Origin of the sequence: Nocardiopsis xinjiangensis YIM 90004, from assembly GCF_000341145.1 — a bacterium.
GTDB classification, from domain to species: Bacteria; Actinomycetota; Actinomycetes; order Streptosporangiales; family Streptosporangiaceae; genus Nocardiopsis; species Nocardiopsis xinjiangensis.
In genome coordinates this window covers 57,672-114,511 of sequence record NZ_ANBE01000007.1, presented here as the reverse complement: position 1 = coordinate 114,511, position 56,840 = coordinate 57,672, and the positions used below count along the sequence as shown (strand labels likewise).

The window sequence follows — 56,840 nt, the reverse complement described above, 5'->3', positions numbered from 1 at the left end:
GGACACCCTCGTGCGGGCCCTGTCGGCCGCCGGATGGTCGGTGCATCCGGGGCGCTGACGGACCCGTCCGAATCGCCGCCGATCCGGAGGTACGCTGTGGCGAATCCGTTTTACACCTCCGGCGAGCGGGAGTCGACAGCAGTGAACGTGCAGGGCAACACCGAGGGCATCGTCATCGCGATCGACGGCCCCTCCGGGTCGGGCAAGTCGAGCACCTCCCGCGGTGTGGCCAAGGCGCGTGGTCTGCGGTACTTGGACACCGGGGCCATGTACCGGGCCCTGACCTGGTGGATGCTGGACCAGGGTGTGGACGTCTCCGACGCCGCCGCCGTGGCCGCCGTCGTGGACGGTCCCGTGCTCACCATGGGCACCGATCCGGACGGTCCCTCCGTCGCCGTCGACGGCCGCGACGTGGCCGTGGAGATCCGAGGTGAGGACGTCACCGGCAACGTCAGCGCGGTATCGGCCGTGCCCGAGGCCCGTGAGCGCCTGGTGCGTACCCAGCGCGAGATCATCGCCGCCGCCCGTGCCGAGAGCGCCGGCATCGTCGTCGAGGGCCGGGACATCACCACCGTGGTGGCCCCCGAGGCGCCGGTGAAGCTGTTCCTGACCGCCTCCGCCGAGGCCCGTGCCGCGCGCCGCAGCAAGGAGGTGCGCACCACGGATGTGGCCGGTACCCAGGCCGACCTGGCTCGCCGCGACGCCCTCGACTCCAGCCGCAAGGCCTCGCCGCTGACCCAGACCGCCGATGCCACCGAGCTCGACACCACCGGGCTGGACCTGGGCCAGGTCATCACCCTCGTCGTCGGCCTCGCCGACGCGGCCCGCAGCACCGTCACCGCTGCCGAGTAGACCCACCGTCCGTTCCGGGGCTCGCGGACAGAACCTCCCCGAGGAGGAACACAAGAGCACCCGACGGGGTTGTTCCCCGTGGCCGCGGGGCGCTTCACCGGCGCCCCTCACGTACCGTGCCCGGACCCTTTCCGGGCACGGCGTGCATTTTCGTCCGTCCTCACGGCACGCATCCTGGGCGCGTGGGGACCGAGTACCGGGAGTAGTACATGAGTGAGTTCGACGTGACCGACATGGTCGAGACGGTGAGCGAGGAGGCGGAGACACCCGTCCCCGTCGTCGCCGTGGTCGGCCGCCCCAACGTGGGCAAGTCCAGCCTGGTCAACCGGATCATCGGCCGCCGCGAGGCCGTGGTCGAGGACGTGCCCGGGGTGACCCGCGACCGGGTCGCCTACGACACCGAGTGGCAGGACGTCCACTTCACCCTCGTCGACACCGGCGGTTGGGAGACCGGCGTCAGCGGGCTGGCCGCCACGGCCCCCCGCCAGGCCGAGTACGCGGCGCAGACCGCAGACGTGGTCCTGTTCGTGGTCGACGCGACCGTGGGCATCACCGACGCCGACGCCGCCGTCACCCGTGTGCTGCGCAGAGCCGAGAAGCCGGTCGTCCTGGCCGCGAACAAGGTCGACGGCCGGATGCAGGAGTCCGACGCCCTGGAGCTGTGGAACCTGGGTGTGGGCGAGCCCTACGCCATCAGTGCCCTGCACGGCCGCGGCACCGGTGACATGCTCGACGCCGTCGTGGAGGCCTTCCCCGAGAAGCCCGATCCGGTGTTCGACCCGGTCGAGGAGGAGGGCCCGCCCCGGATCGCCCTGCTGGGCCGCCCCAACGTGGGCAAGTCCAGCCTGCTCAACCGGGTCGCCGCCGAGGACCGTGTCGTCGTGGACCCGGTGGCCGGCACCACCCGCGACTCCGTGGACGAGCTCATCGAGCTGGGCGGGCAGACCTGGAAGTTCATCGACACCGCCGGGATCCGCCGCCGTTTCCGTGCCCTGCAGGGCGCCGACTATTACGCCACGATGCGCACCGGCCAGGCACTGGAGCGCGCCGAGGTCGCGGTCGTGCTCATGGACGTCAGCGAGCCGCTGGCCGAGCAGGACATCCGCGTCGTCGAGCAGGTCGTGGAGTCCGGGCGCGGACTGGTGCTGGCGTTCAACAAGTGGGACACCCTCGACGAGGAGCGCCGCTACTACCTGGAGAAGGAGATCGACCGCCAGCTCTCCCGTGTCTCCTGGGCCCCTCGCGTGAACGTGTCCGCGCGTACCGGGCGCCACATGGAGAAGCTCGTGCCGGCGCTTGAGACGAGCCTGACCGGGTGGAACCAGCGCATCCCCACCGGGCAGCTCAACAACTGGATCAAGGAACAGGTCGCCTCCACGCCCCCGCCCGCGCGCGGCGGAAAGCAGCCCAAGATCCTGTTCGCGACGCAGGCCGGCGCGCGGCCGCCGCACTTCATCCTGTTCACGACCGGGTTCCTGGAGGACAACTACCGGCGCTTCATCGAGCGCCGCCTGCGCGAGGACTTCGGGTTCCAGGGCTCCCCGCTGCACATCAGCATGCGGATCCGGGAGAAGAAGAACGCCACGGGTACGGAGAACCGTGCTTCCAAGGGCAGCGCTCGCAACGGCGGCAAGCCGCGCGGCGGGCGCCGCTGACCAGCACCCGTGCACACGCCGGGCCGCTCCGGGGCCGGTCCCGGAACGGCCGGGCGTGCCGGGAGGCCGCTGACGTGGAACGTGCTCCCGGTGTCGACGGAAGGAGCAGAGCATGCGCAAGGTTCTGGTCAGCGCCTGCCTGCTCGGCCGCAAGGTGCGCTTCGACGGGCGCGCCAAGAACCTCTCCGACGACACCGTCGCCCTCTGGCGGGCCGAGGGCAGGGTGGTCCAGCACTGTCCCGAGGTCGCCGGCGGTCTGCCCGTGCCCCGGCCGCCCGCCGAGATCGAACCCGGTGCCGGCGCCGCCGACGTCCTGGCCGGGCGCGCCCGCATCCTCACCCCCGACGGGCGCGACGTCACCGACCACTTCGTCTCCGGTGCCCGGTCCGCGCTGGCCACCGCCCGCTCCACGGGTGCGGCGGTGGCCGTACTCAAGGAGTCCAGCCCCTCCTGCGGGCTGAGGCAGATCTACGACGGCACGTTCAGCGGGACCAAGACCCCCGGCAGCGGCGTCACCGCGCAGCTGCTCACCGAGCACGGGATCGCCGTGTTCACCGAGGAGGAGCTCGCCGAGGCCGACGCCCGCCTGCGCGCGAGCGCAGACGGGGCCGGGCACGGGATCACCCCTTGACCACCTCGTAGCGCAGGCACGCGAAGTCGCCCGCGAGCGAGACCTTCACCGGACGCAGACCGACCCGCCCCGCCAGCAGGGGAGCGCCCGCGCCCAGGGTGACCGGTGCCAACGAGACGTCCACGACGTCCAGGAGCCCCAGGCGGGCCAGGTCCGCGGCGATCCCGCCGCCGCCGACCAGCCACACGTCGCGCCCGTCGGCGGACTCCACCATCTTCCGGTGCAGCGCGTGCAGTTCCTCGTCGGTGTCGGCCGCCGTGAACCGGATGTCGCCCTCGATCCGGGACAGCTCCCGGTGGGTGAGCACCCACGTCGGGGCGGTGTAGGGCCACTTCTCCACGTCCTCGTGGGTGGTGATCCACTCGTAGGTGCCCGCACCCATCAGGATCGCCCCGGCGGTGGCGATGTGGTCCTCCGCCTCGCTCTCGGCCTCACCCCCGTCAGCGGTGAAAAGCCAGTCCAGGGAGTTGTTCTCGTCGGCGATGAACCCGTCCACGCTCGTCGCCGTCATGTACACGGTGCTCACGGTGTTCCTCCTCGTCCTCCGTTGCGGTCCTGCAGCCATTCGAGGGGATCGCCGTGGTCGGCCCCGGCCCCGCAGGCGCGCAGCATGTGCCGCACCATCTGCCGGCGGTGCCCGGCGAAGGTGAGTACGTGCGCGAGGATCCCGCCCAACAGGAAGCTCTCCGGCGGGTCGCAGACCGCGTCGACGATCCGGTCGCCCCATGCGCCGCGGCGGTCGATGTCGGCCGTGGCCGCCACCCAGCGCCGAGCCACCCGGGTGTGCCGATCCCGTAGTTCCCCGGGGGCGTCACCGCCCCGGTCGGGGAGGTCGCCGCCCTCGATGGAGGCCAGCCAGGTCTCCTTCGTGTACACGAGGCGGTTCAGGCACGCGGCGATCGACCCCTCCGTCCCGTCCCAGGTCAGGACGCTCAGCCCGGGAAACCACTCGTGGCGGTACTGCTCGTCGGCCAGGCCTGCGGCCAGCTCGATCAGGTCAGCGGTGTCCTCCACGTCGTGGTGCACCTGCAGTGCCGTGACGTCCATGCCCGTGTGCCTCCTCGGGTTCTGTTCCACCCACAGGTGGACCGGCGGATGGAAGTGGATGCCGTTCGGCGCGGGCACCCACGTCGCACCGTCCGGCACGGTCGCGCTCGGCGGGTGGCCGAAGGTGCGGGTGAAGGCACGGGTGAAGCCCTCCACCGACCCGTAACCGGCTTCGAAGGCCGCGTCGGTGACGCTCGTGCCCTGGCCGATCCGCCACGCCGCACGCTCCAACAGCACCCGTCGGCGCAGGGCCACCGGTGGCTCGCCGGCCTGCCGGGACAGAGTCCGGGTGAAGTGGAACGGAGAACTGAACGCACGGTCGGCCATGTCGGCCAGGGTCGTGCTGTCCTCGTCCAGGACCGCGTCCAGGAGTTCGCGGAGCCGGTCGCGTCCGCTGTCCGCCTCGTTCATACGGCCAGTATGTGCGCGGGGCGGGGGCGGGCGCTTGACCGTTCTTGCCCGGTCGGCGCGGGGGAGGCGTGCCGACGCGAAGGGGTCGGCCGCGCGGCCAGGCCCCTCGGATGCCGGGTAGGACGGTGCGGTCAGTGCTGAGGCGGCCGGGCGGTGCTCTCCTTGCGGCTGCGCAGGAACGTGGCCAGGGCCAGACCGATGGCGAGCAGGACGGCCACGGTGGGTACGCCGAGCGCGGTCACGGCCCAGATCTGTTGCCGGGTCTCGGCCGCATCGATGCTCTCGGCTGCGAGGGCGAGGCCGCCGTCCACCTCCTCGGTGCACTCCACGGTATGGGTCCCCGGCTCCTCGAATTCGTAGACGAAATACGGTGTCCGGCCTTCGGAACCGAACTCCCACTGCCCGAGACCTCGGACGTTCATTTCGCCCAGGTCTCCCGAGGGCAGACCGTGTACACATCCCGGGCTCTCCAGGGACAACAACGCGAGTTCACCCAGGGGATCGCCCTCCTCGACCTCGACCTCGACGAGGGAGTCGTCGGAGAGCTCGACGATGTACTCCGGTTCGGGATGGCTGATCCGGGTGCCGACAGCGGCGACGACCCCCACCATCACCAGGGCCACGGCCAAGGAGACCAAGGAGGCGAGGTAACCCGGACGCAAGCCGCGCCGGTGCCGGGGCTGTGGGGGAGGCTGCGAGCCAGAGGCAGGGGGACTCTGCGGGGGAATCGGGTTGGACATGAACGCCAGTGTGGCACCCCTGGGCCTGTGGTGTGGGCGGGGAACCGGTGTCCTTCGGCGTGCACGAGACGGAGCGATCGTCCTGAGGTGGGCGGAACGGTGGCAGAACGGCAGACTGTGCCGGTGCTCACGTCGGGGACGTTCCGGGAAAAAGCCCGCCACTCGTGTTGTTGACACCATCGACACCAGTGAGGGAGGGCACATGAGCGTCACCGCGACCACAGCCGCCGAAGCCCCCGGGGCACCCCTGCCGGAGGCCGTCGACGTCGTCGTGGTCGGGGCGGGCCAGGCCGGGCTCTCCGTGGCCTGGCACCTGCGCCGTCTCGGGATGACCCCCGGCTCCGATCTGCTCGTACTCGACCGCGGGCCCGACACCGGCGGCGCGTGGCAGTTCCGGTGGCAGGCGCTGCGCCTGGACCTCGTGCACAAGGTCGACGACCTGCCCGGCATGCGCGAACTCGGCCTCAGCTTCGACACCGCCGACCCCACCCGGCCCGCCCGCGACATCGTGCGCGAGTACTACGACCGCTACGAGCGCCACTTCGACCTGCGGGTACGCCGCCCCGTGCACGTCCACCGGGTCCACACCGGCAAGGACGGCGAGTTCGTGCTGGAGACCGACCACGGGACCGTGCGCACCACCGTCCTGATCAACGCCACCGGAACCTGGGCGCGCCCCTTCCGCCCTCACGTGCCCGGGGCCGCCGACTTCGCCGGGGTGCAGATCTCCACGCCCGAGTACCGGGCCGCCGAGGACTTCGCCGGCCGGCGGGTCCTGGTCGTGGGCGGGGGCACGTCCGCGATCGGGTTCCTGCACGAACTCGAACACGTGGCCTCCGACACCCTCTGGGTCACCCGCAGGCCGGTCACCTTCACCGACGCCGTCGACGGGCGCGGGGCCGTGCGCGAGGCCGACGAAGCCGCCCGCGCCGGACGGCAGCTGCCCAGCATCGTCTCGGGCACCGGCCTGCCCGCCACCCCCGCGAACCTGGCCGCCCGCGACCGGGGGCTGCTGGTGGCACGGCCCATGTTCACCTCGATCGAACCCGACGGTGTGCGCTGGGACGACGGCACCTTCGAACCCGTGGACACCATCATCTGGGCCACCGGCTTCCGCGCCGAACTCACCCACCTGGCACCCCTGCGGCTGCGGGAACCCGGCGGCGGCATCCAGGTCGAGAACGGGCGTTCGGTGCGCGAACCCCGCCTGTTCCTGGCCGGCTACGGGCCCCAGGCCAGCACCATCGGCGCCAACCGGGCCGGGCGCACCCTCGCCCGGCAAGCCTTCGCGGAGCTGGACCGCCCGGCCGCCGATGCCCGGTCCACAGCGGGGATGCGGTAAGATCTCTTGCGTCGGCGCCCGCACGGACGACCGGCACACGGGACGTAGCGCAGTTTGGTAGCGCACTTGACTGGGGGTCAAGGGGTCGTGGGTTCAAATCCCGCCGTCCCGACACAGAATTGGCAGGTCATCGAAGGGTCCACCATCCGGTGGGCCCTTTTCTGCTGCCCGGGTGGGGTAGAAGTGGGGTAGAACCGGGGTCGGTGGGCCTTCAGCCCAGGCCGTGCAGGATCTCGTTCATCGCTGTGGCTGCGGAGCGGCGCACCGGCCGGAGCCGGCGGACTACGTGCGGGGGCAGTGGGCGATTGAGAACTCCAGCCATCACATCCGCGATGTCACCTTCGCCGAGGATGCCTGCACCGTTCACTCCGGGAGCGCACCACGCGCGATGGCCACCTTGAGGAACCTGGCCAACGGCGCCTTGAAGGTGGCAGGAGCAGACAACATCGCCAAGACCAACCGCGCAATTCGGGACCTACCCGAACGAGTACTGCCGTTCTTCGGGATCAGCTACGAACCCGACACTTCAGGAAATTGAACGAGCCCTGCGAAAGACTGCGGTGACCGATCCCGAGAACGGCGGCACCGTCCAATTCCAGTCGGCGAGGTGAGACGTCCCGCCTTCCGTTCGCGCTCCACGTGAAACAGGAATCGGTGGGGCTCGGTGCAGTGGTCGCCCATGGTGCCCCGGCCGCGCGGAAGGGGCACGACCAGCACGGCCACGTTCAAGCTCGACCAAGGCGCGGTCACACCAGAGCCCCATCACACCCAGCGCGAACATCTGAAAAGCACTGCGGACGAGATCACCATGCCTCGCCACCGACTCGTAAACCCGGGATGAGAATCTGCGGAAACCCCCGGCTGATCTACAGATAGTCCTCCAGGCGGGCTATGGTGAAGCCCTCCTCCTCGGCCTTCTCCTGGATGGCGCGCAGATCCTCGGGCAAGGTCTCGGTGAAGTGGGTCAGGATGATGTCGCCCGGGCGGAAGCTGTCCCCGTGGGCTAGGGTGACGGTCCCGCCCTCGGCCGTTCCGCTCCAATGTGGAATAGCCTCGATGCCGCAGGTCGCCGCAGCCTCGTACGTGGCCTCTTCAGAAGCGCCGTAGGGGGCGCGAAGCAGGGTTCCGACTGCGCCGTCGTCGCCGAAGGCATCCTCCAGGACCTCGACCATGCCGCAGATTTCATGCCGCTGTTCCTCGAAGCCGTACTGGGGAAGCTCCACATGGCTCAGGGTGTGAGAGTGAACGTGGTTGCCGAGCTTGATGTACTCCTCGAAGTGGAGGGCGTCATACCTCACCGGTTCCTCGTTGAGGAACAGTGAGACGGGCATCCGGTGCTCCAGGACGACCTCGAGGGCCTCCGGACTGGGGTGGTGGCCGTCGTCGATGGTCACGAAGATGACCGGCTTATCGGTGTCGATCTGGTGGAGGACCTTCTGTGTCTCCTGCGGGGCGGGGGTGAGCGGGCTCGGCAGGAACTCCGAGACCGTGCGCAAGGGCTGCTCGAGGGTACGGGGGATCTCGCTGTTTCCGTCGTCGGCACGGTCGACGGCGGTGTATGCCGCCACAGCCGCCAGCGCTGTACCAGCGAGGGCTGCTCCGAGCTTTCCTCTGCTCCATCGGCGCGGCCTCGGCTGCCTCGAAGGGCCTGTGTCTGTAGAGGCGGTCCGTTCATCCATGCCGTCCACACTTGCGGGGAGAGTCTGTGGCCTCATCACGGGCTTGTCGCGGTTGTGTCGCAGCGTGGCTGCGGCCCCACTGCGACACAACCGCGACGTCGTGGTGATCATGTGCTGAACCGAGGCGGAGAGGCTCGTCCGCATGACTCACCAAACCACGGCGTCCCTGTCCTCGGAGCCAGCAGAGAAGAGCCCCTCCTACATCCCCTCCTTGGACGGCCTACGTGGGTTGGCGATCGCTGGGGTGCTGCTCTTCCATACCGGGCATCTGAGCGGTGGGTTCCTTGGCGTCGACCTGTTCTTCGTGCTTTCCGGGTTCCTGATCACCGGACTGCTGCTCCGCGAGATCACCGCGGACGGCTCTGTCTCCCTCACCCGGTTCTGGGCACGGCGGCTGCGCAGACTCTTCCCCGCCCTGGCCGCTCTGCTGGTCATGGCGACCCTGGCAACCTGGTGGCTGCAGCGCTCGGCAGCGGTGACGACGGCGAACGCGGAGCTGGTGCGCACCACCCTGTCGGACGGGCTGTGGGTCCAGCTGCACCTGATCAACTGGCATCTACTGATCCAGGACGCCAGCTATTGGGAGGCCTTCGGTCAGTCCCGACTCTTCGCCCACCTGTGGAGCATCGCCGTCGAGGAGCAGTTCTATATCCTCTGGCCACTCATTCTGATGCTGCTGGCAGCCTTGCTCACCGCGGTGCTGGGGCCCCGGCGCAGAGGGGACGCGATGCCGCTGGGATGGGCGGTGATCATCCTGTGCGCGGCGCTGGCTGTGGCGTCCCAGGTGCTGATGGTGCTGATGCTGGATCCCTCGGACCCCACCCGGGTTTATACCGGGACCGATACCAGGGCCTTCTCCCTGCTGCTCGGTGCCGCGGCTGCCACGGAGCCTGCCCGTCGGTTGTTCGCCGGGCTGATCCGTCGGCTGGGCCGAACCCTAGGAGCGGTGATGCTGCTGCTGACCACCGGGCTGTTGAGCTCCTGGCTGCTGGCCACCGGAACTGATTCCTTCGGCCTGTTCACCGGTGGCCTGTTCGCCCACGCTGTGGCCTCTGCGCTGCTGATCGGGTTGTGCGCGGAGCACCACCGGAGCGGAGGGCCCCGTGGGACGCTCCGCGGCGTTCTGGAGCTTCCCGCGCTGACGTGGCTGGGCCGGATCTCCTACAGCCTGTACCTCTGGCATTGGCCGGTGATCGTGCTGATGGATCCGGAGGGGATCTCGCCCTTCGGTGGGTGGTCCCATACCCCGCTGGTCATCGCGGTCTCGCTGGTGCTGGCCGCGGGGTCCAAACACCTGATCGAGGATCCGGTGCGCTTTCGGGCCCGCTGGGCACGCGGCGGGGCCGGAGCCGCAGCGTTCGTCCTCGTCAGCGCCGGGTTGCTGTGCCTGTGGCTGCTGCTGCCCGCGCCGGAGGGGCAGCAGATCGACGTGGGTCTCCTCTGAGGCAGTCCCGGCTAGAGCACAGGGCACGAGGAGGGCTCCTCGATGACGTCGGTGAAACGCAACTGTATCTGGACATCCGGGGAGCCGCCGGCCTGGATGTGGGTGGCGGCTGCAGTGCAGACGATCTGATCGGCCCCGGTGCTCTCCACCTGGTCGCGGGGGAGCGGCAGGTGCAGTTCGACCACCTCGGACCGCACCGAGGTTCCTACCCTGGTCACCGTCGTCTCGTCGATGCCGGTGCTCAGCCCGGAGCCGCCCGGGCCGGCCAGCAGCAACCCGACGGCGTCGGAGATGGAGCCCAGATGGCCGCTCTCCCTCTGCCGGGGGATCAGATGCTCGGCGTCATCCAGGAAGTACAGCGTCACTCCTGGGGCCAGGCCTGTGGGTGCTTCGGGGCCCTCTTCGACGTCGGAGGCCCGAACACCGCAGCCGCTGAGCATGATCACACCGATCAGGGCGCAGGAGAGCACAGCTGGGCACGCTGTTCTAGTCCTCATCGGCTGTACCTCCCGTGCGGGTCGGGGTCGTGGAGCTGGTCCGGGAGCCGGAGGGTGAAGCGGGCTCCGCCCTCCGGGGCGTTCTCCACCGTGATGTCACCACCGTGGAGCTTGGCGTTCTCCAGGGCGATCGCCAGGCCAAGCCCGCTACCTGCCGAACGGGCGCGTGAGGCGTCGGCCTTGTAGAACCGGTCGAAGAGCTTCCCCAGCTGGCCCTGCGGTAGCCCGGGGCCGGAGTCGGTGATCTCCACAGCTGCGCCTCTGGCCTGGGGAAAGACCTTCACCTGTACCGGTGCTGCGCCGTGCTTGAGCCCGTTGCCGATCAGATTGGCCACCACGATGTCGAGCCGGCGCCGGTCCGCCTCCACGGTGACCGGCTCCGAAGAGCTCTGGGGCAGCACCTCCACGTCCTCGTTCCAGCCGCGAGCTCGGACACAGCTGCTGACCAGAGAGACGAGATCGGTGCTCTCCCGGCGCATGGGGGCGGTATGGGAGTCGAAGCGTGCGATCTCCATGATGTCCTCCACCATCTGGACCAGCCTGTGGGTCTCGGTGATCGCAAGACGGGCCGATTCGCGGGCGTCTGCCTCATCCTCGGACCCCGGTCCGGAGGTATCGCGGCGCTGCAGGGTGTCCCCCAGGATCTCTACCGCGGCGCTGAGCGTGCTCAGCGGAGTGCGCAGCTCGTGGGAGACATCGGCGGCGAACCGTTTGGCGTCCTCCCGCATCCTGGCCATGGAGACCATCGAATCCTGCAGCGACTCTGCCATCTCATTGACGTTGCGAGTCAGATGGGCGAGCTCGTCGACGCCTCGGGGCTCGGTGCGGGCGTCCAGATCGCCGTCGGCCAGCCGCCGGGCGATGGCGCTCAGCTGCCGGACGGGTGCCAGCACCGTACGGGCCGCCAGAAGAGCCATAGCCATAGCCACCGGAAGCACCAGGACAGAGGTGGTGATCGCCGAGCGAGCCAGGGCGGCCAGTTCACCCTCCACGCCGGAGAGGTTCTGGGCGGTGTAGACCTCTACCCCAGAGTTGCTCCGGGTGCCGTCGGGTGCGGTGATCATTACCGGGGCGCCCACGGTCAGCCAGGGGGTCTCATCCACGATGATCCGTTCGGTGAATGCCTGGCCGCCTGCATCGGCCCGGCTGACGGCTTCCCTCATCTCAGCAGAGGGGACAACGGGTACCGGTGACTCTGCGAAGAGACCGGAGGATGAGCTGGTGTCCTCGTAGACGGCGAGGGAGTTCTCTCCGGCGAAGGCGCGTAGCTGGTCCAAGGCCTCCTGGCTCGGTGGGTATTCGATGTCCGGCGCGGAGGAGGTGACCTGTTCGACCAGGTTCTGCGCATACTGCTGCTGGCTGGACTCAGTCAGCGAGCGGGCAGCCTGCTGGGTGCTCGCCCACGCCGCCGCGCCGGCTCCCAGGATGGCGACGAGCACGAAGATGACGATGAACCGTGCGCGCAGGCCGCGCAGGCGGAGGGCGGCGGAGGCGCTGCCGAGCGGCCGATGAGCGGGCCTTCGGCTCATACGGGTCCGAAGCGGTAACCGAAGCCGCGGACGGTCTGGATGTACTCAGGTCTGCTGGGGCTCTCTTCGAGCTTCGCGCGCAGACGCATGACGGCGTTGTCCACCAGCCGGGAGTCCCCGAGGTATCCGTACTCCCAGACGTCCTCCAGCAGCTGTTCGCGCGTGAAGACGCGGCGCGGCGCGCGTGAGAGGGTGAGCAGCAGTCGCAGCTCGGTCGGGGTCAGGGAGACCGGCTCGCCGTTGAGGGTGATCGTCAGGGCTTCCGTGTCGATGAGCAGCCCCTTATGGCTCCGGATTCCCTCCGGGTCCCTCACCGCCCGGCGGAGCACCGCGCGGATGCGGGCATCCAGCACCGTGGGCTGAACCGGTTTCACCACGTAGTCGTCCGCGCCGGCCTCCAGGCCTCCGATCACATCGAGGTCCTCGCCCCGGGCGGTCAGCATAATGATCGGCACCTGTGCCCTCTCCCGCAGCCGCCGACAGGCCTCGAGGCCGTCGATGCCCGGGAGCATCAGATCCAGCACCACCAGTTCGGGCGCCTTCTGCTCGAAGAGGGCCAGCCCTTCCTCGCCGTCCTGGGCAGGGGCCACCGCCCAGCCGTGACGGCTCAGCGCCAGCTCGAGGCTGCGCCGCACCAGCGGGTCGTCTTCGATCAGCAGAACCGAGGTCATGTGGCCAGTCTACGAACGCCCCAGGAACGGTGAGGAGGGGTTCAGGGACGGAACGCCTTCTGCGACAGGCCTGCGACATTCCGGCGGCTCCCCGGAGACATCCGGTCAGCAGCGTGGTGCCCATGACATCACGAACCACATCTGCGAAAACCGTACTCACTGCCGCCGGGCTCGCCGCGTCTGCGCTTGTCCTCGCCGCCTGCGGAACCCTCACCGGGGACAGCGGGGAAGGCGGACAGCAGGGCTGGACAGAGTCCCAGTCCGCTTCAGAGCCCGAGGGCTCACCGATGCTGTTCCTGGGGGACTCCGTGGGTGCGCAGCAGGCGGTTGCGCTGCGGCAGGCCATGGCGGAGTCCGGTGCGGACTTCGTCGACGGGACCTCTACCGGAGGGGGCAACCTGGTGGGACCCAATGCCGACGCCGCCTGGGAAGACCTCCCGCAGCGGATGCAGGAGGCCGGGGGCGGGGTGGTCGTCTACCAGCTGACCAGTTATGACTGGGGCACCCCCGAGGAGCAGGAGGAGGCCTACAGCGACCTGGCCGAGGCTGTCTCGGACGTCGACGCCGAGCTGCTACTGGTCTCGATGCCTCCTATCGAGCCGGACGATTTCTACGAAGACCATATGGACGAGCTCGCCAGCGCCCACGAGATCGCACGCAGCGTGGCCGAGGGGCACGAGGTGGTCGAGTACCTCGACGCCTCGGCGGTCTGGGGAGAGAAGTATTCCAGGGAGCGCGAAGGGGAGGTCGACCGCAGTGAGGACGGTATCCACGTCTGCCCGCAGGGTGCGGCACGCTTCACCTCATGGCTGATGGAGGAGCTCACGGGCCTCTACCCCGATTTCAAGCTGGCCGACGTCGAGGACTGGGCCAACAACGGCTGGGCCGAAGACGATGTCTTCTTCGGCTGCAAATAGCCACGCGCTGCACGATCGGGGTGTCTTACGAACCTGGCGGCTCCGAAAAAGCCTTCTGTACTGGAATCCGATTCCGGATTTATAAGAGGCCATCTCACTTGGCGAGGCTGTGGTAGCAGATCAGGGTGCAAGCGATACCGACGAAAGCCAGGAAGTGCGCGCCTGTGCGTTCGTAGCGGCGGTGGAGTCGGCGGCTTCCGGCCGGCCAAGCCATGGTGCGCTCGACCTGCCACCGATGCCGGCCCAACCGCTTGGCCGAGTCCACTTCTTTGCGGGCCGGGTGATGGGCGATCCCGCGTTCGCGGAGCCATCGGCGCAGGTGGTCGTAGTCGTATCCCTTGTCGCCGTGGAGCTCGGCCGGTTTGCGCCGCCTGGGCCCGCGAGGCGAACGCACCGGTGCTACCCCCTGCACCAGAGGCTGCAACGCCTGACTGTCGTGCAGGTTCGCTCCGGAGAGGGCCATCGAAAGCGGCAACCCGCCATGATCGGTGATCAAGTGGATCTTCGCCCCCTTCTTTCCCCGGTCGACAGGGTTCGGGCCGGTCAAGTCCCCCTTTGAGGGGCGCGCATGTTCACCGAGTCGACCGCACGCCGCGACCAGTCCAGCTCGCCGCGGGAGCCGAGTTCGTCCAGCACCAGACGGTGCAGCTCGGCCCAGACGCGGGCCCGGCTCCACTCGGTGGAACGACGGTGCGCGGTGGGTCCGGAGGGGCCGAACACCGGTGGGAGCTGGGCCCAGGCGCAGCCGGTGGTGGTCACGAAGACGATCGCGGCCAGCACCTCTCGGTCGCCGTATCTGCGCCGGCCGCCGCCCTGGGGTCTGGTGGGTGCCTGGGGCACCACCTTTTGAAACAGCTCCCACGGTCCGTCCGGTACCAACCGCTCGACCATCGACACGGAGCCAGGTTATCGAGAATCCAAATGAGAGGAGCTCTTGGCCGGAGAGGTCCTGCTCCAGGCGCGGGACCTGTTGTGCCGGCCAGTTCAGATCGATGGTGCGCTTGCCATCCGGTGCTGATATCTCCAACGTGGTCGGGCCGCGATGCGCTGTCAGAGTCTCGAAGGCCCTTCGGGCAACGGTGATCGGGGTGTTCATCTTGGCTCAATCCCTTTCTCGGAAAGGTGCAGAGCCATGGAGTCATCTTCGATCGGCAGAACATGAGCATCGTGCAAAGGTGCGTCTGCGCGTGTGTTTGTTGCTTACGCAACGCACCGCATATGCGTACGCAGATTGCATGTGCGATGGTTCTTGCCAAGAGGTGTTTCGTGGCTGTTTCCCGGCCGCGACGGGCGGAGCGCAGGAAGCGCCGGGAGCTCGGCCGGGGCTACGGGGCGTCCGGTGCCGCGCGGGGGCGGTCCGGTTCCGCGGCGGCCCGGTGGCGCAGCCGGATACCGACCGCACTGGCGACGAGCAGCACGGCGCCGGCGACGAGCAGGACACCGGCGGCCGACACCTGGCCGTCGGTGAGCTCCCAGACGAGCCGGGGAACGGCGATGGTCACGGTGACCACGCCGAACACGAGCGCCGAGCCGGAACCGCGAGCCCCCGAGTTCCAGAGAGCGAACAGGGCGAACAGGCCCGCCGCGGCAGCGAGCTCTGCGACATGGTTCAGCGGTGTCTGCAGCATCAGAGCACCCGTGTAGGCGGTGACCGCGCCGAGCCCGACCGCGGTGCCCTGCTCGCGCAGCACGCCCGCCACCGCGAGGGCGATCCCCAGTGCTCCGAGGAGGAACAGACCCGCACCGGCCGCGGTCGCCGCGGTCTCCCACGCTCCGACGGACTCCTGCACCGCCTCGTGCACCCCGAAGCCGACGAGGAACGCGCTCATGACCCACACGGCCACCAGGCCGGGTGCGGAACGCAGCAGCGCGTAGGCGGCTACGGCGACGACGAGCCCGGCGGCCGCTGCCCAGGTGGGAGAGCTCGGAACGAACCCGGAGGGCAGGACCTTCTCCACGGCCTCTGCGGTGGCGAAAGCCGTGGAGAGTGCTGCCAACGCGAACAGGGCACCGCCGATCCGGCGCCTGGCCGGGGCCGTCTCCGCCGACCGGCGGAGCAGGGCCGCTCCGCCGGCCATCCCGGCCCCCGCGGCGGCGAGCACGGCGGCGACCACCGCGAGCAGCGTGACCCGGACCCCGATATCCAAGACGTCCCATGCGGTGGCCATGAACGTGCCCACGGCAGCCAGCACGAGTCCGCCGCCGACATAGCCCAGTACCTCCGCCCAGCGGCCCCCCGTCCCGGAGCGCCCCTCGGCCGCCTCCAGGGCGGCGGCCACCGCGTCGGCCTGCCCGCGGTCGATCACCCCTTGTCCGACCAGCCTGGCCAACGCCTCAGCGCGGGTCCCATCGCGCGCCTCCATCGGGCACCGCCTTCCCCTCGTCTGCGAACTGCTCTCTGCCGCCCGCCCGGATCGCGGCGCGGTTGCCGCGGCGTCCCAGGGGGCCGGTATCCCCCATCCCAACGCAAAAAAGTCACGCTGCCCTGAGCAGGGATACTCAGAGCACCGTGTGAGGCCGACACGTGGCCGGCCCCGAGGAACGCCGGGGGCGGTCGATCATCGCCTGGACGAGCTCGAGGGCCGTGTGGCCGAGGGCAGAAAGGCACCCGGTCAGGACTTTCGGCCGACCCCGCCGTAGCCGTCCACTTCGGGCGGGGTGCCGAACTCGGTCTCCTCGCACCGCCAGCGGGTGACCGTGGTCAGGCCCGGATCGACCACTTCCAGCCCCTCGAAGAACCCTGCGATCTCCTCCTTGCTGCGCAGGTTGTAGGCCACCGCCCCGCTCTCGTTGTAGTCCTCCTGCGCCTCGACGTTGGCCTGGTGGCTGTGCGTTCCGTCGCTGATGATCAGGTGGCTGCCCGCGGGGAGCGCGTCCCGCAGGGTCCGTACGATGTCTTTGGCCCGTCCGTAGCCGGAGACGTGGGCGAGGACGCCGATGATGATCAGCCCGATCGGCTCGTCGAAATCCAGGCGCTCCCGGGCGGCGGCCAGGATCTCCTTCGGCTCCTCCAAACTCGCGTGGAGATAGTCTGCGTAGCCCTCTTCGGTACTGGTGAGCAGGGCACGGGCGTGGGTGAGTACCAAGGGGTCGTTGTCCACGTAGAGGATCCGCGCGTCCGGGCGCAGGGTCTGCGCCACCTCGTGGGTGTTGTCGGCCGTCGGCAGGCCGGTGCCGATGTCGAGGAACTGGCGGATTCCGGCCTCCTCTGCCAGGTAGCGCACCGCGCGGGTCAGGAAGGCCCGTGCGGCCCTGGCCTCTTGGGCGATCCCGGGGAAGGTCTCCAAGAACTTCTCCCCTGCTTCGCGGTCCACGGGGTAGTTGTCCTTGCCGCCCAGCCAGTAGTTCCACACACGGGCGGAGTGGGGTACGGAGGCGTCGATCGGGTGCTGTGAGGGGTTGGTCATACCGGCGAGGGTAGCCCCGCGAAGACGGGATCGCGCCCCGCGGAAGGTCCCTTTGCGGGCCAGACCTGTGGCAAGCGCCCGATTTCCGCAGATACCGGAGATGATCCCCGGCATCGCGTCGGGCGCCGTCCCCACCGTCTGGTCGCGCATCATCCAGGCCTGTCCCCCGTTCGCACTGATCGGCTCCCCCGGCGAGGAGGTGCGTGGCTTTCGAGCGGTGGCGCGGGGAGAGCAGCATTCGGGTGTGACATGTCTGAGCTCCTGGACCGGCCGAAGGGCCGACCAACGAATGTGGCCGACCCTTCGAGAACGAACACAGTGGGCGGGGTTCGTTCAGGTCAGTCCACCGGGGAGACCCGGATGAGGTTGCCATCGGGGTCCGTGATCACGAACGTGCGACCGAAGACCTCGTCGTGCGGTTCCTCCACGACGTGGACGCCCTTCGAGACCCAACTCGTGAAGGTCTCGTCAACTGCGGACGCCGGTCCGGGCACCATCAGTCCGACCTCGCACGTGCGCGGGGTGCTCGGGACCGCGTGCTCGCTGCGTCCTGTCCACAGCGCGAACAGGACGCCGGGGGCAACCTCGTAAGCCACGTAGCGGGGGCTGGTGAAGACCGGCTCGATTTCGAACAGGTTGCTGTAAAAGGCGGTGGCGGCCCCGGCATCGCGGACGTAGATCAGGAACAGGTCGGGTGCGGGCACAGAGCGCTCCTCCGATCGACGGGTTCTCGGTATCGCACCAGTGGACCGCATAAACATGCCAGGACCTGTCACCTTTTCTGCGAGGGTTGGTCGGCATGAAGGCTTCGAGGCTGCTGCACCTCCTGCTGCTCCTGCAGACACGCCAACGCATGAGCACCACCGAACTCGCCGAGCGTCTGGAGGTGTCCCGGCGGACCGTGCTGCGGGATGTCGGGGCGCTCTCGACGGCAGGTGTGCCTGTCTATGCCGAACGGGGCCGGAACGGCGGGATCGTCCTGCTCCCCGGAGCACGGCTCGACGCCTCCCAACTGGAACCCCGGGAGCTGGAGGCCCTCTCCGTTGCTGGCTTGGACAGCGCGCAGCGTGAGCGCTTGGGACTGTCTGCTGTACATGAGGCGGCCGCGCGCAAGATCGCCGCCCGCCAGAGCGCAGTGCCCGGGGCCCCGAACCTGCCGCGACTGGCGGACCTGGTCGTGGTGGACAGCACTGCGTGGATGGCGGGTCCGAGGGTGGAGGTGGACGTCGCCGATCTGGCCTCGGCGCTGCGCCACCGACGCCGGATGCGCATCCATTACCGGCGCAGCGCCGAGGGGCAGGCCTCGATGCGGGTGGTCGATCCGTACGGGCTCGTGGCGAAATCGGGCCGCTGGTACCTCGTTGCCGAAGACCAGGGCACCGGCCGGTTGTTCGCCCTGGAACGGCTCTCGGCCTACGAGACACTCGACGCGCCGGCCGCCCTCCGCCCGGGGCAGACCCTTCGCACCATGTGGGATGCGCTGAAGGAACGCACCGAGACACCAGGCCGGGTGCGCATGACCGTCCGTCTCCGGGAAAGCCGCCTCGACCTCGCTCGGCGCATCCTCGGTACCCGTATCCACGAGGTCTCCGACGCGGAAAACGGCTGGTGCACGGTCGTCGTCCTCTACCCCGACATCGAGTCGGTGCGTCAGCTCCTGCAGTTCGGCGACCACATCGAGATACTCACCCCGGAGACAGCCCGCGAACGCATCCGTCAGCTCGCCAGGGATCTGGCTGAAAGGCACTCGCCCCCGGACTCATGACCGGTAGGCGGCACACCCCACGGTCGGTCGCTGCCCCCGGTCAGTACCGGACGGACCGGGGCCGAGGGGTTCGTGCCGACCATGGCACCGCAGCGAGAGGACCTGTTCGCCGCCCGAGTTCCACACGGTGAGTGAGCCGAGCACCCCGAAATGCATGACTCCAGCATATGGGTGGACCCGTGGGTCCCGTTCCCGTGCGAACCCCGTGCGAACGGCATGAGCGGTGCTCTCGAGAGTGGGGGTGTTCCGATGAGGAAGGGGGCGTGCCATGAGCACCCCGCGTAGTGGTAAGGCGGGACCGGCGCAGTGGGCAGGGCTGGCTGTATTGGCCTTGCCGACTGTCCTCCTGGGCCTGGACCTCACCGTTCTGCACCTGGCCTTGCCGTCCTTGGCCGCGGACCTGAACCCCACCGGTACCCAGGAACTATGGATCGTGGACGCCTACAGCTTCCTGATCGCCGGTTTCCTCATCACCATGGGGACGATCGGAGACAGGATCGGTCGCCGTCGACTCTTGATGACCGGTGGTGTCGGTTTCGTCGCCGCCTCGCTCGCGGCCGCGTACGCTCCGACACCGGAGGTACTCATCGCTGCGCGCGCGGCCTTGGGCGTGGCTGGTGCCACGCTCATGCCGTCGACGCTCGCGCTGATCAGCAACATGTTCCATGACCCTCGGCAGCGGGCTTTCGCCATCGGGATGTGGGCGACCTTCTTCGCCGGCGGTATGGCGGCCGGGCCACTCGTCGGAGGTGTTCTCCTCGACTTCTTCTGGTGGGGCGCCGCCTTCTTGCCGGCGGTCCCCGTGCTCGTCCTGATGATGGTGCTGGCGCCGTTCCTGCTACCCGAGTACCGCGCGCCCCAGAGCGGTCGGTTCGACCTGTGGAGCGCGGCCCTGTCGCTTCTGGCCATGTTGCCGATCGTCTACGCGGTCAAGGAGTTCGCCAAGGTCGGTCTGAGCCTTCCGGTGGTCGTCGCCCTGTTGGCCGGCGTCCTCTTCTCCGCCGTCTTCGTGCGTCGCCAGCTACACCTCGAAAGTCCGCTGCTCGATATGGCCCTCTTCAAGAACCGGGCCTTCAGCGTCGCCCTGGGGATGATGCTCGCCGGCCTGGTCGGCGTGGGCGGCGTCCTGTTCCTCGTGGTCGGCGGTTTCTCCCTGGTGTATCTGGGACTGGGCGCGATCGCGGCGCTCGGCACGGACCTCGTGGTGGGGGCCGCTCCCTCGGAGAAAGCCGGGTCCGCCGCTGCGATGTCGGAGACCGTCCAGGAACTCGGCCTGGCGGCCGGTGTCACCTTGATCGGCAGCCTGTCGGCCGCCGTCTACGCCACCCGAATACAGGCCGGGAGTCTCGCCGGGCTGTCGACGGATACCGCCGAATCTGTGGAGACCAGCCTCTCAGGGGCCACCTCGGTCGCGGATGAAATTCCCGGGTCGGTACTGCAGCAGGCCCAGGAAGCATTCATCACGGGCCTGAACACGACGGGGTGGCTGGGCACGGTCGCCGTTCTCCTGCTCGCCGTGATCACCGGGTCGATGCTCAGGCACATCGGTGTTCTCACCGAGGAAGACACCGCAGAGGACCAGTCGGCACACAATCACACCACCGGTGCGGGGGGTGATGCCTCCATGGGTTCTACGCGATGAGCGCGGGCGCTTTCCACCGGCCCCCCGACCCGGATCGGGGAGGTCGAAGTGGCCCGAGGGGCGGCGATGACGGGAAGATCTGCGGACCGGAGGGCGGGAGGTCCTCCCGTGGGATCGAACGCAGAGCGGCCCTTCTCTCTATCCGCCCTCCGTTGAGCCGAGACCTCGGGGCCGCCGAGTTCGGGGCCGGGGCCGGGGAGGTGGCGCAGGGAGCGCGGGTCCCTTTTCCGGCCACGGCAACGGGGTACGTTCCCGGGTGCATCTGGTGTCTGGAGGGCGCGCCCAGGGCGTGGGTCCGTCCGGAATCGTGAGGGGCCCGTTGGGATCACCCGAAGCCGCCTACCAAGCCGGTGAGGGCAGCGCCCTCGGCGTCGAGACCGCCTTCTACGACCGGCTCGCCAAGCACACCGAGGACCGCGAGCTCGTGGAGCGTTTCGTGCTGCCGATCCGCTCCGGCCGGGCGTGGGAGGTCCCCGCCGGGTATCTGTGCCGGATCTCCACCCCGGAGGGGCCTCAGGTCGGGGACCTCAACATCTGGAACCGGTACAACCCGCGCGAGCGTCTGTGGGCCTCGCGGACCCGTCAGTTGCAGAGCGCGCACGTGAGCCGCCACGACCGGTTGTGGTCGACCCTGCCGTACTTGCGTCCTCTGGTGACGGTCACCGGAGACACCCTGGACCGGTACGGGACGGACGAGGAGGGCGGGCGGGTGCACGACCTGCTCGGGACCCGGTGCGACCCGTACGTGAACCGGATGCTGACCGGTGAGGACTTCGATCGGCACTGCCACTCGAACCTGACCCGCGCGATCCTGCCGTACGGGTTGACCGAGTTCGATGTGCACGACGTCCTCAACGTCTTCCAGTGCACCGGCCTCAACGACCAGGACCAGTACTTCATGAAGGCTTCGCCCGCCAGGCCGGGTGACTTCTTCGAGTTCTTCGCCGAGCAGGATCTGCTGTGTGCCCTGTCGACCTGTCCCGGCGGGGATCTCTCGGTCCCGCTGTGGGGCCCGGACGCCCGTGATCCGATCGAGGTGTGCCGTCCGCTCGGGGTGGAGGTCCACCGTCCCTCCCCGGCGCTCACGAAGGGGTGGAGCGTGCCGCCGACCGCCGCCTACCAGGGGCGGCACGGCCTCACCGGCCCCAGCTGAGGGCGTCGGCGGTCTCTCGCGGTTGACGAGTGTCGCGCAGTTTCCTCCCTCGTGGCCGGTGCCCTCATCCGAAATGAGAACTGCGCGGGAGCGCCGGTTGGAGCCGTTCCCCTGGGGCATGGTTTTTGTAGCGGAGGACGGATTGGACAGATGCGTACATACCCTCACGCATTTCACTCGGCCAGGAGCGGCGTCACCCGTTGCTGACTTTATAAAACCCCTGGCGGTCCCCATGTCCTGATGTGGCCAAAGCGAGGATTTTCCTTGCGGCTCCGACTCGGCCGTGGTTAATCTTTTGATGCGGTGATCGGAAAAGGGATTGTCCCCGACTGGGCCATGAATTTATGATTCAGTTTCCTGCCTCCGCTGCCATGGCTGAAATTGCATGTCATTGCCACAGGAAGGAGTCTCGTCATGAGTGAAGAGTCCACCGACTTCAACCTCGACGACATCCCGGCGGATGTCTTCGAGCTCAGCGACAAGGGGCTGACCGTGGAGTCGCTGACCAGCGGCCACGGCCTGGTCGAGAACGGCGCGTCCTCGCCCAGCTGCGGTTGCTCCTGCTCGTCGCTGCCGTAGTCAGCACGCTGCGGGGGCGGGGCGCCACGGTGCCCCGCCCCCGTGGTCTCCCGAAGCCCCATGGGCTCCCGAACCCGGCCCGGAGCCGACCGGCCGGCCCGCGAGCGGACGAAGGTGATCTGTGGTTTCCGATGCGTCGGAGGCGTCCTTTTTCGTGCGATTCTGCGGTCTTCCCGCCTCTGTTCTAGCTGAAATTTCAACCGGTTCGCACTGGCTCGTCGTGGAGGAGATCACCGCTCTTGATTCCGCCCTGGAGAGGGACGCGGAAGAGATCAGCGACCTCCTCTACGAAGTGATCGGGGAGAGCTCGGGTTCCGAGGTGAAACCGCAAATGGTCGCATTGCGTAGATGTGTCCATCGGAAGCGTTTCCCGGCGCGAGAAGAATGGTCACCGCAGATATCTGCCGCACTTCCCGAGCATGTGGCCTCACGGATCGAACGGTGGATGTGGCGCATGCGGCGGCGCAAGCAGGCCCACGCCGAACTCACGGCCGCCGTCGACCGCGGAACCGGCGAAGAGACGGCGCAGCTGATCCGGATCGCCTCCGCGCCGCTCTTCCAGCACGCCCTGGCCCAGGCCGGGCCCGCTCTGCTGGACGAGGTCCGCAAGGCCGCCGTGCGCGATCGGGGTGAACTCCGGCGGCGCACCCTCATCGGCCTGACGAAGTTCGTCTCGCGCGCGGCGACCAAGACGAGCCCGTACAGCACGTTCACGGCCATCGCGCGGGGGACGTGGACACCGACGCCCGACGGTGCCAGGAGCACCGCCTCCGCAGGGATCCGGTGCGTCACCGAACTCGACCGCATGGTCCTGGACCAGATCACGGCCGCGCTCCTGGCCGACGACGCCCTCGTCGCCGACCTCCGCGTGCGCCCCAACCCCAGCCTGACCACCACCGGTACGGGCCATCTCTTCCTCGGCCGCCGCCCCGACGAGTCTCTGGTCTCCCTACCTTTCTCCGCTGCGGTCGAGACCGCCCTCGAGCTCGGACACCAGGGCTGCACCGTGGCCGAGCTCCGGGCCCGCCTGGCGACGCTCTCCGGTGGGCAGGAGACGTCGGCGGCCGCGTACTGCCGCCGACTCCTGGATCTCGGGGTGCTCGAACACGTCTCGCCCGTGCCGGACCAGTCCGAACAGCCCTTGGCCGACCTGATCGGGTTCCTGGAGGCGGCCTCCGACCACGACCACGCCCCGCTCCTGGAGCAACTCCGGCGCTTGGACCGGACCGTGCGCCGTCCGGTGGCCCCGACCGACGTCGACGGCGTCCGGGGCCGACAACGAACCGCCGTGGCCGGGCTCTCCGAGATCGGCCGCACACTGGACCTGGACTGGCCCGCACCGGACGTTCTCGGAAAATTCGCCTTCCACGAGAACGCGGTCGTCCCCGACAGCGGACTCACCGCCGCCACATCCGAGTGGCGTCCCCTGCTCACCGACCTCGACGCCCTGCGGCGCTGGCTGGGCCTGCACGACCGGATGCTTCCTGTGCGGATCGCCCTGTCCGAGTACGTGCGGCGCCGCTTCGGTCCGCAGGCCCCGGTGGGACTGGTCGCTCTGCACGCCCGCCTCCAACAGGACCTNTCCAACAGGCCCTGGCCGCCCCCGCCGACGGCGATTCCGAGTGGCTCGCCCCGCTGCGCCCCTTCCTGCAACTCAGCAACCCGGTCCCGCAGGAGGTCCTGAGGGAGAGCCCGCTGCCGGCACTGCGCGACCTGTCCGCCCTCCGCAGGACCTCGCTGGCGACCGTCCTGTCCGGCCCGCGGCACGGCCAGGTCCTGCGGACCGATCCCGCGACCCTCACCGAACTGGTCGGCAGATGGCCCTCGTGGGTGAGCACACCGCGCTCGGTCGCCTGTTACGTGCAGCCCTACACCGCTCCGGACGGCCTACGGGCCGCCGTGAACACGGTCAGCGCCGGACACGGCAAGGGCCGGGGCCGGTGGGAGCGCCTGATCGGCCAGGCGGGAGGTTCCGACACAGGCGGTCCCGCGCACCTTGCCGACGCAGACGGCACCGTCCTGGCCGAAGTGGCCGGTGCCTTCGGCGTCTCCGTCAACCTGCGCACCCCGGTCGCCCCGTACGAGATCGACTACCCCTTCACCACCGGCACGCGGCCTCCGGAGCAGCGCGTGGCCCTGTCCGACCTCCAGGTCCGGCACCCGGGCGGTGCCGGACCGGCACAGCTGTGGTCGGCCGCACTCGACAGGCAGGTCGTACCGGTACACACGGGCATGATGGCCGATCCGCTCATGCCGCCCGCTGCCCGGCTCCTGTTGGCCGCGTTCGGCCAGTCCTACCTGCTCCATCCCAGCCTCTCGCTGCTCGGGGAAAGCGGTGCTCCGGGTCCGAACGGGGTCCGCTTCCTGCCCCGGGTCGAGGTCGGCAGGGCCACGATCCGAAGGGCCGAGTGGCACGCCCCCGCCGAGCAGGTCCCGCGTCGCAGCCCCGGGCAGAGGAGCGCCGACCATCTGATCGAGCTGGTCGGTTGGCTCAAACGCAACGGAGTACCGGACCGCTGCTTCGTCCGGTTGGACCCCACCGGCGCCGACTGGGCCGCCCGCGTGTTCGGCAAGTCCCGCAAACCCCTCTACCTCGACTTCTCCAGCCTGTCGATGGTCGCGGTGTTCGAGAACATGCTGCGCGACTTCTCCGGGAGCGTGCGCTTCGAGGAGGCGCTCCCGGACCCGGTCTCCCCGGAGCGCTATCCGGACGGCGACCCGCGCACACACGAGTTCGTCGTCGAAGTACCGGAGGGAGGGCGATGACCTCCACCGACCCGTGGGTGAGCGTTCACCTCTTCCACCAGGGTGAGCAGGACCGGCTCGTCCTCGACCTCGTCGCCCCCGTGGTCACCGAACTGCGTGAGCACGGCCTGACCGACCGCTGGTTCTACCTGCGGTACTGGAACGGCGGCCCCCACCTGCGACTGAGGGTGCTGGCCCGGACGGAGGAGGCCCGCGAGGAGATCCGTTCCGTCCTGGCCGCCCGCTGCACCGGCCACTTGGCCCGCAGCCCCTCGCCCGACCTCGTGGACCAGCAGACCTACCTGGAGCAGGCGCGCCGGTTCGGGGCCCTGGAAGGGGTGGAACCGGTGGAACGGATGTATGCGAACAACTCGGTGCATCTGCTGCCCTACACCCGTGAGCACGACCGCTACGGCCGGGGCGACTCACTCGAAGCGGTCGAACGGCACTTCTGCGAATCGAGCGACCTGGCCCTGCGGATCCTGGGAAGCCGCCCCGAACCCACGCAGCGCGAGACCACCGTGCTGACCTTCCTCCTGCTGTCGTGGTTCACCGCGGCCGAGGACGTGGGCGCCCTGGCCCGGCGCCAACTCGACCACGCCGCCGAACGTATCCGGTTCCACGGGCCGGAGAGCGCCGAGAGATCCGCCGACGCACTCTATGAGAGCAGCCGCGAGCGGCTCGAGCGGATCGCGGCCACCGCCGGACGGGTCGTCCGGGCCCGGGACCGGCTCCGCCCCGGCAGCCTCACCGACTGGGCACGGTCCGTGGGACGGATGACCGATGCCCTGCGCGTGTCCGGGCCCGGGGACGCCCCGGCGAGCACCACGGGCGTGGCGGACCTGTGCACCCACCTGTTCGCCAACCGGATCGGTGTCCGAATCGACGCCGAAGGATCACTGCGTTACCTGGCCGCCCGCGCGGTGACCGAGACGACCATGCCGGAGGAGGCCTGATGTGGCGCAGCTTCAACGTCCACCACTACGGGGACCGGACCGACCTGATCCTGGACGCCGTCCGGCCGCTGGCCGCACACTTGGCACCCAGCGTCCACGGCCACCACTACCTGCTGCACTGGCTGCGCGGGCCGCACGTGCGGATCAATATCGACGCCGACCCCGAGGTCTTCCAGACCCAGGTCCTCCCCGCGCTGAACGAGGCCGTGACCGCCTACATGGCCGACCGGCCCCGGCGGGGGCCGCAGGACCCCGACACGCTGCTGGCCCAGCACGCCAGACTCGCCGAGCTCGAACACGAACCCGGACCGATCTCACCCCTGCACCCCGACGGCCGCGTCGAGGAGGTCCCCTACGACCGGCGGCTCCACGTGCTCGGCAGCGCGGAGGCAGCCGACCTGCTCGCGGACTTCTACACGGTCTCCACACCGAACGCCTTCGACATGCTCGAACACGTGCGTGCCACCGGAAACCGGATCGCGCTCGCCTTCGACGTGATGGTCGCGACCGCGCACCACCTGTCCGGCATCGGGCTGGGCCGGTCCTTCGTCTCCTTCCGTTCGCACGCCGAGGCGTTCCTGTCCTGGTGGCCGGAGGCCGACGGGCTCCGTGAGGCCTGGGACCGGCACTACGCCGCGCACGCGCCCGCGCTCGCCGCACGGGTACGCGCCCTGACCGCGCCCCGGAGCGCGAACGAGGATCTGCCGCCCCTGGTGCACCGTTGGCTCGACACCGTCGGGCCGGTCGTGGAGCGCGGGACGAGGCTGATCGAGCAGGGCCGGATGTCGGTGGACCCGCCGTGGACGGGCCGGACCGCCGACAACGACGAGGAGGCGGCGCGGATGATGAGCCGGAGCCGGTTCCACGGCCGCCCCCGGCCCGAGGGGCCACCCGTGGACCGTGTCTGGTTCGACGGGTTCCGCCTCCTGCTCAACTACACCTACCTGCAGCTCACCCGGTTGGGCACGGCCCCGGCCGAACGGTTCCTGCTGTGTCACCTGGCCGCCAACACCGCCGAGGACCTCTTCGGGGTGCGGGCCGAGCAGGTCCGCCTGCCCGTATCCGCAGAGCGGGTCCGGGTCCCGGCGGCTTCGGAGGTGGCTCCGTGAGGACACGGACCGGATCCCGGCTGCGGCGCGCCTTCCGGCTGAGGGACGGCGTGCAGGCGGTGCGCACCCGCGTAGGGGAGACCGTTCTGGTCGTGTGGCCCCACTCCGAACGGTTGGGCACGCTCACCGAAGGACAGAGCGCCGTGCTGCGCGGCCTGGGCAGCGACCGCACGGTCGACGACCTGGCCGCCCTGTGCCCGGCAGGAGAGGCCCACGAGCTCCTCGCCCGGCTGGCCGCCGGGGGCTGGGTGATCACCACACTGACCTGCGAGGGCCGTGCCCTCTTCAGCTCCTGGCCGACATGGCCGGGGCGCCCCCGTGCCGTGGCCGCGGGCCCGACGGGGCGCCGGCTCTCGCGCCTGGCCTGGGTCCGCCGTGAGGGAGAGGACCACGTGGTGGAGTCCGCCGTCGCCTCCCGGCTGGTCAGACTGCACGATGAACGCCTCTTCGGGGCGCTCGTGCGTACCGGAGCCCCCGATGCGGTGCCGAGCGGTGTGCCGGCGGAGGCGGCCGCAGCCCTGTGGGACGAACTGGCCGGGAGCGGGCTCTTGGAGTCCGACGCGGAGTCCGAGGAGCTCCGGCTCGCCCAGTGGAGCCACCATGAACTGGCCTTTCACCACGGCAGCCGGCTGCGGTCCGAGCACACGACGGGTGTGGACTTCGGCGGTACCTACTGGGCCCGCGGACGGTTTCCGCCACCGCCGGGACGGCACCCGGTGTGGACCGGAACCCCGATCCCCCTACCGAGTCCGGATCTGGAGCGGCTCCGCGTCCAGGACCCGCCGCTGAGCGCGGTGGTCGAGGACCGCAGGTCCGTGCGCGCCCACGACGACGACCGTCCGATCGGCCTGCCGGAGCTCGGTGAGTTCCTGTACAGAACGGCCCGCGTCCGGCGTACGGCCGAGGACGGGGGACTCCAGGTCTCCAGCCGCCCGACCCCCGCAGGCGGCGGCTGCCACGAGATCGAACTGTACGCGGTGGTGCGCGTCGTGGACGGTGTGCCGGCGGGCATGTACCACTACGACCCGTACGACCACGTGCTGCGTGCGGTTCCTTCGTCCCCCGCCGCGGTGCGCGCCTTGATGGCGGCGTCGGCGGCCGGCATGGGCCCCGGCGGTGCCCCGCAGGTCCTGCTCGTCCTGGCGACGCGCTTCGGCAGGCTGGCCTGGAAGTACCGCTCGATGGCCTACGCCCTGACGCTCAAGCACGTGGGGGTGCTCTACCAGGCGATGTACCTCGCGGCGACCGCGATGGGGCTCGCGCCGTGCGCGCTCGGCGTCGGCGACCCCGACGTGTTCGCCGCGGCGACGGGCCTGGACGGCTGCGAGGAGACCAGCGTCGGCGAGTTCGCTCTGGGCAGCCTTGCGGTGCCCGAGCGGGGGAAGGGGGCCGCTGATGAGGCCGAGACTGCGTGAGGACGCCTACTTCGCCCCGGTGGAGGAAGGGGTGATGTGGCTGGGGAACAGGGGCTCCTTCCTGATGCGGGGCGCTTCGGTCGCCGCGGTCGTCCAACGCCTCGTCCCGCACCTGGACGGCCGGAGGTCGGTGGCGCAACTGACGGCCCCCTTGGCGGAGGAACACAGGAAGCTCGTCGTCGAACTGGTCGACACGCTGGTCCGGCTCGACCTCGTCCACGGCGCAGAGGACGGGCACGACGCACCGCACGATGCTGCGCGGACCCCGCCCGAGAACCCCGACCGCGCGTTCGTCGAGCACGCCACGGGCAGGGGCGCGGCCGGCCATGCCGCGTTCCTGACGGCCAGGGCGGTGGTCGCCGGCCCCGAGCGGCTGGTCTCCGAGTGCGCCGAGGTCCTGCGCAGAGCCGGTCTCGCGGACACGACCCCCGTGGCCCTGGACCTGGCCGTGGACCTGGGCGAGGACGGGGCACGGGAGCGGGTGGAGGACCTGGTGCCCGGGGCCGACGCCTGCCTCGTCCACGTGTTCGGGACCCATGAGAGGGCCCGGGCCGATCAACTCGCCCGGTGGTGCGGCGACCACGGCGTCGCGTCGGTCCAGGCGATGTGCGCCGCCGACGGAATCTACGTCCGGACCGGCGCCCCCGGGGACGGGCCGCGCTGGGCCTCGGTCCTGCGGCGGCTGCGCGGCGCAGAACCGACGGAGCATGCGGAGCGGGCAGAGGAATGGCATCTGCCCGAGCCGGGGCCGCGGATCATCGCGAACCAACTGGCCCTCGCCCTCTTCCTGCGTGTCACGGGCGCCACCAGCACCACCGGTCATCCGGGCCGGGGCGTGGTGGACCTCGTCCGTATCGATCCCCACTCGCTCGAACGCCACCCCCACAGGGTCCTGGAACACCCGTGGGACCGACCGGCGCGGCCGCGTTCCCGTGCGGAGTTCGCCGACGCGGTCCAACGGCTGCGTGAAGGAGGGCCCCTGCACGCCGAGGGGTTCTCCACCCGCGTCATGGACGCCGTCGACGAGCGGTTCGGACCGATCCGGCGCGTGAGCGAAGCCGATCTGGCCCAGGTCCCGCTGCGCCGCGCTCGCGCCGAGCCGGCCCCGGCCACAGGGGCCGGGGCGGTGACGGCGTCCGGCCCGGACTTCGCCTCCGCACGCCGCGCTGCGGCTCTGCGCGCCCTCGGCCGGTACAGCTCCCGGATGATCGACCCGCGCCGGGCCCACCTCACCGGACCCGGGCACGCCCGGCAGGATCAGGATCCGGAGCGCCTGCTCGACCTGCTGCACGCGGGCGAGGCGGAAGCGACCGTGTGGGGGATGCGCCTGACCGACGGCCGGCCCTGCCCGGTGGACGTGCGCTCCGTCTTCCCCGCGCTCGGCTCTCCTACCGGCCGCGACGGTGACCCCGTCGGTCTCGGGGCCGGCCTGGACTGGGCGGAGATGGTTGCTGACGGTCTCCTCTCCCAGGTGAGGGACCTGGCCGTCACCGAAGCCGTGAGCCACCGCCCCGGACCGTTGCCCGACCTGGTGTGGCCGGACGGCGACGGGCGGATCCGGCGCGGACGCCGTTTGCTCACGGCACTGGGACACGCCACAGCGGCGCTGGATCTGACGGGTACGACGGGCGTGCCGACCGTGGCGGTGGCGGTCGACGGCACGATCGCCGACGTCACCAGCCGCCCGCGCCTGTCCGACGCGCTCGGGGACGCGGTCCAGGGGGCGCTCTGCGCCGTACAAGCAGGGGACGTGGACCGCCACCCGGACTTGACCCGGCTCCTACGGCTGCGGGGGACCACCCGCCCCGGACCCGTCCCGCACGACCTCGCCGGTACGGACGCCGTGGTCGCGGCACTGGCCCGTACCGGACGCGCCCCCGTCCTGGTCCCGCTGGACCACGATCCGGAGGTGGCGCGGATCTGCCCCTACGTCGCAAATGTGGTGCTGACCCATGTCTGAGCCGCCCCCGCTCCTCACCGTCCTCGGCCAGGGCCTGCTGGCGAACGCCGTGCGCACGCGCCTCCTCGGTCCCGAGCCGCCGGAGCCCGCCCCCACGGAACGGCAGGCGCGGCCCGTGCCCGCGCGCAGCGGCCCCGTCGTCGTGGTCTCCGACAGCTGGTTGGAGGACCCGCTCGGTCGGGCCCGGTACGGGGGCTCCGGGGACGACGCCCCCGTCCTCCCGGTCTCGGCCGAGCTGGGGCACGTCGTGATCGGCCCGCTCACCTTCCCCGAGGAACCCGGCTGCTGGACCTGCGCCGAGTCGCGGCGCGAACGCAACCGCGAGGACCGCGAAGAGTTCAACGCCGTGTTCACCCGCCACCGGAAGGCCCTCACGACCCGGCCCTCCTCCTGGCTGACCACCTTCGCCTGCGACACCGTCGCCACGCTGGTGGAGGCCGACCTCCGGGCCGCCGCGGCGGGGGAGGGGCCGCGCACCCGGTCGGCTCTGGTGTTCGTCTCACTCGCGGACCTGTCCGTGCGCACGCATCGATTCCTGCCCGACCCGCTCTGCCCGGAGTGCGGCGTGCTCCCGGACGACACCGCCGAGTGCGCGGAGGTCACACTCACGCCCCGGCCCAAACCACACGCGGGCGCGTTCCGGCTACGGGCGGCCGAACGGGAGCACGAGGCGGTGACGGCGGCGTTCGTCGACAGCGAGACCGGGCTGGTTCCGCGCGTACGGACCGCGGACGAGGGCGGACTGCCCGTAGCCGTGGCGCCGCTGGCCATCCGGGGGACCACGGCCACCGAGTCCGGGTGGGGACGCAGCCACGACTACCGCTCGAGCGAGGCCACCGCCGTGCTGGAGGCCGTCGAACGGTGGGGCGGCCTCCAACCCGGGGGCAAACGGACCACGGTCCGCGCCGCCTATCGGGACCTTCGGGGCAGCGCGATCGACCCGAGGTCGCTCGGCCTCCACACCGGGCACCAGAACGGGTTCCCCTTCACCCCGTTCCACGACGGGCTGGAGCTGCGCTGGGTGTGGGCCCACTCCTTCGGCCGCGGGAGGCCCGTGCTCGTCCCCGAGACCTACGCCTACTACGGGGCGCACCTGATGCACACCGACGAGCCCATGCCGGTCTACGAGGTCTCCAACGGGTGCGCGCTGGGGGCGAACTGGGAGGAGGCGGTGCTGCACGGCCTGCTGGAGGTCGCCGAACGGGACGCCTTCCTCCTCGCCTGGTACGCGCGCAGGCCGCTGCCCCGCATCGCATCGGACTCGGCCCGCGACCGGCGCGTCCCCCTGCTCCGCGCCCACCTGGAGGAGGAGACCGACCGCGAGATCACTCTCCTCGAGACCACGGTGGAGCAGCGGATCCCGTGTGTGTGGGCGCTCGCCCGGAACCGGCACGGGGACCCCGGCCGGGCCGCGGTGGTCTGCGCCGGCGGCGCGCACCTGGACCCCGAACGGGCCGTGCTCAACGCGCTGCGCGAACTCGGACCGATCCTGAGCAGCCTCGACCGCGCGCTCGGCTCACGGCGTGAGCACGTGTCCCGGCTGGCGGCCGACCCCGACGAGGTCCGCACGATGGGGGACCACTCGCTGCTGTACGCCGACCCCTCGGTCTCGGGCCGGCTCGACTTCCTGCGCACGTCCACGCGCGAGCGGTCCCTGCCCGAGATGAGGGAGGCGAGCGTGAAGGTGTCCCCGGCCGATCTGACCGACGACCTGCGCGCCGCCGTCCAGCGTTACCTCGACACCGGGCTGGACGTCCTGGTCGTCGACCAGACCACCTCGGAGCACCGGGCGGCCGACCTGTCCTGCGTGAAGGTGATCGTCCCGGGCACGCTGCCGATGACCTTCGGCCACCGGAGGCGCCGGGTGCACGGGCTGCCCCGGCTGTACAGCATCCCCCGCCTGCTCGGCGACCCCGATCCGCCCTCGACCGAGGCGGACCTCAACCCTTACCCCCATCCCTTTCCCTGACCTGCGGCCCGAGCGGTTCTCATCACCCTGTCCCGTCCGGGTTCCCCTTCCGGCCGCGGTGCGCGGCGGTGCGCTCCGGGACCCGCGCGGCGCGTGGTACGGACCCGGGACACCGTACGGGAACGGAGCCCGCAGACCAGGGCCCGGCGGCTGGGCAGCGTGCGGCACGCGTGGGTAGGGCGGTGGAGGAGGGGCACAGAACCCTCCGTCCCGGCACCGCGTGGCCGGAACAGCCGCCGGCGACACCGCCGACCCCACGGGGGACACACATGGACGAGTACGAGGTCATCCTGCCGCTTCCCGGAGCCCGGCTCCCCGGACGGCTCGCTGTACCCGCAGGGTCGACGGGGGTCGTCGCGTTCGCACACGGCAGCGGAAGCTCCCGACACAGCGCACGCAACCGTGCTGTGGCCGCCGAACTCGAGGAAGCCGGCATCGCGACGCTCCTGTTCGACCTGCTCACGCCGGAGGAGGACGAGCACCGGGACCGACGCTTCGACATCGACCTGCTCACCGAACGCCTGACGGGGGCCGTGCACTGGCTGGGGGAGCGGGAACACCCCTCGGTGTCGCGCGTGGGCCTCTTCGGCGCCAGCACCGGAGCCGCAGCTGCGCTGCGCACCGCCGCCGACCACCCCGAGCTGGTCGCGGGTGTGGTCTCGCGGGGCGGCCGCCCCGACCTGGCCGGAGCCTCGGCGCTGTCCCGGGTCCAGGCCCCCACGCTGCTGGTGGTGGGCGGCGGGGACACCACCGTGCTCGGCCTCAACGAGGAGGCGGCCGCCCAGCTGGCCGGGCCGCACCGGACGCACGTGGTGTCCGGCGCCACGCACCTGTTCGAGGAACCCGGGGCTCTGGAGGAGGTCGCGGGCGCGGCCGTCGACTGGTTCACGGAACATCCTCTGGAACACGGGTAGGGAGACTTCCCGACCGGTTGTCGGGTCGGCGACCGAACACGTCCGCGTGTGGCCACAGGGAAACCGCAGGTGAACCAAGGTGCAGGTGGTGGGAGCCGCACCGGGCGCAAGCGAACGGCCGACCACGCTTCGGGGGAAGCACACATGCGTTCGTTCGCTACCACCGCCAGGCTCGCCGGCCTCGCAGCGGCCACCGCAGCACTCATGGGCGCCGGCACCGCCGTCGCCGATGACCGGCCCATCGAGCCGGCCGAGGCCCCGGAGAACATGGAGCGCCCCTGGCCCGAGTACGCGGCCGGAGGAGTTCACCGAAGGGCTGTCGGAGGCGCTCCTGACCTACCGGGCCAACCGCGGGCTCGGCGAGCACGGTGAGATCGGGGAGGGGCTGTGGGGCCGCTTCTCCGACGCCCAGTTCGCGGCCGGGCCGCGGGCGGGCCCACCTCTGCCTGCATTCTTGCCGGGTCGGCAAGAATGTTTTCCCTGTGGCTCCGTGGTCGGCCAGGATGAGCGGGAACGACGCACCGACGACGGGAGAGACCGTGGACGAGCAATTCTGGGACCGGATGTACAGCGACCGCGAGCAGCTCTGGAGCGGCCGCCCCAACGGGGCCCTGGTCACCGAGGCCGCAGGCCTGGAACCCGGACACGCCCTCGACGTCGGATGCGGCGAGGGCGGCGACGCGCACTGGCTCGCCGAACACGGCTGGACCGTCACCGGCGTGGACCTGTCCCGTGTCGCGCTCGAGCGCGCACGCGAGGTGTGCCGGGGACGGTCCGTGGAGCTGCGCCGACAGGACCTCGCCCAGGAACCGCCGGAACCGGCCTTCTACGACCTGGTCTCCCTGCACTACTTCCCGCTCCTGCGCGAGAAGGACCACACCGCCCTCCTCGGACTGGTGGAGGCCGTCGCGCCCGGTGGCACACTGCTGGTGGTCGGCCACGACATGAGCGACCTCCAAGGACACGAGGGCGGGGACCACGACCCGGCCGACTACTACCAGCCCTCGGAGTTCGCCGGGTTCCTCGGCGAGGGGTGGACCATCGAGGCCGACGAGGTCCGACCCCGCGTCGACGCCGCACCCGAAGGCACCGGCCACGTGAACGACGTCGTCCTCCGCGCCCGGCGCGCCGCCTGACCCCGCCCCACCTGCGGAGGTGCCCCCACCCGCTCTCCGGGCCGGGGCGCCTCAGGCGGGGCCGCGGTCGTGGCGCCGCTGCCGCGAGGCCTCGTACAGCACCACCGTGGTCGCCGAGGCCGCGTTGAGCGAACTGGCCGTCCCGCCCATGGGGATGTGCACCAGGCCGTCGGCCTCCTCGCGCCAGCGGTTGCTCAGCCCGGCCGTCTCATTGCCCGTCAACACCAGGGTGGGCCCTCGCAGGTCCTGCTCGGCCAGCTCCACCGCGCCGTCCTCGTCGGTGGCCACCAGACGCAGCGGCACACCCCCGGCGCGTACCTGCTCCACCCAGGACAGCACCTCCCGGGCCGAGGACACCCGCACCACCGGGAGAGAGAACAGCGACCCCGTGCTCGCGCGTACGGACTTGGGGTCGTAGGCGTCGGCGGCGTGCCCGCCCACGATCACGGCCGACCCGCCCAGGGCGTCCACCGAACGGACCACCGAACCGATGTTGCCCGGGCTCGTGGGACGGTCCAGCACCACACCGAGGAAGTCCGGGCCCACCCGGACCCGCGACAGGTCCTCGGCCGGGGTCTCCACCTCGGCCAGCAGCTCGGGTGCCTCCTCCTTGTCGCCGAGTTCGCGCATGAGCTCCTCGGAGACCGCGTAGCGCGTCGCACGCACCGACCGCAGCATCTCCTCCGCCCAGTCCGACAGGCGCCCCTCGGCCCGGTACAGCCAGGAACGCACTCTCCACCCGGCCTCGACCGCCAGGGAGATCGGCCGCACCCCCTGCACCAGGATCGCCCCTGCCCGGTGCCGCTTCGTCCGGTTGTGCAGCAGCGTCTCCCACTGCTGGAACGTGGCGTTGCGCGTGGTGACCCGTCTGTCGCCGGCGGGCCCCGGGGGACGGCGGTCGCGGGAGGGGCGTGATCTGGTCATAGGGATCGGAGATTACCAGTGGGCGGCCACCAGCAGTTCCACGTTCCGGTCGGTCTCCGAACCCAGGTTCGCGGCGTCTGCGTGGATGTCGTTGAGGGAGAGCTCCCGGTACAGCGACGCCAACCCCGCGGGCGAGAAGTCCCCGTGGTCGACCTGGTAGGGGCTGTCGGCCTCCAGCAGGGTCGTGAACAGCGACATCGTCCCGTCCTGGTTGTCGACCAGCTCGATGCAGCGCGCCAACTGCGGGTGGTCGATGTGCGAGGCGGTGTTGATCTCCCAGAACCCGCGTTCGGGACGGTCGGAGGTGTGCGCCCGCACGGTGTTGGCGTGCGTGTGCCCGTTCACCCACGCCAGCACGTTCGGGTACCGCTTGAGCATGCCCACCAGGATCCCGCCGATGTAGCGCACCTCCCCGGGCCGGCGGCTGTCCGGCAGCGGGTTGTCCATGGTGTCGCTCGTGTGGTGGCTGAACAGGATGAACAGCTCGTCGGTCACGTCCTGGGTCTGCCGCCGACCGAGCAGGTCGTAGTAGGTCGAGCTCGCTGCCCGCAACGTCTGCTCCAACCAGTCGAACTGGTGCTTGCCGATCGAGCCGTTGGCGAGCCCGGCCAGGGTCGTGGTGTCCAAGCTGACACCCGTGACGCCCTCGGCGACCGTGAAGGTGTAGAAGCAGTCCGTGCCGTCGGCGTTGGCCTCGGTGAACCCGTGCCCGACCGGCCCGGGGCCGGTGTTGGCCCCGTCCAGGTGCGCTGCCACGAACCCCTCGGTGTCGAAGGGCGCACGCCGCTCGTCCGGGGTCACCGTGGAGACCAGCGTCGTGGAACCGGAGGTGTCGATCTCCTCCTGCTGCTCCACCTCGCCCGGCAACTCGCCCACCTGGTCGGGGTCGGCCTGCGCGGCCGCCGCCTGCTCGGCCGCTTCCCCTTCCGCGAACATGATCTTGCGGTCGCCGGTGAAGACCTCCGTCAGCAACCCCGCAGGCAGGGTGCCGGACGGGGTGTTGTCGTGGTTGCCGATCGTGCAGTACCAGGGCACGTCCAGACCGGGCGCGGTGAACTCAGCGATCGCCGCCTCCAGGAACCCCGGCAGATGCGGGAACCCGGCCCCGCTCTTGTACCGGTCGGCCCTCTCGCTCTCGGGCTGCCAGTACAGCTCCGACCCGCAGTTCTGCACCCCCTCGAACCCGGACGGGTCCCCGGTGTTGGGCGTGACCGAACCGCCGTTGAGGATCCCCATGAGCCAGTCCAGCTCGATCTGCTCGTGGTTGTCGGTGTTGTCGCCCGTGGTCATCACGAAGTCCAGGGCCCGGCCGGTCACCGGCCCGGCCCGCAACGCGTTGACCCGCTGCACCAGGGCCGAGGCGCCGATCTGAGCCAACGCCTCCTGGGGCCGGTGCGCGCCGGTGCCCAGGATCGGGTGGGTGTACTCGAAACGCACCGGGCTCTGCACGTCGATCACGTGGGTGTCGGTGAACTGCACGAACGCGGTCAGCGCGGTGCGCCGCTCGTCGCGGCCGGGATCGGCCGCCACCAGGTCCTCACGCACGTGGATCGGCCACCCGGGGCCGGAACCGAGCAACCGGTATCCGTCGCCGACCGGGGTGGCGACCTCGGCGAGGGTCGTGCCCTCGGGGTCGGTCACGCGGTCCAGCGTCCGTCGCATCAGACGGTCGTGGGCCGTGGCGGACACGGGCAGGGACGGCAGGCTCAGGGCCAGGCCCAGGCCTGTCCCGGCGGCCAGGAAGCCGCGACGGTGCAGGAATGCCATGCGGGGATCCTCACGGCCCCGAGCGGGGCCGGCAGGGGACGGGGGCAATGGACATTCAAGGCGAACCGGGCCCGCCCGGCAACGGGTGGCAGCGCCCTCCGTGCGGCCCCGACGCGGGGCCGCGGAGGGTCTCTGGGTACGATCCCGGGTTCGGCGTTTTCCGGGCCGGGTGTGTACAGGGCCGGCAACCGGCAGTGATGGCACCGGGTCCACCGGGGGTTCGACCGCGTGTTCCTGGGCGTTCGCCCGGTCCTGGGGGAGCGGTCACCAACGTGAGAGATTTTCACGTCTGGCCGGATGCGGCCACGACAGAATTGGAACGGATGGGACACGGGCGTCACGAGGTCAACGTGACTGGTCCGAGCGCCCCCGCGAGTGCGATAGAGTCGGGTCTTGTCGGTCACCGCACACGGTGCGGTGACGGCCGGGACGTAGCGCAGTTTGGTAGCGCACTTGACTGGGGGTCAAGGGGTCGTGGGTTCAAATCCCGCCGTCCCGACACAGAGGCAGCAGGCCATCGAAGGGTCCACCATCCGGTGGGCCCTTTTCTGTTGCTCAGGTGGGGTAGAAGTGGGGTAGCACCGGGCCAGTGGGTTCTCAGCCCAGGTCGTGCAGGATCTCGTTCATGGCCGTTGCTCCCGCAGGACGTCGTGCCGCTCCAGCGGGGTCCCGTTGCGTGTGCAGAAGGCCAGGTCGTCGTCCTGCCACAGCTCGCCCGCGACCAGGCGCTCGCGCGCCTGTATCGAGAGCCACATGTACGAGTTGGCGTTGCGCCCCGGAGAACCCGAGTGGCGCGCGGCCCTGTTCCCGCTGCCTGTGGACGGGATGATCGTGGGTGCGTCCATGACGCTGCTCAGCGACGTCCGGAACGGCCGCATGGGAGGGATGCTGCCGTGGTCTTTGTCGTTCATCGGTTCGGGCTCCTCCCGTTCGGCACTTCGCGTTCTACGGCCGCACATCCACGATCGGTTTCCAGGAGAAGCAGTCCTCACTCGGATGGCAATGCGACCTGGACGAGGATGGGAAGTCGGCTCGTTCGAGCGCGCCGCCGTGGCGCATCGGCGTCCAATGCGGAGTGTCGATGTCGTTGATAAAACTCATGATCTCAGAGTAAAGAATTGCCAACCTTTTCATGGTGCCTTGACCGGTGGTGGCCGTGGACTTACGGTCCAACCCATGGAGTCCATGACAACGGTCGGTCTCGACGATGCCATGCGTATAATAAACGCGGGAATAGTTAAATCCAAGGAAATTCATTCCCCGAGCAATATCGCCGTGGCCGATGCCGGAGGGAACCTTACGGCACACGTACGGATGGACGGCGCGCAACTCGGTAGCATCGAACATTCGATCAATAAGGCGCACACGAGCGTGCTCTTCAGGAAACCGACCGGGGATCTGGCCTCGGACTCCCAACCGGGAGGGCAGTTCTGGGGCATGGCGTTGTCGGGCAGCGGGCGCGTGCTGGTGTTCGCCGGCGGTCTGCCCTTGTTCGCCGACGGCGCGCTCGTAGGAGCGGTAGGGGTGAGCGGGGGTTCGCGAGAACAGGACAGCGCTGTGGCCGAAGCGGCTTCAGCCGCCCTCTGACCCCATTCCGGCACGGCCTTCAAAGAATCCACCGACTCATCGAAGGGAACACCATGACCGGAACGATCCTCATCACCGGGGCGGGTACGGGTTTTGGCAAGGAGATCGCTCTGAGGCTCGCGTCCCAGGGGCACGACGTCATCGCCGGCGTCGAGATCATCGCGCAGGTCAACTCGCTCCGATCCGAGGCGGAGGCGCGCGGGGCGGGCCTGCGCGTGGAGAAGCTGGACGTGACCGATCCCGACGACCGGAAGCACGCCTGGACGTGGGACGTCGATGTTCTGCTCAACAACGCGGGTGTCTCCGAGGGCGGATCGACCGTGGACATCCCCGAGGACCGGCTGTTCCGGCAGTTCGACGTCAACGTGTTCGGCCCGGTCCTGCTCACCCAGGAATTCGCGAAGAGGATGGCGGCACGTCGGAGCGGCAGGATCGTCTTCATGTCCTCGGTCGCGGGGCTCACCACGGATCCGTTCACCGGTGCCTACTCGGGTTCCAAACATGCTGTGGAGGCCTTCGCCGACGCGTTGGACCAGGAACTGGCCGAGTTCGGTGTCACCGTCGCAACCGTCAACCCGGGGCCCTTCCTGACGGGGTTCAACGACACCATGTTCGAGGAGTGGAAGACGTGGGGCGACGACCCGTCCCAGCGCCTCTTCGACTATTCCGAGTTGTCCTTCCCCCATGAACAGTACGATCCAGAGCCCGTCTTCGAGACAACGATCAAGGTGCTGCTCGGCCAGGACACGCGCTACCGCCACGTGCTTCCCGAGGAGATGGAACCCGCGGTCCGCCAACAGGTCGAGGGCTTCTGGGAGCGCGGGCTCAACGACGGAAGGCGCCCGGAACTGGTGCAGAAGGCCTACGACATCGCCCCCTACACGTCCGTCTCCTCATGAGCCTGCCCCGCGCCCGTCCGGAAGGGGCAGAACACTGTGAAGGTCACCCGACTGCTCGAGGAGAACGGGCTGCGCGCGCTTCTGCTCGTGGTGGACAAAGGCGACGAGGCATTCGAGTAGGCCACCGGCTTCGCCGAGCGTGAGCGAATCACGGCGGCGGGTCTGACGGCGATCGGTGCTGCTCGTAGCGCGACGCTGGGCTACTTCGACCCGCAGGTCTCACAGCAGCGCTGCACGAGTTTCGAGGAGCAGTTGGAGTTGGCCTCGTGCGCGGGCGATATCGCCGACCACAACGGCGAACCAGCGCTGCACGCCCACATCGTGCTCGGCAGGAAGGACTCCGCCGCACTCGCGGGACACCTGCGCAAGCTGGTCGTCTTTCCGACGATGGAAGTCGTCCTCACCGAGACACCCGCACATCTGCGAAAGCGCGTCGACCCTCGGCATGGTCCTTCTCTTGGCGGGAAGCGACTGTCCGCACCTCGTTGCGCTGGGGTCGTTTCGTAGCTGTGTCCCTTGTCGGCCGTGACTTTGCGCATCGCTGCGGACTATCGGGAGGATCCGTATGCCCAGGAACAGGACGAGCTTCAGATGAGGTCCGGAACGCGGGCCCGGGGGCAGGCGCCGGTGGGCGCCCCTCTACGATCGTTCCCGTCCTCTGTTGGCCGGACGAAGTGCTCTGGCCAGGATCTCCATGTTCCTGAGTGATCCTTCTCGGCCTTTCCCGGTCGGGCTTCCGGTACGCGCGGGGCGCCCGGAAGCCCGATACGGCTCCCGTCACATGCGCTTACGGCCTTCCGGTGTCACGTGTTCCAGGTGCCGTGGAGCGACGTCGGGTTCCACCGCCCCTTCGGATCTCAGGTCGCGGAGGAAGCACACGACCACGCCCACGATGATGACGAGGAAGGGCGCTGAACTGACGGTGACGGTCTGTTGTAGGGCATCGAGCCCTCCCGAGAGCAGGAGGATGATCGCCAGGGCTCCGGTCATCGCCCCCCACAGCAGCAGGATCGATGTTCGGGGCCGGATGGAGCCGTGCGTGGTGAGCATGCCCAGCACGTAGGTGTTGGCGTCGGCGCCCGAGATGAAGAAGAGCGCCGCCAGGATCACCACGAGCGCCGCCGTGACCGTGGGGAGGGGGAACTCGGCCAGGGTCACGAAGAAGGCGCTGTTGATCTCCGTCGCGGTGGCGCCCGCGATGTCCGTGCCGTGGTTCATGTCCAGATCGATCGCCGAACCGCCGAACACCGAGAACCAGGTGAAGAAGGCCAGGCTGGGCAGGCCGAGGACGATCAGGATGAACTGGCGGATGGTGCGCCCGCGCGAGATGCGCGCCAGGAACACGCCGACGAAGGCACCCCAGGAGACCCACCAGGCCATCATGAAGTAGGTCCAGTCCTGCAGCCACGCGATGTCGCCGAACGCCGGCCCGCGCAGACTCATCAGCAGGAACTCGTTGCCGTACTGGCCGATGGACTCCAGGAACAGCGAGACCAGGAACGCCGTCGGGCCGAGGAAGAGCACGAACACGAAGAGCAGTGAGGCGACCGAGAGGTTGATCTCGCTGATGTAGCGGATGCCGCGCTTGACGCCCGAGGCGGCCGAGAGGCTGAACAGGACCGTGACCACGACCACGATGACGACCTGGGTGGTGGTCCCGCTGGGTGTGCCCAGGAGACGGTTCAGGCCGTTGTCGATCTGCAGGGCTCCCAACCCGAGCGAGGTCGTGGTCCCGAACAGGGTGGCGAAGACCGTGAGGATGTCGATGGCCTTGCCGGCAGGTCCGTCGGCATGCCGGCCCAGCAGCGGCCGGAACAGGGCGCTGACCAGGCCGGGGCGCTCCTTGCGGTGGATCGAGTAGCCCAGGGCCAGGCCGAAGACCGCGAAGATCGCCCAGGCGTGCAGCCCCCAGTCATAGAAGGAGTACTGGAGTGCCAGGACGGCCGCCTGGGGCGTTCCCGCCTCGGCCAGCCCGTGGGGAGGGGTAGCGAAGTGTGAGATCGGCTCGGCGACCCCGTAGGAGACCAGGCCGATGCCCATCACTGCGCACAGGATCATGGCGATCCAGGTGTGCGTGGCGAACTCGGGCCGGTCCTCGTCGGAGCCCAGCCGGATACGTCCGTAACGGCTGCAGGCCAGCCCGACCAGGAGTACCAGGAGCAGCAGGGGGAGTAGGAGGTAGGTCCAGCCGAACCTGGTGGTGATCCAGCCCAGGGCGGCGTTCATCGAGGCCGTCTGGTGGTCCGGGGCGGCCACTCCCCAGACCACGAACAGCGCCGAGACGGAGAGGGAGGCCCAGAAGACCACCCCGACGGTTCTTCGGGTGGTCGCGGCGTCATTCATGGGTCGACTCTTCTCTCGCGACTCGGAGTGCACGATGCGATTTCGCACCGCACGGTGTTCTGTACGGCAGTGGGCGGTGGTCTTCAGCTGTCCATGCATCGAGGATGGTTTTCACGGACGGGAACCTCCCGTTCGAAGGTTGGGGCACCAGGAGCTGGGGCCTCTCGGGTGTGCGTGTCCGGTGACTCGCCTTTCGTGCCGTGCAGGAGAACGCGCCGGTCGTCATCGAGACGACCGTCACTGGGTTCGGGAAAGAGTGGGCCGCGCCGTGGAGACACTCCGCGACGCGAATGTCGGTGGCGAACACCAATCGAGGGCATCCCTGCCCGAGGTAGCGCGGGCAGAGGTCCGCAGCACCAACCGCACACCGATCAGAGGGGCATCCGACAGCTCAGGGTCGAAGGGCTGTCCGAGATCCGGTCATGCCGACCTTCGTGTGTGACTCCTCGTTGCGCGAGGTGGTCGAGAAGTACCAGGTGACAGGAGATGCCGAAGCCCCCGGGCGAGGTTACTCGCATCCGGAGAGCAGATCGTCCAAAGACCCGGGCCTGCCCGTGCACACCGGGGCAGAGGGCCCGAGCGGCGCTTCGTAAGATGGTGGCTGACCCCGAACACGCGGGCACGCCCGCGACTGAGAAGGAGCCCCTGGTGTCTGACGCCCCCGAACGCGCCCTGGTCGTGATGGCCCACCCCGACGACGCCGACTTCTCCTGCGCTGGGACCGTCGCCCTGTGGGCTCGGGCCGGGACCGAGGTCGTCTACCTCATGGCCACCGACGGCGAGGCCGGCGGCGACGAACTCACCATGGACAGCGCCGAGATCGGTGCGATGCGTCGCGAGGAACAGCGCCGGGCCGCCGCCGAGGCCGGGGTCGAGGACGTACGGTTCCTCGGGTACCCCGACGGGCGGCTCGAGGCCACCCTCGACCTGCGCCGCGACATCGCCCGCGTCATCCGCCAGGTCCGGCCGCAGCGTGTGGTCATCCCCAGCCCCGAACGCGACTGGGACAGTATCCCCGCCAGCCATCCCGACCACATGGCCGCCGGAGAAGCCGCCATCAACGCGGTCTTCCCGGACGCCCGCAACCCGCACGCCCACCGTGAACTCCTCTACGAGGAGGGCCTGACGCCGTGGGCCGTCCCCGAGGTGTGGGTGGTCGGCGGGCCCCGTCCCGATCACCACTCGGACATCACCGAGGTCTTCGAACGCAAGGTGGCGGCGCTGGCCGCGCACAAGAGCCAGGTCGGCGACATCGCCGAGCTCGAACCGATGCTGCGCGAATGGATGGCCGCCAACGCCACCGAGGCAGGCCTGCCCGAGGGGCACCTGGCCGAACCCTTCCGGGTCGTGCGCATCGGCTGAATCCGTCACAGGGCGGCCCCGGCCGGTGGGAGAGTGGTGGGAGACCGGTGGCTCGGTTCTGGTGGGTGGTGGGTCGGGGGCTTGTGGCTGAGATCTTCTATGCGGGTGGTGTTCGTCGGAGCGTCGAGCTTAGCCCGGCCAGGGCTTCCCGCAACCCTCTCGGCGCCACCCCCACACCCTCGGGACCTGCCCAAAGGTGCGGCGTCCTACCTGGTTGGTGTGGGGCGCCTCGGGGTGTGCGGTCCGCCCCTTGACGCCGGGCTGTTCCGCTCTCGCCGCCGAACACCCACCGGCCGACCCCCTCATCCGCCCGAAGAAGTGGGGGTCCAAAAGCAAACCCCCTGTGGTGGCCACATTGCGTGCACCGCTTGGGGCGTGGGCATGGTGGCTCGCTCCTGCGGAAGCCCTCCTGCGGAGGCACAGGCCTGGCCCCGGCACTCCCGGTGGCGCATTGAGGCCGGGGGCGAGCGGCGTGTGCGCGGCTCTGGAACTGCCCAGGAACGGCCGATCTTGCTGCCAGTGCCAAGCTCGGCCACCAGGCCGCCGGCCTCCGGGGCCGCCCCCGAGTGTTGACAGTGCTCCCATGAGCACCAACAGCGGGGTTTTCCGGGGACGCTCCCCCCCCAACCGGGGCCATTTTCGGCGCCGAAAATGACCGCGAATCGGGGGAGCGTCCGCCTACACCGCCGAAATACGCCCACCCGAGCACCCCTGGCCGGGAACAGTCGCCTCCCGGCCAGGGGGTGCCATGGGGCAGGGCCCCGGGGCTCTCTTCCCGGGGGTGAGGAGGGTGATGGTGTCAGCCCGTGGAGTCGGGCGGGTCGGCCGCACCCGGCGGGCCCGGCGGAGCTTTGCCTCCCGGCGGGGCCTTGCCGTCCGGCGGGGGCGGGGCTTTGGCCCCGGCCCCGGCTCCGGTCCCGGTTTTGTTCCGGCGGCGGGTGTTGCGGCGGTACTTGAGCCGGTTGTGCACCGAGCACAGGGGTTGGAGGTTGGCGGCGCTGGTGGTGCCGCCGTGGGAGAACTCGGTGCTGTGGTCGGCCTCGCACCGCGAGACCGGCACGTCGCACCCGCCGCCCCAGGCGCAGGTGGAGTGCTTCGCAAACGCCAACGTACGCAAATAGCCCGGCGCGAGGCGTTGGGCCCGGCCCAGGTCCAGGGGCAGGCCGGTGCGGTCATCGAAAACCAGACGGCGCAGCTGCGCCTCCGGCGCCATCGCCCGCACCACCGAGGCGGCCAGGACGTTGCCGTCCTCGGTCCGAGCCGGACCACCACCCCCGCCCGGACCCGAGCCCGGGCCCGGGGTCTGCCCCTGACCCTGTTCCCAGGACCGGCCCCCGTCCGGGTTCTTGCCCTCGTCCGGGCTCTCGCCCTGGGGCCGACTCTCATCCTGGTCCGGCTTCGGGTGCTGGTTGTTCAGGTCCATGAGGGCGGACAGGGGCACGGTGATGTTGATGACCGCCTTGGGGCCCGGCGCCCTCGCACAACCGTGGTGGCCGTGCGCGAATCCGGCCGCTGCCAGCAACGCGTCATAGGTACGCGCATACCGCGAGACGGGCGCCTCCCCGTCATAGGGGGCGGTGTAGGACTCCAGTGCCGCCTGCAGGCGTTCGGCGTCCCCGGATGGGCCCCAGGCCTCGAACTGGAAGCTCCCCTCGAAAGTGCGCCGCAACCGCGCGCCGCGTTCGGCGAAGGCGGCCTCTTCGTTCTTCTCCGGCCGGTCCGGGTTGAGCTCCAGGCCCAACGCGTTGGCGGTGCGGGTCAGGGACCGCACCGACATCGCCCCGCGCTCGCGCTTGGCCCCCACCAGCCCGGTCTCGATCATGGAGCGGTAGTGCTGCGCGTCCGGGCGGGCGGCGGTATCGCGTTTGTTCACCTCGCGCTCGGCGCCCGAGGCGATGGCCGAGGCCTCGCCCAGCGTCAACGCACCCTCGGCCAACGCCTGGGCCGTGTCGGGCAGGCTCTGCTGGTGCAGGCCGACCGCGAGCAGGGCCAGGCGTTCGGCCTCGCCGGAATGGATGCCCCACGCGTGGGTGAGGTAGGCGTCCAGGTGTTTCTGTCCGCCTTCTTCGAGCAGTTCGCCCGAGGCCTCCATCTGCGCGAGCGGGACGAGTAACCCGGCCTTGAGCTCATCGATGCGTGCGTGCACCGCTTCGATGCGCTCCAACACACCGGCGGCCGCGCCGAAGGGGATGTCGCCCTCGAAAGAGGCGAGGACGTCCTGGACCGCAGTATCCAGCGCGGCAACGGCCGCGTCGGGGGCCGTTCCTGCTCCGGGTGCTGCGGTGTATTCCGTCATGCTTCCATTCTAAGAGAAACTCCCCTGCGGATAACACTCCCCTCAAAGGCAGAAAACCCTTACCCTCGACCCGGGGAATCTCTCAGGAAACCGCGCCGCAGTTCCCGAAGTGCATTCCCGAAAATGGTCCTGTGGACAACTCCACCGGCCTGCTTTCCCGGAGTAGGATGAGAGGAGACCCGAGTGCGCGCACGCCGGCCACCCCCGGCCTCGATGCGCCACCGGGAGTGCCGGGGCCATGTTTGTGGCTGTCGCAGGGGCGAGCGGCCGTGCACACGCCCCGACCGTTGGCCGCCATGTGGCCACCACAGGGGGTTTGCTTTTGGGGCCCCATTTCTTCGGCGACCGGGAGCCGGGGGTGAAGGGGTTCGTCGATACGGGTCGGGAAAGCCCGGCGTCGAGGGTCGAAGCGCACACCCCGAGGCGCTGGGAACAACCATTCACAGCGCCGCCACCATCCCTACCCAGGGAAAGGTGTGTGGGGGGTGCGCCGAAGCGGGTTGCGCAAAGACCCGGCCGGGCTAAAATCCCGACCCCGACGAACCACCACCCCCGGAACCACGAGAAACCTCGTTATTATCTCCGGTGCTACAAGCGGAACCACGAGAAACCCCGTTATCGTCCACAGGTACGACAAACACCCCGTCGCCGTCCCCCGGATTCGGGATCCAGCGCTCGTGTGCAACACCCCCGCGCCGGTGCTGGTCGGTGGCCGCATGCGGGGTGAGCTGCACCGACACCTCCGCGGAGGGTAAGGGCGGGCCGGTGCCGGGTAGAGCGCCCCAGACAGGGCCCGCCCTGGATCGCAGCGGGCCCGCCGGGACGCTACGGCACCCGGACGGTGACCGAAGAGGGCTGAGGTGAGAACGGTGTTCCGAGACCGACACGAGGCCGGTGAACGCCTGGCCGAGGAACTGGCCACCACACAGTGGCAGCGTCCGCTCGTACTCGCCATGCCACGCGGGGGAGTGCCCGTGGCCGCCCCGGTGGCCCGCCGTCTGGGTGCGCCACTGGACGTGGTCGTGGCCCGCAAGATCCCCGTCCCCGGCAGCCCGGAGGTCGCCGTCGGCGCCACCACCCCCGAGGGCCCGCCCGTCTTCAACCGGGCCGGCATGACCCGGCTCGGGCTCACCGAGGAGGCCCTGGCCGACGCGGTCGCCGTCGAACAGGCCGAAGCCCGGCGCCGTGTGGAGATCTACCGCGGCGGCGCCCCCGAGGCCGACGTGCGCGGCCGCGACGTCATCGTCGTCGACGACGGCCTCGCGACCGGCATGAGCGCCCGCGCCGCCCTGGGCCACATGCGCGAGAGCGGTGCGGCCTCCCTGGTCCTGGCCGTTCCCGTGCGCGCGCCCGACGCCGAACCCACCGACCTGTGCGACCAGGTCGTCGCCCTCGAGGTGCCCAGCGGCTTCCGGGCGGTCGGGGAGTGCTACGCCGACTTCACCCAGGTCGGCGACCACGAGGTCCGCCGCCTGCTGACCAGCGGCTGAGCCCTCGCGGGCGGGGTCAGGGTTTGCGGGCGACCGCGCCGTACATGTCGGTGTCCGGGGCCCGTCCCACGTCCAGGTCCGCGGGACGCCAGAGGGGAGCCGGCCCCGCGCCCGGCTCCAACAGTTCGAGCTCCTCGAAGTAGGACGCGAACCCCTCCGGCGTATGGCCCCGATAGGTGAGCGCGGCCTCACGGTTCCACTCCTCCAGTGCTTCGGTGGCGCTGCCCTGGTCGGGAAGGACGGCGTCGGCCAGGACCAGGAAACTTCCGGAGGGCAGGGCGTCGGTGTAGGCGCGGACGAGGTCCACGGCCTCGCTCAGTGTCGGGATGTGCCCGAGCGTGCCGATGAGCGAAAGTGCGACCGGCCGGTCGAGGTCGAGCACCTCCGAGGCCCGTTCCAGGACCCGGCCGGTGTCGCGCAGGTCGTGGTCGACGAACGCGGTGGCGCCCTCCTCCGTCCCGCTCAGCAGCGCGCGGGCGTGGGCGAGCACCATGGGGTCGTTGTCGACGTAGACCACGCGGGAGTCGGGTGCGGCGTTCTGGGCGATCTCGTGGGTGTTCTGGTGGGTGGGCAGGCCCGTGCCGATGTCCAGGAACTGGCGTACCTGCTCCTCGCGGGCCAGGTGGGTGATGGTGCGCACGAGGAAAGCGCGGCCGGCGCGGGCGTCGACGGCGATCTTCGGATGCAGGTCCAGGATCTGGTCGCCGAGTGCGCGGTCGACGGGGTAGTGGTCCTTGCCGCCGAGCCAGTAGTTCCACACACGGGCCGAGTGCGGCCGGGTGGTGTCGATCGCGGGGGAGTGGCTCATCAGGGGATCCGATCGGTGACGGGGGGGCGGATGGGAGTCCCCAGTCTCGCCCCATCGGAGTACGGGCGCATCCGCGCAGCCAGGCGGGCCGCATATGAGATCTACAACGTCAAGGAACATGCGTTCTGGCTGCGTCCAGGGGAGAGCACCTTCGGTGCGGAGTCCCCATGCTGTTCCGGGTGCATGTTGAAAACGATTCAGGCCGACCCGAACCGGTCTCTTGCGCCTAGCTCGGCAGGCTCTTGACGCTCTATGTGTGGCGTGGGTAACTTGCTTCCGGCGTTGCAATAAAACGATTCAAGAACCCCCGTGACACTCCTCGAACGGAGCCCCACCGTGGTCACAGAGCCCCACGACCCCCGCGCCCGCGCCCGGACGGTTCTGCGCCGGCAGGGCATCGAACTGCCCTCCTGGGCCTTCGGCAACTCCGGCACCCGCTTCAAGGTCTTCGGCCAGCCCGGCGTCCCGCGCGACCCTTGGGAGAAGATCACCGACGCCGCCGAGGTCCACCGGCTCACCGGCGCCGCCCCCGCCGTCGCGCTCCACATCCCCTGGGACCGTGTCGACGACTACTCCGCGCTCGCCGACCACGCCCGAGAACTCGGCGTCGAGATCGGCACCATCAACGCCAACGTCTTCCAGGACGACGACTACAAGCTCGGCAGCGTCGCCAACCCCGACCCCGGTGTACGCAGCAAGGCCCTCGACCACCTCCACGCGTGCGTCGACGTCATGGACGCCACCGGCTCACGCGACCTCAAACTCTGGTTCGCCGACGGCACCAACTACCCCGGTCAGGACGACCTGCGCACACGGCAGGACCGCCTGTCCGAGGCCCTGCACAGCGTCTACGGCCGCCTGGGCACCCACCAGCGGCTCCAGCTGGAGTACAAACTCTTCGAACCCGCCTTCTACGCCACCGACGTCCCCGACTGGGGCACCGCCCACGCCCACTGCCTCGAACTCGGCGAACGCGCCCTGGTCTGCGTCGACACCGGCCACCACGCCCCGCACACCAACATCGAGTTCATCGTCGCCTTCCTCCTGCGCTCGGGAAAGCTCGGCTCCTTCGACTTCAACTCGCGCTTCTACGCCGACGACGACCTCATGGTGGGCGCCGCCGACCCCTTCCAGCTGTTCCGGATCATGCACGAGGTCGTGCGCGGCGGGGCCCTGGAGGAGGACTCCGAGGTCGTGTTCATGCTCGACCAGTGCCACAACATCGAACCCAAGATCGCCGGCCAGATCCGCTCGGTCATGAACGTGCAGGAGGCCACCGCCAAGGCCCTGCTCGTCGACACCGCCGAACTCGCCGCCGCCCAGCAGGAGGGCGACGTGCTCGGAGCCAACGCCGTGCTCATGGACGCCTTCAACACCGACGTGCGCCCCCTGCTCGCCGAATTGCGCGAGGACCAGGGCCTGGATCCCGACCCCATGGCCGCCCACCTGCGCTCCGGATACCGCGAGCGGGCCGCCACCGAACGCAGGGGCGGAACCCAGGCCGGGTGGGGCGCGTGAGCTCCGGCCCCTCCCACCCCACCGCACCGAACCACCACGAACAGGGGAGACCCGTGCCCGAACGCGTCGTCGCCGAACTCGTCGAACGCAGCAACACCCTCGGTTCCGACCCGCGCAACACCAACTTCGCCGGCGGAAACACCTCCGCCGCCGGTACCCGAACCGACCCCGTCACCGGCGATCCTGTCGAACTCCTCTGGGTCAAGGGCTCCGGCGGCGACCTGGGCACCCTCACCGAGGGCGGGCTGGCTGTCCTGCGCCTGGACCGCCTCCGCGCCCTGGCCGACGTCTACCCGGGCGAGGACCGCGAGGACGAGATGGTCGCCGCCTTCGATCACTGCCTCTTCGGCAGGGGCGGGGCCGCGCCCTCCATCGACACCGCCATGCACGGGCTGGTCCGCGCCGCCCACGTCGACCACCTGCACCCCGACTCCGGCATCGCCCTGGCCACCGCCGCCGACGGCGAAAGCCTCACCCGCGCCTGCTTCGGCGACCGCGTTCTCTGGGTGCCCTGGCGACGCCCCGGGTTCCAGCTCGGCCTCGACATCGCCCGTATCGCCGAGGAGAACCCGGACGCCATCGGCGCGGTCCTGGGCGGACACGGCATCACCACCTGGGGCGAGACCAGCCAGGAGTGCCAGGACAACTCCCTGGAGGTCATCCGCACGGCCGAACGCTTCATCGCCGAACACGGCCGCCCCGACCCCTTCGGTCCCGTCCTGGAGGGGTATGAGGCCCTGCCCGAGGAGGAACGGCGTGCCCGTGCGGCCGCCCTGGCCCCGACCGTGCGCGGCCTGGCCTCCACCGACCGCGCGCAGGTCGGCCACTTCACCGACACCGGGGAGATCCTGGACTTCCTCGCCCGCGCCGAACACCCCCGGCTGGCCGATCTGGGCACCTCCTGCCCCGACCACTTCCTGCGCACGAAGGTCCGCCCCCTCGTGTTGGGCCTGCCCGCGACCGCGCCCTTGGACGAGGCCGTCGAGCGCCTCGGCGAGCTCCACGTGCGCTACCGGGAGGACTACCGCCGCTACTACGAGGAACACGCCGACGCCGACAGTCCGCCCATGCGCGGCGCCGACCCGGCCGTCGTCCTCGTGCCCGGGGTCGGCATGTTCACCTTCGGCAAGGACGCCAAGACCGCGCGCGTGGCCGGCGAGTTCTACGTCAACGCCGTCAACGTCATGCGCGGGGCCGAGGCGCTGTCCACCTACCGGCCCATCGACGAGTCGGAGAAGTTCCGCATCGAGTACTGGTCACTGGAGGAGGCCAAACTCGCCCGGCAACCCGCCCCCAAACCCCTCGCCACACGTGTCGCGTTCGTGACCGGCGGGGTGAGCGGGATCGGCAGGGCCATCGCCGAACGCCTGGCCGCCGAAGGGGCCTGCGTCGTCGTGGCCGATCTGGACGCCGAGCAGGCCGAGAAGGCGGCCGCCGAGATCGGCTCCACCGATACCGCGGTCGGGGTGGCCTGCGACGTCAGTGACGCCGAGGCCGTCACCCGTGCCCTGGAACAGGCGGCCCTGGCCTTCGGCGGGGTCGATCTGGTGGTCAACAACGCCGGCCTGTCGGTGTCCAAACCCCTGTTGGAGACCACCGAGCACGACTGGGACCTGCAGCACGACGTCATGGCCAAGGGGGCGTTCCTGGTCTCCCGCGAGGCCGCCCGCCTGATGACCACGCAGGGCATGGGTGGCGACATCGTCTACATCGCCTCCAAGAACGCCGTCTTCGCGGGCCCGAAGAACATCGCCTACTCCTCGGTCAAGGCCGACCAGGCACACCAGGTACGCCTGCTCGCCGCCGAACTGGGCGAGCACGGGATCCGCGTCAACGGTGTCAACCCCGACGGGGTCGTGCGCGGATCGGGCATCTTCGCCGGGGGGTGGGGGGCCCAACGCGCGGCCGTCTACGGGGTCGAGGAGAAGGACCTCGGAGCGTTCTACGCCAAGCGCACGATCCTGGGCCGGGAGGTGCTGCCCGAGCACGTGGCCAACGCGGTCTTCGTTCTCACGGCGGGCGAGCTGTCCCACACCACGGGCCTGCACGTGCCCGTCGACGGCGGTGTGGCGGCCGCCTTCCTGCGGTGAGCGCCCCGCACGTGGCCGTCGACCTGGGCGCCTCCAGCGGGCGTGTGGTCACCGGCCGCCTGGAGGACGGACAGCTGTACACCGAGGAGATCGCCCGCTTCCCCAACGGTCCGGTGCCCGTGCCCACCGCACGGGGGGAGCGTCTGCACTGGGACGTGCTGTCGCTGTACTCGGGGATCCTCGCGGGCCTGCGCGCCGCCGGGGGAGCGGCATCGGTGGGTGTGGACTCCTGGGCGGTCGACTACGGGCTGCTCGACGCCGACGGGGAGCTGGTGGGCAACCCGGTCCACTACCGGGACGCCCGCACCGACGGGGTGGCCGAGCGGGTGTTCGAGCACGTGCCGGCGGAGGAGCTGTACGCGGTCAACGGCCTGCAGGTCCAGCCCTTCAACACCCTCTTCCAACTGGTGGCGGCCGCCGGGAGCTCCCACCTGGACTCGGCGCGCGACCTGCTGCTCCTGCCCGACCTGATCGGGCACTGGCTCACGGGCGAACGCGTCGCCGAACTCACCAACGCCTCCACGACGGGGTTGGTCGACGCCGGAACACGGGACTGGTCGCGGCGCTGCTTGGACCTGCTCCGCGAGCGCTACGGGGTACCGGCCGGCGACCTGCTGCCCGGAATCGTCGCTCCGGGGACCGTGGTGGGTTCTCTCGGGCCGGCCGCGGGGCCGGCCTCCGGGGCTCCGCTCGTAGCGGTGGGCTCGCACGACACCGCTTCGGCCGTGGCCGCCGTGCCCGCGAGCACGCCCTCCTTCGCCTACATCTCCTCGGGGACGTGGTCGCTCGTGGGTGTGGAACTGGACGCGCCGGTGCGCACGGAGGAGGGGCGCGAGGAGAACTTCACCAACGAGCTGGGGGTGGACGGAACCGTCCGCTACCTGCGCAATGTCACCGGTCTGTGGCTGCTCCAGGAGTCGTTGCGGGTGTGGCGGGAGCGCGGCAGGGAGGTGGACCTGGACGACCTCCTGGAACGCGCCGCCCATGTGCCCGCTCTGGCCTGCGTGGTCGACGTCGACGACCCGCGCTTTCGGCCCCCGGGGGACATGCCGGCCCGCATCGCGGAGTTCGCGGCCGAGACCGGGCAACGGCCGCCGGAGACCGGTGCCGAGGTGGCCCGGTGCGTGTTCGACTCCCTCGCTCTGGCCTACCGGTCGGCGGTGAGCCGGGTCGCCGAGCTCAGCGGCGCCGGTGTCGACGTGGTGCACGTGGTCGGCGGAGGGGCCCGGAACACCCTGCTGTGCCGGCTCACCGCGGAGGCGACCGGCCTGCCGGTGGTGGCCGGCCCGGCAGAGGCGACCGCGGTCGGCAATCTGTTGGTGCAGGCACGGGCGGTGGGCGGGCTGCGGGGTGACCTGTGGGGGCTGCGCAGAGTCGTGGCCGACTCGTTCGAGGTGCGGACCTACCGTCCCGAGGGCGGTACCGCGGAGTGGGAGGCGGCCGCGCGCCGGCTCGCCTGAGAACGCGGCTCTCTCGAGCGGGCGCGGGGGCCGTGGGTCCACCGGCCGCCCGCGTCGCCGTCGACGGTGATGATCGGGTCGAGGAAGGTGTGCACGGAGAACTCGACCATGCCGGTGGCTTCGGGCAGTTCGGCGGCGATCGCGTCCGCGCCGAGGGTTACCTCGCCTTCGTGGCTTTGCCGGCGAGCGTCGGCCGCGAAGATGTCTGCGATCGCATCGAGGTCGAGGGGATTACCGTTCCAACCTTTGTTGATGGCGTCGGCGTATCGATGTCTTCGAGGCGGCGGAGGCGTTGTTCGAGTGTGGTGTCGGTCATGATCAGGCCTCGCTTGCTGTTGTCCCGACGGTGTGGGCGGGCATGGCGGTGGCGTTCAACGCGGCGTTGAGTGCTTGTGTGGGATCGGGCGGGGCGGTGATGGTGCGCCAGGCGATGTAGCCGTCGGGGCGGACGAGGGTGGCCCCGTCGGGTTCAAGGCCGTAGGCGGTACGGAAGGCGTTGGGCTCCACCGGTTTCGCGTCCGTGCTGATGTGTACGAACGTGACTGGGACATCCAGTTGCTCGGCGGCGCGGGCCGCGGCGGCCCAGCGGTCGTCTTCGGACAGCAGCACCCAGTCGCGCCGGAACAGATCCAGCGTCGAGCTTTCCTCGCCGTCGGTGGTGACCCATAGGTGAGGGGCCCGGGTGCCGGGCTGACCGGCCCATTGGTCGGGTCGCCGCGCGGGCGGCAGGTTGGCGTCCGCGCCCAGGACCGCGGCCGAGCGGTAGAGCTGGCCGAGTTCGATGGACGCGTCGTCGAGCACCGGCACGTCTGTCTTGGGGGCCCTCAGGTAGGCCTTGTAGTCGGCGCGGGCGAAGAGCTGGTCGTGGCGCAGGTCCGCGACGGGCCGGCGTTCGGCGTCGTAGGTGTCCAGCAGCCGGGGCTCGGATTTCCCGGCCAGCACGGCGGCCAGTTTCCAGGCCAGGTTGTGCGCGTCGTCGATACCGGTGTTGGCGCCGAAACCGCCACGGTTGGGCGGCAATTGGTGGGCGGCGTCCCCGGCGAGGAACACCCGGCCGTCGGAGAAGCGGTCAGCGATCAGCCCGGCCAAGTCCCAGCGGCCGGTGGTCACCAATTCGATGGGGATGTCGGTGCGGCCGATCGCCTGCTGCACCACCTGGATCTGCTCGTCGACGGCACGCTCGATGTCGTCGCTGAGCATCAGCACCCAGCGCCCGTCGGAATAGGTGGTCAGGAATGCCTTCAGGTCGGGCTGCTCGATCTCGAACTGGACCACACCGTGCTGCAGGTACTCATCCAAGGGGGCGCGGAACAAGATGCTGTGCTGCACCGACAGCGGACCTGCCCCGTGGCGGCCGATGCCCGACGCCTCACGCACGGAACTGGTCGCACCGTCCGCGGCCACCACATACTGGGCGCGCAGGCGGTATTCGTGACTGTCGTCGCGACGGCGCAGGGTGGCTGTCACGCCGTCGGTGTCCTGGACGAAGCCGAGCAGTTCGGTTCCCAGTCGCAGGTCAGTGCCCAGTTCGACCGCTCGGTCACGCAGGAGGGGTTCGAGCCGGTCCTGGGTGACCGCGATCGCGTGCACCGGGGAGTCTTCCGCGCCGTAGGCGCCCTTGCCGCCGGGCGTCCACGGGTATTCCTCGAGCCAGATCCCAGTCAGGCTTTCCACCCGAGCCCGCCGCGGCGGCTTCATGCCCTGCAGCGACGGCGGCACCTCGACGCCGACCTGCCGGAAGTGTTCCACCGTACGGGTGGTGAAACCGATCGCCCGCGGATGCGGGGAGCTGCCGCGGTGCTTGTCGACCACCACGACCGGAACGCCTTGCCAAGCCAGGAACACCGCGGCGGACAGCCCGACCAGGCTGCCGCCGATGATCAGTACCGGTGTCGTTTCGTTGCCGCTCATCTTGATCGTCCCTTCGCAGCGTTGGGTCGAACTCTGACCCACCCAGAAAAACACAACCTGATTAAAATGACAACTGAGTTAATGTATTTAGTGAGTTAAGTCATGTGCTAGAGTGGTGGCATGCCTGTTGAGCCACTCGGACGCCGGGAACGCAAGAACGCCCAGGTCCGTCGGGCGCTGGCCGAGGCCGCGCAGCGACTGTTCCTGGAGAAGGGCTATGACCAGGTCAGCGTCAAACAGATCGCCGACGCGGTGGACATCTCGGGCCCGACGGTGTTCAAACACGTCCCCGACGGCAAGGAGGCGTTGATGTTCGACGATGGCGTCGAACGCCGGGAAAGCCTGCTGTCCGCGGTGCGTGAACGCCCCGCCGGATTGTCGGTGATGGCGGCGCTGCGGGAATTCATGGCCGGGCGTGGGCCGTTCGTGGCCGACCCCACCACGGAGGTCCGCGAGCTCACCGAACTGATCGTCAACACCCCGGCCTTGCGCGACTACTCACGCAAACTGTGGATTCGCTGTGAGGGACCCCTGGCCGAGGCCATCGCCACCGAACTCGGTCGCGACCCCGACGACCCCACCACCCGCGCCGTCGCCCGCTACGTCCTCGAGGTCCCGCAATTCCTCAGTGACGAACCCGACCCCCGCGCCTCCCTCGACGCCGTGTTCGACCTGCTCGAACACGGCGTCGAGGGCGCACCCTGACCGCGCCGGCGCCTCTCGCCGGGACGGCCGGCGCGGGTTCGAACAACGACCTCGACACCCTCATGGGGAGTCCCTCGGGGCGCGGGTCCTGCCTGGTGCGGGGCCTGCCGAGGTAGCAGGCCTCAGGGAAGGGCCTCAGTCCCGGAACGCGCAGGTCGAGTCGCGCATGATCAGGCGGGGTTGGAAGATCCGCCGTTCGTAGGGCTGGTCGGAGCCCTCCACCTGCGCGCTCAGGAGCTGCATCGCGGCCCGGCCCAGCTCGTACTTGGGTTGGGCGACTGTGGTCAGGCCCGGGTGGATCAGGTCGGCCACGGCCAGGTCGTCGTAGCCGACCACGGAGACGTCGCCGGGCACTCGCAGCCCGCGTTTGCCCAGGCCCTTCATGAAGCCCAGAGCGATCTGGTCGTTGGCGCAGAAGACCGCGCGGGTGCGCTTTCCGGACCCGTCGAGCAGGACCTGGTCGACCACGCGTTCGCCCTGGTGGGCGTTGAGCTGAGCGAGGCTGATCAGGTTGATGCTCTCGTCCGGGTCCAGGCCCGCCTCGGTGAAGGCGGTGCGCAGTCCTTCGTAGCGCAGGCGCACCTGTTCGATGGCGAAGGCGCCGCCGAGGAAGGTGACCCGTTCGTGGCCCAGGGCCAGCAGGTGCCGTCCGGCCGCCAGCCCGCCGGCCCGGTTGTCGACGCTGACGCTGGAGCCCACGTTCTCGGAGACGTCGCCGCGGTCCAGGGCCACCCAGTGCACGCCCTGGCGCTGCAACCACAGCAGGTCGGACAGGTCGTCGTCGACCGGCATGACCACGGCCCCCGCCACCTGTTGTTCCGCGAGCAGGCGCAGGTTGCGTCGCTGGCGCTCGGGCGACTCGGCCGAGTTGAGCAGGACGACGGCCAGGCCGGTCTCGGCGGCCTCGTCCTCGATGCCCCGTGCGACCTCGGTGAAGAACGGGTTGGTCACGTCCAGGACGAGGAGCCCCACCGAGGTGCTGCGGCCCGAGCGCAGGCTGCTGCCGAAGGAGTTGCGCACGTAGTCGAGTTCGGCGATGGCGGACTCGACCTTGGTCCTGGTCGTCTCCGCCACCAGCTGGGGCCGGTTGAGCACGTTGGAGACGGTCGCCGGGGACACCCCCGCGTGGGCGGCCACCTGCGTGATACCCGTGCGGCTCGACCTCGGGGTCCGGTTCGTGCTCTTGGGCAAGGGGGCTCCCGTGCTCTCTGGTGCGTGGGAGGCACCGGCAGTGGTCCACTGCCGGTGCCGCGTTGTTGAAACGTCTCAAACCGTTATACCCGAAACGCTCCTGCGGCCGGGGCCTGGTGGGCGGTTCGCGCGGGGGTGCCCGAAGAGTCGCTTCGCTGTATCGATCGCTGGTGACGTACTTGACGCACCCATGTGCCCCACTTAACATTCATTCCTGATTAAAACGTTTTGAGGACGCCCGTGGAGAACGGGCGCGCCCCTCCCTCACACGTGGAGACTTCTCTTGACGCAACAGCCGCCACCGGCGCCCCCGCCACTGGAACT

At 70.0% G+C, this 56,840-nt stretch carries 52 protein-coding genes, 2 tRNA genes and 1 pseudogene (1 of these 55 only partly in view); 34 read left to right on the top strand and 21 right to left on the bottom strand.

Annotated features, from left to right (window positions below):
• The 4 genes from D473_RS0104805 to D473_RS0104790 form a co-directional block, all read left to right on the top strand.
• Positions 1-58: the 3' portion of a prephenate dehydrogenase gene (locus tag D473_RS0104805; protein ID WP_026126607.1), read on the top strand. It extends 1,061 nt beyond the left edge of the window; only the last 58 of its 1,119 coding nucleotides appear in the window; its start codon lies beyond the left edge, outside the window; the stop codon is at positions 56-58.
• 83 nt (positions 59-141) lie between these two features.
• Positions 142-852 carry a (d)CMP kinase gene (cmk, locus tag D473_RS0104800; protein WP_017607950.1) on the top strand — a complete coding sequence of 237 codons (711 nt, stop codon included), beginning with the start codon at positions 142-144 and terminating at the stop codon, positions 850-852.
• A gap of 209 nt (positions 853-1,061) precedes the next feature.
• The gene (gene der, locus D473_RS0104795; protein WP_017607949.1) at positions 1,062-2,507 is read left to right on the top strand and encodes a ribosome biogenesis GTPase Der; all 1,446 of its coding nucleotides are present in this window, start codon (positions 1,062-1,064) and stop codon (positions 2,505-2,507) included.
• A 112-nt stretch (positions 2,508-2,619) separates the two neighbouring features.
• Positions 2,620-3,138, top strand: a complete 519-nt coding sequence (locus D473_RS0104790) for a DUF523 domain-containing protein (protein ID WP_017607948.1) — start codon at positions 2,620-2,622, stop codon at positions 3,136-3,138.
• On the opposite strand, the gene D473_RS0104785 is transcribed toward D473_RS0104790, so the two are convergent.
• From D473_RS0104785 to D473_RS0104775, 3 genes are all read right to left on the bottom strand, one after another.
• Positions 3,128-3,664: a dihydrofolate reductase family protein gene (locus D473_RS0104785; protein WP_017607947.1), complete on the bottom strand. Its 537-nt coding sequence runs from the start codon at positions 3,662-3,664 to the stop codon at positions 3,128-3,130. The genes D473_RS0104790 and D473_RS0104785 overlap by 11 nt on opposite strands.
• Complete coding sequence (locus tag D473_RS0104780) at positions 3,661-4,596, bottom strand: helix-turn-helix domain-containing protein (RefSeq protein ID WP_017607946.1); 936 nt, start codon at positions 4,594-4,596, stop codon at positions 3,661-3,663. The genes D473_RS0104785 and D473_RS0104780 overlap by 4 nt, the downstream gene beginning before the upstream one ends.
• A 131-nt stretch (positions 4,597-4,727) precedes the next feature.
• Positions 4,728-5,258, bottom strand: a complete 531-nt coding sequence (locus tag D473_RS0104775; RefSeq protein ID WP_017607945.1) for a hypothetical protein — start codon at positions 5,256-5,258, stop codon at positions 4,728-4,730.
• 280 nt (positions 5,259-5,538) lie between these two features.
• On the opposite strand from D473_RS0104775, the gene D473_RS0104770 reads away from it, so the two are divergent.
• From D473_RS0104770 to D473_RS26350, 3 genes are all read left to right on the top strand, one after another.
• Positions 5,539-6,678, top strand: coding sequence for an FAD-dependent oxidoreductase (locus tag D473_RS0104770; RefSeq protein WP_017607944.1), 1,140 nt, complete (start codon positions 5,539-5,541; stop codon positions 6,676-6,678).
• 38 nt (positions 6,679-6,716) lie between these two features.
• Positions 6,717-6,790: transfer RNA gene (locus D473_RS0104765), tRNA-Pro, on the top strand.
• Between the two features lie 111 nt (positions 6,791-6,901).
• Positions 6,902-7,216 (top strand): hypothetical protein, encoded by a 315-nt coding sequence (locus D473_RS26350; protein ID WP_338044134.1) that lies wholly within the window; start codon positions 6,902-6,904, stop codon positions 7,214-7,216.
• 328 nt (positions 7,217-7,544) lie between these two features.
• Here D473_RS26350 and D473_RS0104760 read toward each other — a convergent pair whose 3' ends face one another.
• Entirely contained in the window at positions 7,545-8,246 is a 702-nt protein-coding gene (locus D473_RS0104760) for a polysaccharide deacetylase family protein (protein WP_017607943.1), read from the bottom strand.
• 253 nt (positions 8,247-8,499) lie between these two features.
• Between D473_RS0104760 and D473_RS0104755 the strand changes: the two genes are divergently transcribed.
• A complete protein-coding gene (locus tag D473_RS0104755) occupies positions 8,500-9,801 on the top strand; it encodes an acyltransferase family protein (RefSeq protein WP_017607942.1) in 1,302 nt (433 codons plus the stop codon).
• 11 nt (positions 9,802-9,812) lie between these two features.
• On the opposite strand, the gene D473_RS0104750 is transcribed toward D473_RS0104755, so the two are convergent.
• Genes D473_RS0104750 through D473_RS0104740 form a run of 3 tightly spaced genes read right to left on the bottom strand, consistent with a single transcriptional unit; the run spans position 9,813 to position 12,498 of the window.
• Positions 9,813-10,298 (bottom strand): hypothetical protein, encoded by a 486-nt coding sequence (locus tag D473_RS0104750; RefSeq protein WP_083917913.1) that lies wholly within the window; start codon positions 10,296-10,298, stop codon positions 9,813-9,815.
• Positions 10,295-11,827, bottom strand: a complete 1,533-nt coding sequence (locus tag D473_RS0104745; RefSeq protein ID WP_017607940.1) for a sensor histidine kinase — start codon at positions 11,825-11,827, stop codon at positions 10,295-10,297. The genes D473_RS0104750 and D473_RS0104745 overlap by 4 nt, the downstream gene beginning before the upstream one ends.
• Positions 11,824-12,498 carry a response regulator transcription factor gene (locus D473_RS0104740; protein WP_017607939.1) on the bottom strand — a complete coding sequence of 225 codons (675 nt, stop codon included), beginning with the start codon at positions 12,496-12,498 and terminating at the stop codon, positions 11,824-11,826. Before D473_RS0104740 ends, D473_RS0104745 begins: the two co-directional genes overlap by 4 nt.
• A gap of 122 nt (positions 12,499-12,620) precedes the next feature.
• On the opposite strand from D473_RS0104740, the gene D473_RS0104735 reads away from it, so the two are divergent.
• Positions 12,621-13,415, top strand: a complete 795-nt coding sequence (locus D473_RS0104735) for an SGNH/GDSL hydrolase family protein (protein ID WP_051042961.1) — start codon at positions 12,621-12,623, stop codon at positions 13,413-13,415.
• Positions 13,416-13,509: 94 nt separating this feature from the next.
• On the opposite strand, the gene D473_RS26345 is transcribed toward D473_RS0104735, so the two are convergent.
• From D473_RS26345 to D473_RS0104710, 4 genes are all read right to left on the bottom strand, one after another.
• A protein-coding gene (locus D473_RS26345; protein WP_449406442.1) for an IS5 family transposase occupies positions 13,510-14,306 on the bottom strand; the annotation gives its coding sequence in 2 pieces (ribosomal slippage) (positions 13,510-13,976 and positions 13,976-14,306; 798 coding nt in all).
• A 434-nt stretch (positions 14,307-14,740) separates the two neighbouring features.
• Positions 14,741-15,778 (bottom strand): DUF2157 domain-containing protein, encoded by a 1,038-nt coding sequence (locus D473_RS0104720; protein ID WP_017607935.1) that lies wholly within the window; start codon positions 15,776-15,778, stop codon positions 14,741-14,743.
• A gap of 249 nt (positions 15,779-16,027) precedes the next feature.
• Positions 16,028-16,822 (bottom strand): SAM-dependent methyltransferase, encoded by a 795-nt coding sequence (locus tag D473_RS0104715; RefSeq protein WP_017607934.1) that lies wholly within the window; start codon positions 16,820-16,822, stop codon positions 16,028-16,030.
• A gap of 338 nt (positions 16,823-17,160) precedes the next feature.
• Positions 17,161-17,526, bottom strand: a complete 366-nt coding sequence (locus D473_RS0104710; protein ID WP_017607933.1) for a VOC family protein — start codon at positions 17,524-17,526, stop codon at positions 17,161-17,163.
• Positions 17,527-17,621: 95 nt separating this feature from the next.
• Between D473_RS0104710 and D473_RS0104705 the strand changes: the two genes are divergently transcribed.
• From D473_RS0104705 to D473_RS0104645, 14 genes are all read left to right on the top strand, one after another.
• Entirely contained in the window at positions 17,622-18,587 is a 966-nt protein-coding gene (locus tag D473_RS0104705) for a helix-turn-helix transcriptional regulator (protein WP_017607932.1), read from the top strand.
• A gap of 268 nt (positions 18,588-18,855) precedes the next feature.
• Positions 18,856-20,229 carry an MFS transporter gene (locus D473_RS24210; protein ID WP_083917912.1) on the top strand — a complete coding sequence of 458 codons (1,374 nt, stop codon included), beginning with the start codon at positions 18,856-18,858 and terminating at the stop codon, positions 20,227-20,229.
• 319 nt (positions 20,230-20,548) lie between these two features.
• Positions 20,549-21,382 (top strand): urea carboxylase-associated family protein, encoded by an 834-nt coding sequence (locus D473_RS0104695; protein WP_017607930.1) that lies wholly within the window; start codon positions 20,549-20,551, stop codon positions 21,380-21,382.
• A gap of 414 nt (positions 21,383-21,796) precedes the next feature.
• Positions 21,797-21,961: a thiomuracin/GE37468 family thiazolyl RiPP peptide gene (locus D473_RS27095; RefSeq protein WP_017607929.1), complete on the top strand. Its 165-nt coding sequence runs from the start codon at positions 21,797-21,799 to the stop codon at positions 21,959-21,961.
• 331 nt (positions 21,962-22,292) lie between these two features.
• Positions 22,293-23,645 carry a lantibiotic dehydratase gene (locus D473_RS0104685; protein WP_449406441.1) on the top strand — a complete coding sequence of 451 codons (1,353 nt, stop codon included), beginning with the start codon at positions 22,293-22,295 and terminating at the stop codon, positions 23,643-23,645.
• 146 nt (positions 23,646-23,791) lie between these two features.
• Entirely contained in the window at positions 23,792-24,727 is a 936-nt protein-coding gene (locus D473_RS0104680) for a lantibiotic dehydratase (protein WP_026126605.1), read from the top strand.
• Positions 24,724-25,662: a thiopeptide-type bacteriocin biosynthesis protein gene (locus D473_RS0104675; protein ID WP_017607928.1), complete on the top strand. Its 939-nt coding sequence runs from the start codon at positions 24,724-24,726 to the stop codon at positions 25,660-25,662. Before D473_RS0104680 ends, D473_RS0104675 begins: the two co-directional genes overlap by 4 nt.
• Positions 25,662-26,771 carry a thiopeptide maturation pyridine synthase gene (locus tag D473_RS0104670; protein WP_017607927.1) on the top strand — a complete coding sequence of 370 codons (1,110 nt, stop codon included), beginning with the start codon at positions 25,662-25,664 and terminating at the stop codon, positions 26,769-26,771. Before D473_RS0104675 ends, D473_RS0104670 begins: the two co-directional genes overlap by 1 nt.
• Positions 26,768-28,186, top strand: a complete 1,419-nt coding sequence (locus tag D473_RS24205; protein ID WP_017607926.1) for a SagB/ThcOx family dehydrogenase — start codon at positions 26,768-26,770, stop codon at positions 28,184-28,186. The genes D473_RS0104670 and D473_RS24205 overlap by 4 nt, the downstream gene beginning before the upstream one ends.
• A complete protein-coding gene (locus D473_RS0104660; RefSeq protein ID WP_017607925.1) occupies positions 28,167-30,146 on the top strand; it encodes a YcaO-like family protein in 1,980 nt (659 codons plus the stop codon). Before D473_RS24205 ends, D473_RS0104660 begins: the two co-directional genes overlap by 20 nt.
• Positions 30,139-32,115, top strand: a complete 1,977-nt coding sequence (locus D473_RS0104655) for a TOMM precursor leader peptide-binding protein (RefSeq protein ID WP_017607924.1) — start codon at positions 30,139-30,141, stop codon at positions 32,113-32,115. The genes D473_RS0104660 and D473_RS0104655 overlap by 8 nt, the downstream gene beginning before the upstream one ends.
• A gap of 269 nt (positions 32,116-32,384) precedes the next feature.
• Entirely contained in the window at positions 32,385-33,029 is a 645-nt protein-coding gene (locus D473_RS0104650) for a dienelactone hydrolase family protein (RefSeq protein WP_017607923.1), read from the top strand.
• A gap of 144 nt (positions 33,030-33,173) precedes the next feature.
• Positions 33,174-33,401 (top strand): hypothetical protein, encoded by a 228-nt coding sequence (locus D473_RS27090; RefSeq protein WP_152436770.1) that lies wholly within the window; start codon positions 33,174-33,176, stop codon positions 33,399-33,401.
• 167 nt (positions 33,402-33,568) lie between these two features.
• Positions 33,569-34,165, top strand: a complete 597-nt coding sequence (locus D473_RS0104645; protein WP_017607922.1) for a methyltransferase domain-containing protein — start codon at positions 33,569-33,571, stop codon at positions 34,163-34,165.
• 51 nt (positions 34,166-34,216) lie between these two features.
• Here D473_RS0104645 and D473_RS0104640 read toward each other — a convergent pair whose 3' ends face one another.
• Together D473_RS0104640 and D473_RS0104635 are read right to left on the bottom strand one after the other, a co-directional pair.
• Positions 34,217-35,089, bottom strand: coding sequence for a TrmH family RNA methyltransferase (locus tag D473_RS0104640; RefSeq protein WP_017607921.1), 873 nt, complete (start codon positions 35,087-35,089; stop codon positions 34,217-34,219).
• Positions 35,090-35,101: 12 nt separating this feature from the next.
• Positions 35,102-36,856 (bottom strand): TIGR03767 family metallophosphoesterase, encoded by a 1,755-nt coding sequence (locus D473_RS0104635; protein ID WP_017607920.1) that lies wholly within the window; start codon positions 36,854-36,856, stop codon positions 35,102-35,104.
• Between the two features lie 425 nt (positions 36,857-37,281).
• On the opposite strand from D473_RS0104635, the gene D473_RS0104630 reads away from it, so the two are divergent.
• A tRNA-Pro gene (locus D473_RS0104630) sits at positions 37,282-37,355 on the top strand.
• A gap of 124 nt (positions 37,356-37,479) precedes the next feature.
• Here the strand turns inward: D473_RS0104630 and D473_RS28510 are convergent.
• The gene (locus D473_RS28510; RefSeq protein ID WP_338044133.1) at positions 37,480-37,611 is read right to left on the bottom strand and encodes a hypothetical protein; all 132 of its coding nucleotides are present in this window, start codon (positions 37,609-37,611) and stop codon (positions 37,480-37,482) included.
• On the opposite strand from D473_RS28510, the pseudogene D473_RS28505 reads away from it, so the two are divergent.
• Positions 37,610-37,711 (top strand): annotated as a pseudogene (locus tag D473_RS28505) (DUF2637 domain-containing protein); the annotation flags it as partial. The gene D473_RS28510 and the pseudogene D473_RS28505 overlap by 2 nt on opposite strands.
• Before the next feature lie 90 nt (positions 37,712-37,801).
• On the opposite strand, the gene D473_RS27835 reads toward D473_RS28505, so the two are convergent.
• Positions 37,802-37,957, bottom strand: a complete 156-nt coding sequence (locus D473_RS27835) for a hypothetical protein (protein WP_206539018.1) — start codon at positions 37,955-37,957, stop codon at positions 37,802-37,804.
• A gap of 75 nt (positions 37,958-38,032) precedes the next feature.
• On the opposite strand from D473_RS27835, the gene D473_RS27830 reads away from it, so the two are divergent.
• The 3 genes from D473_RS27830 to D473_RS28655 all read left to right on the top strand — a co-directional run bounded on the left by D473_RS27830 (position 38,033) and on the right by D473_RS28655 (position 39,849).
• A complete protein-coding gene (locus tag D473_RS27830; protein WP_026126604.1) occupies positions 38,033-38,443 on the top strand; it encodes a GlcG/HbpS family heme-binding protein in 411 nt (136 codons plus the stop codon).
• Positions 38,444-38,496: 53 nt separating this feature from the next.
• A complete protein-coding gene (locus tag D473_RS0104615) occupies positions 38,497-39,342 on the top strand; it encodes an SDR family oxidoreductase (RefSeq protein WP_017607917.1) in 846 nt (281 codons plus the stop codon).
• A gap of 147 nt (positions 39,343-39,489) precedes the next feature.
• Positions 39,490-39,849 carry a PPC domain-containing DNA-binding protein gene (locus tag D473_RS28655; protein WP_083917910.1) on the top strand — a complete coding sequence of 120 codons (360 nt, stop codon included), beginning with the start codon at positions 39,490-39,492 and terminating at the stop codon, positions 39,847-39,849.
• Between the two features lie 270 nt (positions 39,850-40,119).
• On the opposite strand, the gene D473_RS0104600 is transcribed toward D473_RS28655, so the two are convergent.
• Positions 40,120-41,685 (bottom strand): BCCT family transporter, encoded by a 1,566-nt coding sequence (locus D473_RS0104600; RefSeq protein ID WP_017607915.1) that lies wholly within the window; start codon positions 41,683-41,685, stop codon positions 40,120-40,122.
• A 648-nt stretch (positions 41,686-42,333) separates the two neighbouring features.
• On the opposite strand from D473_RS0104600, the gene D473_RS0104595 reads away from it, so the two are divergent.
• Positions 42,334-43,047, top strand: a complete 714-nt coding sequence (locus D473_RS0104595; protein ID WP_026126603.1) for a PIG-L deacetylase family protein — start codon at positions 42,334-42,336, stop codon at positions 43,045-43,047.
• Positions 43,048-43,846: 799 nt separating this feature from the next.
• Here D473_RS0104595 and D473_RS0104590 read toward each other — a convergent pair.
• The gene (locus D473_RS0104590) at positions 43,847-45,343 is read right to left on the bottom strand and encodes an HNH endonuclease signature motif containing protein (RefSeq protein WP_017607913.1); all 1,497 of its coding nucleotides are present in this window, start codon (positions 45,341-45,343) and stop codon (positions 43,847-43,849) included.
• 869 nt (positions 45,344-46,212) lie between these two features.
• Between D473_RS0104590 and D473_RS0104585 the strand changes: the two genes are divergently transcribed.
• Positions 46,213-46,833, top strand: a complete 621-nt coding sequence (locus tag D473_RS0104585) for a phosphoribosyltransferase (RefSeq protein ID WP_017607912.1) — start codon at positions 46,213-46,215, stop codon at positions 46,831-46,833.
• 16 nt (positions 46,834-46,849) lie between these two features.
• Here the strand turns inward: D473_RS0104585 and D473_RS0104580 are convergent, their stop codons facing one another.
• Complete coding sequence (locus tag D473_RS0104580) at positions 46,850-47,641, bottom strand: SAM-dependent methyltransferase (protein WP_017607911.1); 792 nt, start codon at positions 47,639-47,641, stop codon at positions 46,850-46,852.
• A gap of 336 nt (positions 47,642-47,977) precedes the next feature.
• On the opposite strand from D473_RS0104580, the gene rhaI reads away from it, so the two are divergent.
• From rhaI to D473_RS0104565, 3 genes are read left to right on the top strand one after another with little or no spacing between them, the layout of a single operon-like run.
• Positions 47,978-49,159, top strand: a complete 1,182-nt coding sequence (gene rhaI / locus D473_RS0104575; RefSeq protein ID WP_033352730.1) for an L-rhamnose isomerase — start codon at positions 47,978-47,980, stop codon at positions 49,157-49,159.
• Positions 49,147-51,249 (top strand): bifunctional rhamnulose-1-phosphate aldolase/short-chain dehydrogenase, encoded by a 2,103-nt coding sequence (locus D473_RS0104570; protein WP_017607909.1) that lies wholly within the window; start codon positions 49,147-49,149, stop codon positions 51,247-51,249. Before rhaI ends, D473_RS0104570 begins: the two co-directional genes overlap by 13 nt.
• Positions 51,246-52,709 (top strand): rhamnulokinase, encoded by a 1,464-nt coding sequence (locus tag D473_RS0104565; protein WP_033352683.1) that lies wholly within the window; start codon positions 51,246-51,248, stop codon positions 52,707-52,709. Before D473_RS0104570 ends, D473_RS0104565 begins: the two co-directional genes overlap by 4 nt.
• Here the strand turns inward: D473_RS0104565 and D473_RS28650 are convergent.
• Entirely contained in the window at positions 52,652-52,921 is a 270-nt protein-coding gene (locus D473_RS28650) for a nuclear transport factor 2 family protein (RefSeq protein WP_394296762.1), read from the bottom strand. The genes D473_RS0104565 and D473_RS28650 overlap by 58 nt on opposite strands.
• A gap of 106 nt (positions 52,922-53,027) precedes the next feature.
• Positions 53,028-54,620: an FAD-dependent monooxygenase gene (locus D473_RS0104555; RefSeq protein ID WP_017607907.1), complete on the bottom strand. Its 1,593-nt coding sequence runs from the start codon at positions 54,618-54,620 to the stop codon at positions 53,028-53,030.
• A gap of 120 nt (positions 54,621-54,740) precedes the next feature.
• On the opposite strand from D473_RS0104555, the gene D473_RS0104550 reads away from it, so the two are divergent.
• Positions 54,741-55,325 (top strand): TetR/AcrR family transcriptional regulator, encoded by a 585-nt coding sequence (locus D473_RS0104550; protein WP_017607906.1) that lies wholly within the window; start codon positions 54,741-54,743, stop codon positions 55,323-55,325.
• A 135-nt stretch (positions 55,326-55,460) separates the two neighbouring features.
• Here D473_RS0104550 and D473_RS0104545 read toward each other — a convergent pair whose 3' ends face one another.
• Positions 55,461-56,516 carry a LacI family DNA-binding transcriptional regulator gene (locus tag D473_RS0104545; protein ID WP_026126602.1) on the bottom strand — a complete coding sequence of 352 codons (1,056 nt, stop codon included), beginning with the start codon at positions 56,514-56,516 and terminating at the stop codon, positions 55,461-55,463.
• Positions 56,517-56,840: the final 324 nt, after the last annotated feature.

Bases quoted from the DNA above. Each gene is read 5' to 3' on its own strand.
- D473_RS0104650 (WP_017607923.1), top strand. From the start codon at position 32,385: ATGGACGAGTACGAGGTCATCCTGCCGCTTCCCGGAGCCCGGCTCCCC.
- D473_RS0104735 (WP_051042961.1), top strand. From the start codon at position 12,621: ATGACATCACGAACCACATCTGCGAAAACCGTACTCACTGCCGCCGGG.
- D473_RS0104590 (WP_017607913.1), bottom strand. From the start codon at position 45,343: ATGACGGAATACACCGCAGCACCCGGAGCAGGAACGGCCCCCGACGCG.
- der (WP_017607949.1), top strand. From the start codon at position 1,062: ATGAGTGAGTTCGACGTGACCGACATGGTCGAGACGGTGAGCGAGGAG.
- D473_RS27830 (WP_026126604.1), top strand. From the start codon at position 38,033: ATGGAGTCCATGACAACGGTCGGTCTCGACGATGCCATGCGTATAATA.
- D473_RS27835 (WP_206539018.1), bottom strand. From the start codon at position 37,957: ATGAGTTTTATCAACGACATCGACACTCCGCATTGGACGCCGATGCGC.
- D473_RS24210 (WP_083917912.1), top strand. From the start codon at position 18,856: ATGAGCACCCCGCGTAGTGGTAAGGCGGGACCGGCGCAGTGGGCAGGG.
- D473_RS0104720 (WP_017607935.1), bottom strand. From the start codon at position 15,778: ATGGAGGCGCGCGATGGGACCCGCGCTGAGGCGTTGGCCAGGCTGGTC.
- D473_RS0104580 (WP_017607911.1), bottom strand. From the start codon at position 47,641: ATGAGCCACTCCCCCGCGATCGACACCACCCGGCCGCACTCGGCCCGT.
- D473_RS0104600 (WP_017607915.1), bottom strand. From the start codon at position 41,685: ATGAATGACGCCGCGACCACCCGAAGAACCGTCGGGGTGGTCTTCTGG.
- D473_RS0104715 (WP_017607934.1), bottom strand. From the start codon at position 16,822: ATGACCAACCCCTCACAGCACCCGATCGACGCCTCCGTACCCCACTCC.
- D473_RS0104675 (WP_017607928.1), top strand. From the start codon at position 24,724: ATGACCTCCACCGACCCGTGGGTGAGCGTTCACCTCTTCCACCAGGGT.
- D473_RS0104745 (WP_017607940.1), bottom strand. From the start codon at position 11,827: ATGAGCCGAAGGCCCGCTCATCGGCCGCTCGGCAGCGCCTCCGCCGCC.
- D473_RS0104670 (WP_017607927.1), top strand. From the start codon at position 25,662: ATGTGGCGCAGCTTCAACGTCCACCACTACGGGGACCGGACCGACCTG.
- D473_RS0104660 (WP_017607925.1), top strand. From the start codon at position 28,167: ATGAGGCCGAGACTGCGTGAGGACGCCTACTTCGCCCCGGTGGAGGAA.
- D473_RS0104780 (WP_017607946.1), bottom strand. From the start codon at position 4,596: ATGAACGAGGCGGACAGCGGACGCGACCGGCTCCGCGAACTCCTGGAC.
- D473_RS27095 (WP_017607929.1), top strand. From the start codon at position 21,797: ATGAGTGAAGAGTCCACCGACTTCAACCTCGACGACATCCCGGCGGAT.
- D473_RS0104740 (WP_017607939.1), bottom strand. From the start codon at position 12,498: ATGACCTCGGTTCTGCTGATCGAAGACGACCCGCTGGTGCGGCGCAGC.
- D473_RS28510 (WP_338044133.1), bottom strand. From the start codon at position 37,611: ATGTGGCTCTCGATACAGGCGCGCGAGCGCCTGGTCGCGGGCGAGCTG.
- D473_RS0104640 (WP_017607921.1), bottom strand. From the start codon at position 35,089: ATGACCAGATCACGCCCCTCCCGCGACCGCCGTCCCCCGGGGCCCGCC.
- D473_RS27090 (WP_152436770.1), top strand. From the start codon at position 33,174: ATGCGTTCGTTCGCTACCACCGCCAGGCTCGCCGGCCTCGCAGCGGCC.
- D473_RS0104615 (WP_017607917.1), top strand. From the start codon at position 38,497: ATGACCGGAACGATCCTCATCACCGGGGCGGGTACGGGTTTTGGCAAG.
- D473_RS0104635 (WP_017607920.1), bottom strand. From the start codon at position 36,856: ATGGCATTCCTGCACCGTCGCGGCTTCCTGGCCGCCGGGACAGGCCTG.
- D473_RS0104555 (WP_017607907.1), bottom strand. From the start codon at position 54,620: ATGAGCGGCAACGAAACGACACCGGTACTGATCATCGGCGGCAGCCTG.
- D473_RS0104550 (WP_017607906.1), top strand. From the start codon at position 54,741: ATGCCTGTTGAGCCACTCGGACGCCGGGAACGCAAGAACGCCCAGGTC.
- D473_RS0104655 (WP_017607924.1), top strand. From the start codon at position 30,139: ATGTCTGAGCCGCCCCCGCTCCTCACCGTCCTCGGCCAGGGCCTGCTG.
- D473_RS0104750 (WP_083917913.1), bottom strand. From the start codon at position 10,298: ATGAGGACTAGAACAGCGTGCCCAGCTGTGCTCTCCTGCGCCCTGATC.
- D473_RS0104790 (WP_017607948.1), top strand. From the start codon at position 2,620: ATGCGCAAGGTTCTGGTCAGCGCCTGCCTGCTCGGCCGCAAGGTGCGC.
- D473_RS0104755 (WP_017607942.1), top strand. From the start codon at position 8,500: ATGACTCACCAAACCACGGCGTCCCTGTCCTCGGAGCCAGCAGAGAAG.
- D473_RS0104705 (WP_017607932.1), top strand. From the start codon at position 17,622: ATGAAGGCTTCGAGGCTGCTGCACCTCCTGCTGCTCCTGCAGACACGC.
- D473_RS0104770 (WP_017607944.1), top strand. From the start codon at position 5,539: ATGAGCGTCACCGCGACCACAGCCGCCGAAGCCCCCGGGGCACCCCTG.